General features: G+C 43.5%; 48 protein-coding genes and 1 pseudogene (1 of these 49 running past the window's edge). 40 read left to right on the forward strand and 9 right to left on the reverse strand.

The window, feature by feature from the left end; translation table 11 throughout:
• The first annotated feature begins 118 nt into the window (after positions 1–118).
• Together ACGF49_RS17445 and ACGF49_RS17450 are read left to right on the forward strand one after the other, a co-directional pair.
• Positions 119–556, forward strand: a complete 438-nt coding sequence (locus ACGF49_RS17445; RefSeq protein WP_112896978.1) for a hypothetical protein — start codon at positions 119–121, stop codon at positions 554–556.
• Complete coding sequence (locus tag ACGF49_RS17450; protein ID WP_112896979.1) at positions 556–906, forward strand: hypothetical protein; 351 nt, start codon at positions 556–558, stop codon at positions 904–906. Before ACGF49_RS17445 ends, ACGF49_RS17450 begins: the two co-directional genes overlap by 1 nt.
• 269 nt (positions 907–1,175) lie before the next feature.
• On the opposite strand, the gene ACGF49_RS17455 is transcribed toward ACGF49_RS17450, so the two are convergent.
• A complete protein-coding gene (locus ACGF49_RS17455; RefSeq protein ID WP_112896980.1) occupies positions 1,176–1,373 on the reverse strand; it encodes a hypothetical protein in 198 nt (65 codons plus the stop codon).
• 124 nt (positions 1,374–1,497) lie between these two features.
• Here ACGF49_RS17455 and tnpA point away from each other — a divergent pair, with 124 nt between their 5' ends.
• Positions 1,498–1,800, forward strand: a complete 303-nt coding sequence (tnpA, locus tag ACGF49_RS17460; RefSeq protein ID WP_271859295.1) for an IS66 family insertion sequence element accessory protein TnpA — start codon at positions 1,498–1,500, stop codon at positions 1,798–1,800.
• Positions 1,794–2,168 (forward strand): IS66 family insertion sequence element accessory protein TnpB, encoded by a 375-nt coding sequence (gene tnpB / locus ACGF49_RS17465; protein ID WP_229015770.1) that lies wholly within the window; start codon positions 1,794–1,796, stop codon positions 2,166–2,168. Before tnpA ends, tnpB begins: the two co-directional genes overlap by 7 nt.
• A 43-nt stretch (positions 2,169–2,211) precedes the next feature.
• On the opposite strand, the gene ACGF49_RS17470 is transcribed toward tnpB, so the two are convergent.
• Complete coding sequence (locus ACGF49_RS17470; protein ID WP_113044160.1) at positions 2,212–3,090, reverse strand: LysR family transcriptional regulator; 879 nt, start codon at positions 3,088–3,090, stop codon at positions 2,212–2,214.
• A 169-nt stretch (positions 3,091–3,259) separates the two neighbouring features.
• Here ACGF49_RS17470 and ACGF49_RS17475 point away from each other — a divergent pair, with 169 nt between their 5' ends.
• The 13 genes from ACGF49_RS17475 (at position 3,260) to ACGF49_RS17535 (ending at position 20,568) form a co-directional block, all read left to right on the forward strand.
• Positions 3,260–4,471: an MFS transporter gene (locus tag ACGF49_RS17475; protein WP_387492072.1), complete on the forward strand. Its 1,212-nt coding sequence runs from the start codon at positions 3,260–3,262 to the stop codon at positions 4,469–4,471.
• Positions 4,472–4,520: 49 nt separating this feature from the next.
• Entirely contained in the window at positions 4,521–5,264 is a 744-nt protein-coding gene (locus ACGF49_RS17480; protein ID WP_113044158.1) for an alpha/beta hydrolase, read from the forward strand.
• Between the two features lie 1,238 nt (positions 5,265–6,502).
• On the forward strand, positions 6,503–7,711 hold the full coding sequence (locus tag ACGF49_RS17485) for an aspartate aminotransferase family protein (RefSeq protein WP_228902572.1): 1,209 nt from the start codon (positions 6,503–6,505) through the stop codon (positions 7,709–7,711).
• A 24-nt stretch (positions 7,712–7,735) separates the two neighbouring features.
• Positions 7,736–8,764 (forward strand): arginine N-succinyltransferase, encoded by a 1,029-nt coding sequence (gene astA, locus ACGF49_RS17490; RefSeq protein WP_271866517.1) that lies wholly within the window; start codon positions 7,736–7,738, stop codon positions 8,762–8,764.
• 2 nt (positions 8,765–8,766) lie between these two features.
• Positions 8,767–10,242 carry a succinylglutamate-semialdehyde dehydrogenase gene (gene astD / locus ACGF49_RS17495; RefSeq protein WP_113044155.1) on the forward strand — a complete coding sequence of 492 codons (1,476 nt, stop codon included), beginning with the start codon at positions 8,767–8,769 and terminating at the stop codon, positions 10,240–10,242.
• Between the two features lie 50 nt (positions 10,243–10,292).
• A complete protein-coding gene (gene astB / locus ACGF49_RS17500; RefSeq protein WP_113044154.1) occupies positions 10,293–11,636 on the forward strand; it encodes an N-succinylarginine dihydrolase in 1,344 nt (447 codons plus the stop codon).
• 12 nt (positions 11,637–11,648) lie between these two features.
• Entirely contained in the window at positions 11,649–12,626 is a 978-nt protein-coding gene (astE, locus tag ACGF49_RS17505) for a succinylglutamate desuccinylase (protein WP_387492078.1), read from the forward strand.
• A 260-nt stretch (positions 12,627–12,886) separates the two neighbouring features.
• Positions 12,887–14,341, forward strand: a complete 1,455-nt coding sequence (locus ACGF49_RS17510; RefSeq protein ID WP_113044152.1) for an amino acid permease — start codon at positions 12,887–12,889, stop codon at positions 14,339–14,341.
• 877 nt (positions 14,342–15,218) lie between these two features.
• The gene (locus ACGF49_RS17515) at positions 15,219–16,103 is read left to right on the forward strand and encodes an LPD16 domain-containing protein (protein ID WP_262977584.1); all 885 of its coding nucleotides are present in this window, start codon (positions 15,219–15,221) and stop codon (positions 16,101–16,103) included.
• A gap of 12 nt (positions 16,104–16,115) precedes the next feature.
• Positions 16,116–17,270: a cysteine desulfurase family protein gene (locus ACGF49_RS17520; RefSeq protein ID WP_113044150.1), complete on the forward strand. Its 1,155-nt coding sequence runs from the start codon at positions 16,116–16,118 to the stop codon at positions 17,268–17,270.
• An 11-nt stretch (positions 17,271–17,281) separates the two neighbouring features.
• Entirely contained in the window at positions 17,282–18,106 is an 825-nt protein-coding gene (locus ACGF49_RS17525) for a class I SAM-dependent methyltransferase (RefSeq protein ID WP_113044149.1), read from the forward strand.
• 553 nt (positions 18,107–18,659) lie between these two features.
• Positions 18,660–19,310 (forward strand): hypothetical protein, encoded by a 651-nt coding sequence (locus tag ACGF49_RS17530; RefSeq protein WP_262977583.1) that lies wholly within the window; start codon positions 18,660–18,662, stop codon positions 19,308–19,310.
• Between the two features lie 610 nt (positions 19,311–19,920).
• Complete coding sequence (locus tag ACGF49_RS17535) at positions 19,921–20,568, forward strand: hypothetical protein (protein ID WP_262977582.1); 648 nt, start codon at positions 19,921–19,923, stop codon at positions 20,566–20,568.
• A gap of 130 nt (positions 20,569–20,698) precedes the next feature.
• Here the strand turns inward: ACGF49_RS17535 and ACGF49_RS17540 are convergent.
• A pseudogene (locus ACGF49_RS17540) lies at positions 20,699–20,815 on the reverse strand (phosphate acyltransferase); the annotation flags it as partial.
• Positions 20,816–21,210: 395 nt separating this feature from the next.
• Between ACGF49_RS17540 and ACGF49_RS17545 the strand changes: the two are divergent.
• The 3 genes from ACGF49_RS17545 to ACGF49_RS17555 all read left to right on the forward strand — a co-directional run bounded on the left by ACGF49_RS17545 (position 21,211) and on the right by ACGF49_RS17555 (position 23,348).
• Positions 21,211–21,513 (forward strand): hypothetical protein, encoded by a 303-nt coding sequence (locus tag ACGF49_RS17545; protein WP_205068553.1) that lies wholly within the window; start codon positions 21,211–21,213, stop codon positions 21,511–21,513.
• Between the two features lie 61 nt (positions 21,514–21,574).
• Entirely contained in the window at positions 21,575–22,306 is a 732-nt protein-coding gene (locus ACGF49_RS17550; protein WP_205068555.1) for a hypothetical protein, read from the forward strand.
• Between the two features lie 259 nt (positions 22,307–22,565).
• Complete coding sequence (locus ACGF49_RS17555; protein ID WP_112894039.1) at positions 22,566–23,348, forward strand: TSUP family transporter; 783 nt, start codon at positions 22,566–22,568, stop codon at positions 23,346–23,348.
• A gap of 290 nt (positions 23,349–23,638) precedes the next feature.
• Here ACGF49_RS17555 and pta read toward each other — a convergent pair whose 3' ends face one another.
• On the reverse strand, positions 23,639–25,780 hold the full coding sequence (gene pta, locus ACGF49_RS17560; protein WP_228902684.1) for a phosphate acetyltransferase: 2,142 nt from the start codon (positions 25,778–25,780) through the stop codon (positions 23,639–23,641).
• Between the two features lie 71 nt (positions 25,781–25,851).
• Positions 25,852–27,054, reverse strand: a complete 1,203-nt coding sequence (gene ackA / locus ACGF49_RS17565; protein WP_113042483.1) for an acetate kinase — start codon at positions 27,052–27,054, stop codon at positions 25,852–25,854.
• 318 nt (positions 27,055–27,372) lie between these two features.
• On the opposite strand from ackA, the gene yfbV reads away from it, so the two are divergent.
• Together yfbV and ACGF49_RS17575 are read left to right on the forward strand one after the other, a co-directional pair.
• A complete protein-coding gene (yfbV, locus tag ACGF49_RS17570) occupies positions 27,373–27,828 on the forward strand; it encodes a terminus macrodomain insulation protein YfbV (protein WP_113042485.1) in 456 nt (151 codons plus the stop codon).
• 177 nt (positions 27,829–28,005) lie between these two features.
• The gene (locus tag ACGF49_RS17575) at positions 28,006–29,838 is read left to right on the forward strand and encodes an SLC13 family permease (RefSeq protein ID WP_113042487.1); all 1,833 of its coding nucleotides are present in this window, start codon (positions 28,006–28,008) and stop codon (positions 29,836–29,838) included.
• Here the strand turns inward: ACGF49_RS17575 and yfbR are convergent.
• On the reverse strand, positions 29,835–30,428 hold the full coding sequence (gene yfbR, locus ACGF49_RS17580) for a 5'-deoxynucleotidase (RefSeq protein WP_113026094.1): 594 nt from the start codon (positions 30,426–30,428) through the stop codon (positions 29,835–29,837). The genes ACGF49_RS17575 and yfbR overlap by 4 nt on opposite strands.
• Positions 30,429–31,245: 817 nt before the next feature.
• A complete protein-coding gene (locus ACGF49_RS17585; RefSeq protein WP_011147308.1) occupies positions 31,246–32,460 on the reverse strand; it encodes a pyridoxal phosphate-dependent aminotransferase in 1,215 nt (404 codons plus the stop codon).
• 812 nt (positions 32,461–33,272) lie between these two features.
• Between ACGF49_RS17585 and hexA the strand changes: the two genes are divergently transcribed.
• The 14 genes from hexA (at position 33,273) to nuoN (ending at position 49,916) form a co-directional block, all read left to right on the forward strand.
• Positions 33,273–34,199 carry a transcriptional regulator HexA gene (hexA, locus tag ACGF49_RS17590; protein ID WP_228902020.1) on the forward strand — a complete coding sequence of 309 codons (927 nt, stop codon included), beginning with the start codon at positions 33,273–33,275 and terminating at the stop codon, positions 34,197–34,199.
• 706 nt (positions 34,200–34,905) lie between these two features.
• Positions 34,906–35,355, forward strand: a complete 450-nt coding sequence (locus ACGF49_RS17595) for an NADH-quinone oxidoreductase subunit A (RefSeq protein WP_011147306.1) — start codon at positions 34,906–34,908, stop codon at positions 35,353–35,355.
• 17 nt (positions 35,356–35,372) lie between these two features.
• Positions 35,373–36,047: an NADH-quinone oxidoreductase subunit B family protein gene (locus tag ACGF49_RS17600; RefSeq protein ID WP_228902012.1), complete on the forward strand. Its 675-nt coding sequence runs from the start codon at positions 35,373–35,375 to the stop codon at positions 36,045–36,047.
• Positions 36,048–36,165: 118 nt separating this feature from the next.
• Positions 36,166–37,965, forward strand: coding sequence for an NADH-quinone oxidoreductase subunit C/D (gene nuoC, locus ACGF49_RS17605; protein ID WP_113042491.1), 1,800 nt, complete (start codon positions 36,166–36,168; stop codon positions 37,963–37,965).
• Positions 37,966–37,967: 2 nt separating this feature from the next.
• Entirely contained in the window at positions 37,968–38,516 is a 549-nt protein-coding gene (gene nuoE / locus ACGF49_RS17610) for an NADH-quinone oxidoreductase subunit NuoE (protein WP_112877600.1), read from the forward strand.
• Positions 38,513–39,877 carry an NADH-quinone oxidoreductase subunit NuoF gene (gene nuoF, locus ACGF49_RS17615; protein WP_112877598.1) on the forward strand — a complete coding sequence of 455 codons (1,365 nt, stop codon included), beginning with the start codon at positions 38,513–38,515 and terminating at the stop codon, positions 39,875–39,877. The genes nuoE and nuoF overlap by 4 nt, the downstream gene beginning before the upstream one ends.
• Positions 39,878–39,952: 75 nt before the next feature.
• Positions 39,953–42,679, forward strand: a complete 2,727-nt coding sequence (gene nuoG / locus ACGF49_RS17620; RefSeq protein WP_113042582.1) for an NADH-quinone oxidoreductase subunit NuoG — start codon at positions 39,953–39,955, stop codon at positions 42,677–42,679.
• Positions 42,676–43,653, forward strand: coding sequence for an NADH-quinone oxidoreductase subunit NuoH (nuoH, locus tag ACGF49_RS17625; protein ID WP_011147300.1), 978 nt, complete (start codon positions 42,676–42,678; stop codon positions 43,651–43,653). The genes nuoG and nuoH overlap by 4 nt, the downstream gene beginning before the upstream one ends.
• Before the next feature lie 14 nt (positions 43,654–43,667).
• Positions 43,668–44,210 carry an NADH-quinone oxidoreductase subunit NuoI gene (nuoI, locus tag ACGF49_RS17630; protein WP_011147299.1) on the forward strand — a complete coding sequence of 181 codons (543 nt, stop codon included), beginning with the start codon at positions 43,668–43,670 and terminating at the stop codon, positions 44,208–44,210.
• A gap of 12 nt (positions 44,211–44,222) precedes the next feature.
• Complete coding sequence (gene nuoJ / locus ACGF49_RS17635) at positions 44,223–44,768, forward strand: NADH-quinone oxidoreductase subunit J (RefSeq protein ID WP_011147298.1); 546 nt, start codon at positions 44,223–44,225, stop codon at positions 44,766–44,768.
• Positions 44,765–45,067, forward strand: a complete 303-nt coding sequence (gene nuoK, locus ACGF49_RS17640; protein WP_011147297.1) for an NADH-quinone oxidoreductase subunit NuoK — start codon at positions 44,765–44,767, stop codon at positions 45,065–45,067. The genes nuoJ and nuoK overlap by 4 nt, the downstream gene beginning before the upstream one ends.
• Positions 45,064–46,911 carry an NADH-quinone oxidoreductase subunit L gene (gene nuoL / locus ACGF49_RS17645; RefSeq protein WP_113042495.1) on the forward strand — a complete coding sequence of 616 codons (1,848 nt, stop codon included), beginning with the start codon at positions 45,064–45,066 and terminating at the stop codon, positions 46,909–46,911. Before nuoK ends, nuoL begins: the two co-directional genes overlap by 4 nt.
• A gap of 20 nt (positions 46,912–46,931) precedes the next feature.
• The gene (gene nuoM, locus ACGF49_RS17650) at positions 46,932–48,452 is read left to right on the forward strand and encodes an NADH-quinone oxidoreductase subunit M (protein WP_113042497.1); all 1,521 of its coding nucleotides are present in this window, start codon (positions 46,932–46,934) and stop codon (positions 48,450–48,452) included.
• A 6-nt stretch (positions 48,453–48,458) separates the two neighbouring features.
• Entirely contained in the window at positions 48,459–49,916 is a 1,458-nt protein-coding gene (gene nuoN / locus ACGF49_RS17655) for an NADH-quinone oxidoreductase subunit NuoN (RefSeq protein WP_228902004.1), read from the forward strand.
• 76 nt (positions 49,917–49,992) lie between these two features.
• On the opposite strand, the gene ACGF49_RS17660 is transcribed toward nuoN, so the two are convergent.
• Positions 49,993–51,054, reverse strand: a complete 1,062-nt coding sequence (locus tag ACGF49_RS17660; RefSeq protein ID WP_113042501.1) for an alpha-xenorhabdolysin family binary toxin subunit B — start codon at positions 51,052–51,054, stop codon at positions 49,993–49,995.
• 45 nt (positions 51,055–51,099) lie between these two features.
• Entirely contained in the window at positions 51,100–52,326 is a 1,227-nt protein-coding gene (locus ACGF49_RS17665; RefSeq protein WP_113042503.1) for an alpha-xenorhabdolysin family binary toxin subunit A, read from the reverse strand.
• 1,016 nt (positions 52,327–53,342) lie between these two features.
• Here ACGF49_RS17665 and menF point away from each other — a divergent pair.
• The 4 genes from menF to menB all read left to right on the forward strand — a co-directional run.
• Positions 53,343–54,662: an isochorismate synthase MenF gene (gene menF, locus ACGF49_RS17670; protein ID WP_271859304.1), complete on the forward strand. Its 1,320-nt coding sequence runs from the start codon at positions 53,343–53,345 to the stop codon at positions 54,660–54,662.
• Positions 54,663–54,767: 105 nt separating this feature from the next.
• Positions 54,768–56,462, forward strand: a complete 1,695-nt coding sequence (gene menD / locus ACGF49_RS17675; RefSeq protein WP_387492095.1) for a 2-succinyl-5-enolpyruvyl-6-hydroxy-3-cyclohexene-1-carboxylic-acid synthase — start codon at positions 54,768–54,770, stop codon at positions 56,460–56,462.
• Positions 56,459–57,229: a 2-succinyl-6-hydroxy-2,4-cyclohexadiene-1-carboxylate synthase gene (menH, locus tag ACGF49_RS17680; RefSeq protein WP_113042585.1), complete on the forward strand. Its 771-nt coding sequence runs from the start codon at positions 56,459–56,461 to the stop codon at positions 57,227–57,229. Before menD ends, menH begins: the two co-directional genes overlap by 4 nt.
• Positions 57,230–57,239: 10 nt before the next feature.
• Positions 57,240–57,671, forward strand: partial view of a 1,4-dihydroxy-2-naphthoyl-CoA synthase gene (gene menB, locus ACGF49_RS17685; protein ID WP_387492097.1) — the 5' portion only. The gene runs 426 nt beyond the window's last position; the window shows 432 of its 858 coding nt (coding positions 1–432); the start codon lies at positions 57,240–57,242; its stop codon lies off the right edge, out of view.

Below are 57,671 nucleotides of genomic sequence, written 5' to 3' on the forward strand. Positions count from 1 at the left end.
GTTGGCATGTTCTTTAACAGGGCGGGAAAAAGCGGCGGAGAAAAAGGCGGCTAAATCAAGGGGAAAAGTCCGCTAAACTGTATGATGGCGTCGGGATAGTCCCTAAGATCCTCTGGGATTGGCGGGTTGTGATCCTACTGGATACCATAAACGCAAGGCCCTTCGAACAGATGTTTATAATGCTCAACGTCCTACGGCTGGTCGTCATGCAACAAAACATATCAACGCAAAAGATATTAATGAAGCTAAAAATCTGAGTGTAGGTAAAGGAAGCTTAGATAAAAGACCTGAAGCATCTTATTTCCCGGAATATGCAAGTAAGGTAGCTGGCTTTGAGAAACAAGCTGCATATGGAGCTATTCGCAATGGCCATGCTTTTGACCACGGCGGAACTCGATTCATGTTCTATAAAAACCCTACCGGTCATGTTGGGTATAATGAAGGGCAATTAACCAATTGGGTAAGAATCGAAATGACGAATGCCCCTATTCCTACTATTCACAGTTTCCCGGCATCGTTGGAACAAGTCGGAAAATACATTCCCGGAGTTCGTTAATGAAAAAAGATATATGGAAGAATATTCAGCCCTTGAGAATACCTAGTAGGTGGGTAATTGATGTAAATAATTTCTATGACTATGAACCTACTAAAGAAAATATGGATTGGTTCTATGGATCAATTTTGATTAGTGGACATAATTCTCTTGATGGCCTTTGCTTTGATTCACGGTATGAACCAGAAGGAGATCCTAACGGTTTATTTGTATTAGATTTCTTTATTATAAAAACAAATAAAAAGACAGGAAAAACAGAAGAGGAAAAATTCCTAGGTAGTAAGCAAACAAGAGATAAAGCCAAGTTCATTAACATACTTGAAGAATTTATGTTTACTGGAAAATATGAATAGTTAAATTTAAAGCCGGAAAGATCCCCGTGATCTTTCCGCTTTGTTATTTTTATACTTAAAATAAATATCTTACAGGCTTGATCTTAATATATTAAATATATAATTTAAAATCATAAAAATATAAAATAAATAAGAAGATAAACAAAGAAATAATACAGAAAAATATAATATTCATTGTAAATATATACATAAGCTATATTTTAGTTATTTTATTCTGTTTTCTCCCTGAAATCGCAAAAAGCCGGAATCGCTTCCGGCCTGTTTCTTTCTTACCGTGGTGAATACCCGTGACACGCCAGTGCCGACTGGAGCCGCCCTATCGCGGCCTTGATAACCCAGGCTTCCGCATCATCAATCGCACAGGCGCGTATCTCCGCCCAGTTCAGCCGCTTCACCAGTTGGGCTAAGGCCAGCGCTTCAATATGGGTTAACTGAATATCCTGTAAATGTTCAATCGCTATCGTCATCTCATGCTCTCCCCTTAACCCGCAAAACCGGTTATCAGCGGTAAGAGTCCGGTCATCTCACCTTGTTCTTCCCCTCCGGCCCATGCACGCTACGGCTTCCTTCCTTTATTTGGAGACTGATATCATGAGCCGTAGCCGATATACCCCGGAGCAAAAACAACACCATGTGACCCAATGGCGGCACAGTGGCCTGACCCGAAAACAGTATTGTGAACAGCATCAGCTGAATTTTTCCTCTTTCCGCGACTGGATTGCCGACAGTAACAAAATGCGCCAACCTCTCAGCCAGACATTGCCCGCCCTCTTGCCGGTTTCACTCCAGCCTGACGACACGCACACCGTCACCTTGCATACCCCAGACGGCTATGCCATCGCCTGTCCATTGACGCTGCTGCCTGACGTGATGCGGGTACTGGCCCGATGCTGAAACCGCAACAGCTCTTTCTGGTGCGAGAGCCCGTCGACATGCGCCGGGGTATTGATGCCCTGACCCAGCACCTGGAGGGACTGAATTTGCGCTGGCAGGACGAAGCCGCTTTTGTCTTCTGCAACAAGGCCCGCTCCCGTCTCAAGGTCTTGCGCTGGGACCGACACGGCGTCTGGCTGTGTACCCGCCGTCTGCACCGGGCCCATTTTGTCTGGCCGAAGCAGGGCGAGCGCAGCTGGGTAATGACGCCCGCCCAGTTTGACTGGCTCATCCGCGGCATTCACTGGCAACAGATGACCCAACCCGTTCCGCCCGCGGACACTGGCACTGGATATGGAGCCTTACTTTTATTATCAGGGAACCGTTGATACTTTTCCTGTCTCCGCCCAGAAGAGTATTATGTTCATCACTCTAGACGTGATACCTGACGGCTTCCACAAAAGCCATAAAAGCCGGCGAAGCCTGTCGCCGGTTGGGATAATAAAGATGAAATCCCTGAAAATATGGGCACCAGTCCGCTAAGACTTCTTTTAGTGTCCCGTCGGCAATGTAGGGTTTAGTTAAATATTCAGGGACATAAGCCAGCCCTATACCATCCAGTGCGCTATTTAAAATATGAATAGTACTATTTGAGGTAAATTGACCATTGACCCGAATATTCAGCTTTCTGCCATCTTTTTCAAATTCCCACGCGTAAACGCCGCCAGCAACTGAATGACGGACATTAATGCAACGGTGGTTTGTCAGATCATGAGGAGATTGCGGAATTGGATGCTGCTCAAAATAGGCGGGTGTCCCAACTACGGAGAGGCGCCAGTCCGGGCCAAGACGTACTGCTATCATATCCTTACTGATAGCTTCGCCAAGCCGGATTCCGGCATCAAACCGCTCACTGACAATATTCGTGAAACCGTAATCGATACTGACTTCCACGTTAATATCAGGATATCTGGCAAGAAATCTGGCAAGCATGGGCCTCAGGATCATCTGTACCGCATCGTCTGAGCAAGTGATCCGAATCGTACCCGCAGGCTTATCCCGAAGCTCACCTAATCTTTCAATTTCAGCGTTAATCTGCTCAAAAAGAGGACCAATAGAATGTAATAATCTTTCCCCTGCTTCTGTCGGTGCGACATTACGTGTTGTACGGGTTAATAAACGTACCCCGAGTCTTTCTTCCAGAGCTTTAATGGTGTGGCTGAGTGCCGATGGCGTGACGCCCATTCTTGCCGCGGCCTTTGTAAAGCTTTGCTCCCCTGCCACTAACAAAAATGCTTGAAGATCGTCCATCTTGAAACCTCAATTGTTGAATTTTTCTCATAAAAGCATGCTAATTATAACGTCTAATCAAAGAAACATTATGCAATTAAGATCTACATGAGTTTGATTATCGCCATAGCTGTTTGGGATGCATAAAACACGTCATTCCGTTCTGCTATCAGATGAATGCCGGAGAAAAATGAAAACGGTTAATACTGATGTAAGATCATACACGCATTCAACCCAGCCTCCTGCATGGGGAGCGGTCTTTTCCATGGCTCTCTGTGTTGTTGTACTGATTGCGTCAGAATTTATGCCCGTCAGCTTGCTGAGTCCAATCGCACAGGACTTGCAGATGAGCCAAGGGCAGGTAGGTCAGGCTATTTCAGTTTCAGGTTTTTTTGCTGTGCTGACCAGCCTGCTGAATACTCCCCTGACAGGTAAATTCGACCGGAAAAAAGTGCTGCTGAGTTTCACGCTACTTCTGACAATATCCGGGATGATTGTGACACTGGCCGCTAGTAACGTGGAGTTCATGGTCGGACGGGCTTTATTGGGCATCGCCATTGGTGGTTTCTGGTCAATGGCGACGGCGACCGTGATGAGGCTGCTTCCACCTGATTCTGTTGCGAAAGGGCTGGCTCTGATAAACGGCGGCAATGCGCTGGCGGCGACCATTGCAGCTCCGCTGGGTAGCTTTCTGGGACAGTATATTGGCTGGCGAGGTGCCTTTTTTATGGTGATCCCACTTGCCATACTGGCATTTGTCTGGCAATGGCGGGGGATTCCTGCGATGGAAGCCAATAAGAAAAGCGAAGCAGTCAATCCATTCAGGTTGCTGAAAAAAACGCAGGTTGCCTTGGGTATGGCTGGCATTATGTGGTTATTCATGGGTCAGTTCGCTGTTTTTACCTATTTGCGACCGTTTCTGGAAACGATTACTGGCATCAGTGTTACTGAATTATCCCTCATACTCCTTCTGTTGGGTGCTAGTGGTTTGGTTGGAACATACTTCATCGGATTGTTATTAAAAAAACGGTTGTTTGCCTACCTGATTGCTATCCCTCTCGCGATGGCAGTGGTTGCGGTAGTCCTTACCATTTTCGGCAGTTCTGGCATGGCGGTTGCGGCGTTACTGGCAACTTGGGGATTAGTCGCCACGCCAGCACCAGTTGCTTGGGGACTCTGGTTGAGCCGCGTACTGCCGGATGATGCGGAAGCTGGTGGTGGCCTCATGGTCGCGACTATTCAGTTGGCTATTACGCTGGGAGCCAGTTCCGGTGGAGCAATGTTCGATGTCATGGGCTGGAAAAGTCCCTTCGTCTTTGGCGCGGTATTACTGTCGTTATCTGCCATTTTTACCTGGGCTGCACAGCATTCAGCCCATCCTGGCGTTATTGCTCATGGGTAAACATGGGTAATAGCAGAGAAAGCAGAGTTCGGGTTTATACGCCCAGGCAATGGTAGAGCGTGGTTTTGTCACTTTGGCTTGGGATGCATCCTATAACGGCGAGAGTGGCGGCGAACCTCGTTCGATTGCCTCTCCAGAAGCTTTTGTGGAAGACTTCAGTGCCGCTGTTGACTTTATTGGCACCCGCTCATTTGTTGACAGAAATCGCATTGGTGTCATTGGTATCTGCGGGAGCGGAGGGTTTGCACTCAGTGCTGCGGCTGTTGATCCTCGTATGAAGGCCATAGTGACTATCAGTATGTATGATATAGGCCGGGATCGCCGTCAGGGATTGTGGGACACAATGACCAAAGAGGATAGGGTCAAAGCACTTGAAGACATTGTTCAGCAGCGTTACGTCGAATTTGAAGGTGGACAGAAACGCTATGTTATAGGGACTCCAGAAGAAATTACCGCCGAGTCACCGGCTGTCGCTCGCGAGTTCTATGATTACTACCGGACGCCGAGGGGGTACCATCCTCGCTCAACAACAGCAATGTCTCTGACCAGTAACCCGGCATTAATGAATTTCTTTCCGTTCTCTCAAATAGAGGCAATCTCGCCCCGTCCGATTCTGTTCATTGCGGGTGAAAAAGCTAATTCCCGTTATTTCAGCGAGGATGCTTACAAATTGGCCGCTGAGCCTAAGGAGCTTTACATTGTTTCCGGCGCATTGCATGTGGACTTATATGATCGGACGAAATTCATTCCATTTGACAAGATTACATCATTTTTCACTGATAATTTAAAATAAGATAATAACAAACTAAAGGTGCATTTAGCGCCTTTAGTTCAAGCCGTTTGCTATCCCTTTCCCTATAAATGATGCGGAATAAGTTCATATTATCCTTGACTGTCCGTGACATATCCTAATCGATTCAGGTAATTCAGTATTTTTAATCAGTGATCAAATTAGTTTTAACTTGTACTGATCTTTTTTCTATTTACGTTAACGATATTATTTTAATTCCTTCTATTAAAATAATTCCTAATAAATTGTTTTTCAACTTAATCTTATATTTTGTATAATTTGTCGCATTGAATGATTTTTTAAATATTGAATAGGTCGCATTTTGGATTAATATCATGTCTATTATTTAAAATAGGCAGCTAATTTTCATGACATTTGCCAAAATAAAATTTTTTATAATTAAATATACAAGCGTTTAGTTTATATTTAAAAATACTTAATGTTGGTAGATTCACATAATAAATAAAAATAATGATTTCAATTTTAATAATGAAGCTCAGCGTTTGCCAATGAAAATTGCAGAAAATCAAATGAGATTATACCCTATGGATTTCAAGATGCATCGCGACGGCAAGGGAGTGAATCCCCGGGAGCATAGATAACTATGTGACCGGGATGAGCGAGTGCAGCCAACAAAGATGCAGCTTGAAAGATGACGGGTATAGTCAATTTTCTTAACTGGATAGTTAATTTTATATTAAGTTATCATCAAATTGTTCACTTCTTTTGTTGTTTTGGTTATCGGTTTACTCTGGTTTTTGAAAGTTAAATTCGGTCAAATTTTATTTTATATTTGAATAGATAAATTTCATGCGTTATTAATGAATAATTATTTATTTATTCGTTTCATCTATATGTAGTAGATTTAATTTATTCACTGTTTATTCCCTATTTATTCATTAAATGTGCATAGACAATGCATAAAAATACTTTTTGGAATTTTGAACGAGATCAAAAAGTATTTTTTTTGTGTACAACTTGTGTTGACTTTGTTAAGTGTGGGCAACAGTATCTGTCTAATGGCTGAGCAACTCTGTTTTAGGAAATAGTCATGGGATTAATAAGAATAATATTAAATAGATCCTGTAATCTTATTATCTTTAAGGCTTTTTAGGTTTCAGTTTGGTAAACCTTTTACTCGGCATACATTAAATAAGGTGTGTAAGTGTGAGATGAAAAATGATGCTGGGCATATTACTTTCTCTCGTCCGCGTACTCTCTATTTTAAGGGGAAATGATCTATGTTAGAAAATATTCAGAGAAGTTGGTTTGATCACTATATGGTGCCCTGTTTCTCTCCTGCTAAGTTCATACCTGTTCGGGCCAAAGGTTCGAAAGTATGGGATCAAGATGGTAAAGAATATATCGATTTTGCCGGTGGAATTGCCGTTAATTCATTAGGGCATGCACATCCTGAATTAAAGGATGCGTTAATTTCTCAGATTGATAAAATATGGCATATAGGTAATGGTTACACCAATGAACCTGTCCTGAAATTAGCAAAAAGACTCGTGGAAAATACTTTTGCTGATAAAGCGTTTTTCTGTAATTCAGGAGCGGAGGCTAACGAAGCAGCATTAAAGTTAGCCAGAAAATATGCCGCTGATAAATATGGAAAAAATAAGAATGAGATTATTTCATTTAAAGATTCTTTTCATGGTAGAACATTATTTACCGTTACAGTAGGAGGGCAGCCAAAATATTCACAAGATTATGCCCCTCTTCCGCAAGAAATTACGCATCTTCCTTATAATAATTTATCTGCGATCAGAGAACATATTTCTGAAAATACCTGTGCGGTTATTGTCGAACCTATTATCGGTGAGGGCGGTGTTATTCCCGCAGATCCTGCATTCTTGCAGGAATTACGTACCTTATGTGATCGTTTTCAAGCGCTGCTTATTTTTGATGAAATTCAAACTGGGGTGGGCCGTACAGGATACCTTTATGCTTATCAGGAATATGGTGTCGAGCCTGATATTCTTACCAGTGCTAAAGGTCTCGGTGGCGGTTTTCCTATCGGCGCTATGTTAACAAAACAACATATTGCAGCGGTTTTTCAACCTGGAACGCACGGTACCACGTTTGGCGGTAATCCTTTGGCGGCGGCAGTTGCCAATAAGGTGCTTTCTATTGTTAATCAAGCGGAACTGCTCACCGGCGTTTTACAACGTCATGATTACTTCATGGATAAATTATCGAAACTGAACCAGCGTTACCAAATATTCAGTTGCTTGCGAGGTAAAGGGCTGCTTTTAGGTGCTGAATTGGATAAGGCTTGGCAGGGTAAGGCGAAGCAATTAACTAACTTGGCAGCAGAGGAGGGATTAATTGCTTTGATCGCGGGTCCAGATGTGTTGCGCTTTGCGCCAGCCTTAAATATCGAATTTGCTGATATTGATGAAGGTCTGGTTCGTCTTGAAAGCGCCATCATGCAGTTTGTAGGTTAATAGTAAATCGAAGGTGACGTTATGATGCTTTTCCGAGCTGTCCGGCATAGTGACTTAAATGGGGTTCAGTCTTTATCTCAACGCGCGGGTATAGGTTTGACATCTTTTCCTAATAACCTGGAGCAATTATGTTCACGTATTACACGTAGCGTTGATACTTTTGAGGGAAAACTGACCAGGGCTCAGCAGGGATTCCTTTTTGTGCTGGAAGATACCAGCGTGAATCGGGTGGCGGGTGTCAGTGCCATCGAAGTGGCGGTTGGGCTAGAGGAACCGTTTTATAACTTTCGGGTACAAAAAACCATTCGTTCATCACGTGAATTGGGGATTTATAAATCTATTGAAACGTTGACTTTGGAACAAGATCAGACCGGTAACAGTGAATTGTGTACTTTGTTCCTTGATCCGGAATATCAGAAGGGAAGAAATGGGGCATTTCTCTCCAAAGCACGTTTTCTTTTTATCGCCGCATTTAGGGATATTTTTTCTAAAATTATATTCGCTGAAATGCGAGGGGTTGCAGATGAGCAAGGAAATTCCCCTTTCTGGAATTCACTGGGACAACATTTTTTTGGCATTCCTTTTTCCCAGGCAGATTACTTAACTGGTATTGGGTCGAAAACCTTTATTGCCGAACTCATGCCCCTTCATCCTATTTATATCTCCTTATTATCTGCTGAGGCGCAGAAGGTGATTGGGCAGGTCCATGAGAAAACAGTACCCGCGCGGGCAATTCTTGAAAAAGAAGGTCTTATCTATCAAGGCCATATCGATATTTTTGATGGCGGCGCTTTATTACAGGCTGAGATTGACCGGATACGTGCGGTAAAAGAGAGTCGTCTCATTTCTGTCAGTAAAGTCGAATCAGTGACCAGAGATGATGGTGTTCCTTGCATCGTTGCCAATCAGCAGTTTAGTGAATTTCGAGCGCTTTTATTGAATGTGGCGTGTGACAGTAATGAACTTTTTTTAACAGCCGCAGAGATGGATGCACTTCAAGTAAGCGATGGGGATCAGGTGCGACGGGTTAGTCTCTTTCCAAAGGAAAATTAAGCATGAATTATAAAGCACATTACATTGGGGGAAGATGGATTGAGGGGCAGGGTGAGTCGATAACTAAATTTTCCCCAATAGATCAACAGATTCTGTGGCAAGCTAACAGCGCTGATGCTTCGCAAGTCAGAGCCGCTTGTCATGCTGCTCGTGAGGCGTTTTATGCTTGGTCACATTTGCCCGCCAGTGAGCGGATTAAGGTTGTTCAGACGTTTGCGGCTTTGCTGAATGAGGAGAAAGAAACGCTTGCTCGTGTTATCAGTCAGGAAACCAGTAAACCGTTATGGGAAACTCGGACTGAAATACAATCCATGATAGGTAAAGCGGCTATTTCTATCGAAGCGTGGGAACAGCGTACCGGTGAGTCAGAAACGATTATGCCAGACGGCCGTGCCTTACTGCGTCACCGTCCTCACGGCGTGATGGCGGTTTTTGGTCCATATAACTTTCCCGGACATTTGCCTAATGGTCATATTATTCCCGCGCTTATTGCGGGTAATACGCTGGTGTTTAAACCGAGTGAATTGACACCGATGACCGCAGAAGAGACGGTGAAACTATGGGAAAAATCCGGTTTGCCCGCAGGTGTGCTCAATCTGGTTCAGGGAGCACGCAATACCGGGACAGCATTGCTGGAGGATAAGCAGATTGATGGCGTGCTGTTTACGGGAAGTGCCAATACTGGCTTTCACTTTCACCGAGTGCTTGGCGGTCAGCCAGAGAAGATGTTGGCACTTGAAATGGGGGGAAACAATGCATTGATCGTCGATAGTTGCGACGATATTGATGCCGCTGTTTACACCATTGTGCAGTCAGCGTTTATCTCCGCTGGTCAACGTTGCACCTGTGCCCGCAGATTATTGGTCAAAAATGGTGCGCACGGAGATGCGGTGATTAAGCGTCTGGTGGAGGTGACAGAGCGGATCGTACCATCCCATTGGGATGCCCAACCTCAACCGTTCATTGGTGGAGTCATTTCTTTACAGGCTGTGCAGAATCTATTGGAAGCTCAAGATCGGCTACAAAAATTGGGTGGTATCTCTTTGGTTTCGCTGGAGCAATGCCAGCCGCAATCAACGTTGTTGACCCCAGGGATTATTGATGTTAGCCAAGTCGCTGATGTTCCTGATGAGGAGTATTTCGGGCCGCTGCTCATGCTTATGCGTTATGACACATTTGATGAGGCGCTAGCAATCGCCAATAACACCCGATTCGGATTGGCTACCGGTTTAATTTCGCCGGATGCTGCTCTGTTCCAACGTCTGTCGGAAGATGCCAGAGCGGGCATTGTGAACTGGAATAAGCCGTTGACTGGGGCTTCCAGTAAAGCGCCTTTCGGTGGCATTGGTGCGTCAGGAAATTACCGACCTAGTGCTTATTATGCTGCTGATTACTGTGCCTGGCCGATGGCATCTCTGGTTACCGACGAACTCACTTTACCTGAAACACTTGCGCCGGGGCTTCATTTCCCTGATTAACCGTTTAACGGGAGAGGTTTTCAACTTATATAATTTTTCCAGGGGGATTTATGGCTGGTTTTGAAGCAAATTTTGATGGGTTGGTCGGCCTGACCCATCACTATGCGGGGCTTTCTATGGGTAATAAGGCTTCGATTAATAATAAAGACAGCGTATCTAACCCGCGTAAAGCCGCGCTGCAAGGGTTGATGAAAATGAAAGCGCTGGCTGATGAGGGGTTTATTCAAGGAGTGTTTCCTCCTCAACAACGCCCTAATATTCCAGCCTTGCGTAATTTAGGCTTTGTGGGCAATGATGAGCAGATACTGCATAAAGCAGCCAAATATTCTCCGGTGTTATTATCAAAACTGAGTTCTGCTTCATCAATGTGGACTGCAAATGCGGCAACCGTGTCACCTTCGGCGGATAGCGCTGATCAGCGAGTTCATTTCACGGTAGCTAATTTAAACAATAAATTGCACCGTTCGTTGGAAATAGAAACGACGGCCGCTGCGTTAAAAGCCACTTTTGCTGATCAAAACTATTTTGTCCATCATCAGGCTCTTCCACAACATGAAGATTTTGGTGATGAAGGGGCGGCAAACCATAATCGCCTTGGCGGTGATTATGATACGCCCGGCGTACAGGTGTTTGTCTATGGCCGTAGCGCATTTCGTGGCGGCCCAATGCCCAAATGTTATCCTGCGCGGCAAACATTGGAAGCCAGTGAAGCGATTGCGCGGTTGCATCAGCTTAATCCGGCACAAACCGTTTTTGTACAGCAAAACCCGGTCGCCATTGACAGTGGGGTTTTCCATAACGATGTGATTGCGGTCAGCAACCGAAATGTCCTTTTTCACCATCAATATGCTTATCTTAATCAGTCTCAGGTTCTGACTGAAATTAAAGAGAAAATGGCGGTGTTGGGACAGAATTTTGTCACGATTGAAGTACCTGCTGAGCAGATCAGCATCAAAGACGCGGTTGATTCTTATCTCTTTAATAGTCAGTTACTGAGTAAAACCGATGGGAAAATGGTGATTGTTGTTCCTGAAGAGTGCCGCCAACATTCCGCTGTCTGGGATTATTTGCAGTCGCTGAGTGCACAGACCTCTGCACCAATTAATGAAGTTCGTGTTTTTGATTTGCGGGAAAGTATGCGTAATGGCGGTGGCCCGGCCTGTTTGCGTCTGAGGGTGGTACTTAACGATGCTGAATTTCGCGCTGTTAATCCCGCAACATTGATGAATACGCAGCTTCACCAGCGCCTGACCAAATGGATAGCGCACCATTATCGTGATGAATTATGTGCTAGTGATCTGGCCGATCCCCAATTACTTCGCGAAGTTTATACCGCGCTGGATGAGCTTACGCAGATCCTGAATTTAGGATCGATCTATGAATTTCAGCGCTAAATTGGAGCAGATATGGATCTGTTAACGTTATTGCTTGAAAAAAAACTTGCCGACCACCTGATATTTCCAGAAACAATAAATGCGCATTGGCTGGCAGAAGGGGTACTGCAATTGATTCCCGATGAAGGGGGAAATCGGTCTTTGGTGATTTCTGCCGGTATTCACGGTAATGAAACCGCGCCTATTGAAATATTGATTCAGTTACTTGCACAGTTGGCGGATGGCACGTTAACACTAAAAAATAACGTGTTGATCATCTTTGGTAATTTGCCTGCGATGCGTGTGAATCGACGTTATTTACATCATGATTTGAATCGCATGTTTGGTGGCCGTTACCTGAATTTTCCGCTAGGAAATGAGCGATCACGTGCGGCTGAACTTGAAGACGTTGTGAGTCGCTTTTTTGCTGAACCTTTGGTGTCGTCGATAAATATTCGCTGGCATATTGATCTGCATACCGCTATACGCGCTTCTCACCATGAGCAATTTGCCTTGTTACCTGCTCAGAATCGCCCCTTTTCTGCTGAATTTATGCAATGGTTGCATGACAGCGATATTGATGCGCTGGTTTATCATCGTGAGAAAGCCGGGACTTTCAGCCATTTTCTGAGTGAAAAGTTTGGGGCGGATAGTTGTACAATGGAGATGGGTAAAGCAATGCCTTTTGGGGAAAATGATTTAACCAAATTTCAAAAAATTACGGATGCGCTTTATGGTTTAATTTCTTTATCGCCAATAACAGCACGTATTAAATCTGAGCTGAAACATTACCAGGTAATTAATTCCATTATTAAGAGTCACGACAGTTTTCAACTTCATATCCCCGCAGATACCTTGAACTTTACTGAATTGCCAGAAGGGTTTGAAATCGCCAGCCAACAAGATCGCCATTGGAAAATTAAATTTCCGGCGAAATTTATTTTATTTCCTAATGCTGAGGTTGCTAATGGATTAAGGGCGGGACTGTTACTTGCTTTAAATAAAAAATAATTAAATAAATAAGGCATTATTCCATTTTCTTCCTGAAGCCGTGGTAGAAAGATTTAGCAGTTTAATGCTTATCCTAATAGGCGTAATTGTTGCAGGCCGTTCTTATAAATAAACAGTGAACACGGACAGCGCGGAAAAACCGGAGCGTACACGTAGTACGTGAGGATTTTGAGCACTGCCTTGGTTCGCTCTTTATGGCAAATAAGGGCAAATAAAATAGCCTTATTGGGGTAGGCAGTTAATGACGGACGGGTATTATCATGAAAAAAAATAATAAAACTCAACAAAACCTTTCGGCAGAGAAATTTGCTGATACACAAACGCTTCATAGAGGGCTGAGTGCACGTCATATTCAATTGATTTCCATTGGTGGTGCTATTGGCACAGGTTTATTTATGGGGTCAGGAAAAACCATTGCTGTATCGGGTACATCGATCATTATTACCTATGCGATTGTTGGTTTTTTTGTCTATATGGTGATGCGGGCAATGGGAGAATTGCTGCTGACTAAACTGAATTATCGCTCTTTTGCTGATTTTGTATCGGATTATTTAGGTACCAAAGCCAGTTTTTTTCTCGGCTGGACTTATTGGATGAGTTGGATTGTCTCTTGTATTGCTGATGTTGTTGTGTGTGGCGGCTACATTCAATATTGGTTTCCCGGTGTTTCTCTTTGGGTGCCCGCATTTATAACGCTAGGTTTACTGGGTACTTGTAATCTTCTTTCTGTCCGCTTATTTGGCGAAACTGAATTCTGGTTCGCCATGATTAAGGTAATTGCGATTTTAGCGCTGATTATTATTGGCGTTGGTATGGTGATGGTAGGCTGGCAATCACCGGATGGTATGATCGCCTCTGTGAATAATTTGACTGATCCATCGGTATTTTTGCCAAATGGTATTTTTGGTTTTTTTGCTGGTTTTCAAATAGCGATTTTTTCTTTTACCGGTGTTGAGTTAGTTGGCACGATGACGGCAGAAACAAAAGATCCGGAAAAGATATTGCCGAAAGCAATTAATTATATCCCGATGAGAATTATGATTTTCTATATTTTCTCCATGTTGAGTATCATTGCCGTCACTTCTTGGGGACGGATCTCCGCTGAAACCAGCCCTTTTGTGACATTATTTGCCTTGGCGGGTCTGCCTGCCGCTGCCGCAGTGGTTAATTTTGTTGCATTAACCTCGGCAATGTCTTCTGCTAATAGTGGATTATATGCTTGTACACGTATGCTTTATGGCTTATCAACGGAAAAAAACGCCCACCGGAAATTTAAAATTCTTTCCCGCAATACGGCGATTCCTGTACATAGTTTGATATTTTCTTGTTTCTGTATGGTGGTTGGTACGTCACTTTTATTTATCGTACCGAATGTCATGCAGTTATTTACTATGGTATCAACCGTTGCTTCGATTATGGTGATTTATAGCTGGTGTGTGATTTTGATTGCCTATTTGGTTTATCGTAAGAATTACCCTGATGTGCATAAACGTTCAATCTTTAAGATGCCTTTGGGGGTGTTAATGACTTGGCTGACTCTGACTTTTTTCATTTTTACTATAGTGGTAATGGTTTTTGACCCGGATACCCTGGTCGCACTTTGTGGCACGCCTTTATGGTTTATTTTGTTAAGTATTTTATGGCGCGTAAAGAAGAAAAATGAGGCACAGGAAGAACAACGTTATCAGATATCAAAAGAGAGTTTTCGTTCATAGACAGGAATGAAGAAATAACGAATTGAAACAGATAGGAAAATGGCTTTAATGGCGATTTCATATTAGCCGAAACGGCTCATTTGATTGCATGATATTCAACGGATACCAAACAATTAACTCAGGTGATAATCAAATCGTTTGGCGGGCCGGGACTTGCCTTTGCAGATATTTTAGTCAAAGTTGCGTTATTTCTTTTGACCTACTTACGATTGAGAATTTGTTAAACCTCATGACCTCGGTGCTTTTATTAAATTTTTAAATTAAATTTATTGATGATTTATTTTGTTTTTCGTCAAATTTTTTAATTTATTTTGAATCGTTCACCGATAATGTTCGATAGACAGGCTGGACGTCTGTCATAAAAAAACATCACGCTAAATAATGTCAATAATTAGCGTAGGGCAGCAGCATGACGTGGCTTGAATATGAGCACAATGATATGTTTGCAAAATGTAATTATGTAAATGGAATAGACTGTTATTATTGGTTTTTTGTGAGTTTGGCTAAAATAGAATTGATGGGAATCATGATATCGGCAGCGTTGATATTTGGCTGTTAAATGACCGTTTTAGTCAATGCCTTTGGTCTCTCTACAGCAAGGATATACAACATTAATCTTGGCTATTAGTGTATATTAAATAGTACAGGGTATAGATTAAACATTAACATTACTAATTGTTTGATAATAGATTATATGTAAATATATAATCTATTATCAATTGTCTACTGATAATTGATAACTGTTGTGGAGGCGGATGTTCATAGTGAGTGAAATTTAACGATCCACCAGGAAAATCGAAATGGGTCATACAGTTTCCAGAGCTATAACACAGCCTTTAAATTGCTAATAAAATCAATAATATTAATATAGGCACATATGCAGCAAATTAACATCTCAAACAGCCACCGTTTGGTTCAATCTGAGGCTGAGCTACTCGACCTTATTCTTGCCGAAGTAACTAATACTCCACATCCGGATCTCGTCATTATGGCAGGGCATTTCATGCTCTTTCTTGATGAAGAGCGAGGATGCCTTGTTCCGGGAGTCATCGAAGAAAATACGGCTCCTATGCGAGAAAAAATTGAACGACGCGTAGGAATTTTTCCAGGATATACTTGGGAACTTGGTGTTCGAATCGCAGAGCAGCTTAAACATCAATTCGAAGCGATAAAATTTCTGCTGCTCATCAACGATTGGCAATATGTTTCGCGCGACAGCGGGCCAGCATCTGAACTAAGACGTGCCTTCTATGAACAATTCTCCGCGCTTCCGGCCTCGTACAAATCTATCCTAGAGCGCAGTGGGCAATTTTCTGAGCAAAACATGCTCGCAAGCCGGAAACATCCTATTGCCTATCCGGAGACTTGGCTGAAATACCGATTCCAGAAAAGCGCCGATAAGTTGGTCAAAGCAGGGCTATTAAATCGCCGCGTTTTCGACAATGGCCCTGATGCCGGAACTGAAATTTCTCTTGTGGACGAAAACGGCGATTATCGACCCCTCATTACCTGCGGCGTTACCGGATGTGCGGGAGAGATCACCGAGATGATCTCCGAGGTCTACAACGCGCAACATCGTCTTCTGGTGATCTTCGCCCCCGGCGAATGTTTCCAACCGGTCAAAACAGGGGTAAGCACCGCGCTCTCTCTGTATGGGCTTTCGGGCATGAAGGTGATTGTTGCGGACCCCGGTGGAAGCGGAGAGATGCAGACACAAGAGATCTACTCGAAGCTTGTTAACGTTGCCGTCTTCACTTCCTGATGGGGAGTCGCTATGAATGTTAATGAAAACCCGACTGGCGTAATCTATCTGGATCATTGTGCTACGACACCATGCTTTCCTGAGGTCGTCGACATCATGCGATTCTATATGGAGCATGAATTCGGTAATTCTTCCTCCGCCCATGTGATGGGGCGTCGCGCCCGGCATGCGATAGAGAATGCCGCCCAACAAGTTGCGTCTCTCATCGGTGCTCGCCCAGAGGAGATCGCCTTTACATCGGGGGCCACAGAAGCCAACAATATTGCGCTTTTTTCAAGTTTTGCCCATAACGAATGCGCTCCTGCGGGAGCGCTACTTTGCCCTATCGACCACAAATCTGTGTTACTCGTCGGTAAGGAGTTGAGCCGTCGGGGGCTTGCTGTCGAGTACATGTCAGTTGCCGCCAATGGCCGGGTACAACCGGAAGATGTCATGACTAAACTGACCGCCGACACCCGTATCGTCAGCGTTGCTCATGTGAATTCTGAGCTGGGTACAGTTCAGCCGGTGGATGAAATTGCTGCAATCACGCGTCGGTCAGGCGCTTGGCTACATGTGGATGCCGTCCAGTCTGTCGGCAAAATTCCCATGAACGTCAAGGAAACTGGAATTGATATGCTTTCGTTTTCCGCCCACAAAATGCGGGGACCGAAAGGCGTTGGGGCACTCTTCGTCGATGCGCGTGTTGCGGGGCATTTGAGGCCCTTCATCTATGGCGGCGGCCAGAATCATTTGCGCAGCGGTACCTTGCCAACGCCGTTGATTGTCGGGTTTGGTCTTGCGTGTCAGATGATTCAGTCAACCCTTATGCAACGCCAGGCAAAAGTCACTGCATTGAGAGACTATTTTATTACTCGCCTTCGTCAAAGGGTGCTGAATGCCGTGTTGAATACCGATATCTCTTGCAGTTCCCCATACATCGTGAACGTTCAGTTCGAAGGTATCGCTTCGGAGGCGCTAATATCCGGGTTGCATCAGGTGGCTATATCGTCAGGTTCAGCCTGCAATTCTGCGGAACTACAGCCTTCACACGTGCTCACTGGCATTGGCTTGAGCTCGGCTCAGGCTAATGCGTCGGTTCGGTTCTGTTTTGATCCGGATCTCGATAATGCGATACTGGATGCCGCAATTGAACACCTTGTCTTCCGATTAAATTCTATTCGCTAGGAGCATTATCTATGACTATGCAAACTTCCTCCCCAAGCCCTGGCACTGGTTTTTACGAACGGGCTTTCGGTAGTTTCTCTGCGGAAGCGGTATCTGAGGTACGCAAAGAGACCTATGGCGAAGACCTGGGGCAGAACAACTGGTCCTCTGCTGATGAGTTTAGAAAGTTCTCCCAATGGCTTCAATTATCTGACAGCTCGCATGTGCTGGATGTATGTAGTGGGTCTGGAGGGCCGGCTCTGTTTTTGGCAAGGACCAGCGGCTGTAGCGTGACGGGGGTTGACATTCATCCTCATGGCCTCCTTACCGCCCGGCAACTTGCGGCAGATTTCGGACTGGAAGATCGAAGCCACTTCGTCGACAGTGATGTTCGTCAGCCTCTGCCATTTCCTGACGGCACTTTTGATGCATTATGGTGCATCGACTCAGTAATTCATATTCCGGATCGATTGGCCTTGCTGCGCGAATGGTGCCGGCTACTGAAACCGGGCGGACGGTTCTTGTATACCGATCCTACTTTGGTAACGGGTATGCTGAGTAAAGACGAAATCGTGATACGTGGCATGCCGGGTTATTTCCTCTATAGCCCGCTTGGGTTGAACGAGCGTTTAATCAGCGAGGCGGGTCTTTGCCTCGAAAGGCAGGTGGATCTTACCCAAAGCGTTGTTGAACTTAGTGAGCGCTGGCGTGCCGGGCGTGAGAAGCGCAGGGAGCAATTTATTGCAATAGAGGGTGAAGAAGCGTTCGAGCGGATGCAGAATTTCTTGTCCACCACACAATTAGTCTCAATCGAAAGGAGGCTGTCGCGCATGGCCTTTATTGGTTATCGCCCGTAATATCTCTTACCTCTTTGCCTTATTGGGCAAGGAGGTATCTTACGCATTTTATCTGAATAATGGTGTTAACCTTCGGTCAGCTCTCAACTTTACTGTTTCTGGTTAGACGACACATCATGTCTGCTATTCTCCAGATTTCCTTAAATAAATAATTATTAGTATTTATTATCAATGGAGCTTTTATGAATTATTGAGATATTATTACAATGATGAGATAATATTCTTTAGATTATTATGGTATAAAAAAACGAATAATTATTTTATCTTTTCTATTGTTGTAGTTATTTTTATTTTATGTTGCTGGTATATTATTGTCATGTTGTTTTTTATATGTAAATGACATATTTTTTAATTTAATTATATTGGAATTTGTTTTTGTTTTTTACAGTTAAATAATCTACCTTGTTTGCGACAGATGATAACAATGAAGATTAATATATTGGTTAATTTATTATATATTGTCTGTAATAGTGTTTTTAAATCAACATATAATGATGAAATCTATTTTCATTTAATTAGATATCAAAAAAACAAATAAAGCAAGGATAAAAATATGAGTTTTAATAAAAAGGTTTTACTTATTTCCCCGCTTTTATTAGCGATGAGTAGTGTTAGTATGGCATGTATGAAAGATCCGGAGAACATTAGAAATCAGGTAAAAGATGCAATAACTGCAAATGGATTGGCAAAAACCAAAGTAATGTCTTTATACACAAATTGTGTTCTTAGAGTTAAAGACAACACACCAAATAAACTTACGCTAAAGAGTAGTAAAACCTCAAATAGTGATAATGAGGCAGAAAAATCGATGTACTGGTATCGAGGAATGGAGATAAAGGAATATCAAACATTTGATAAGAATAGGAACGAGAAAATTTCTTGCGTTCAAGAAAACAGTTTCTGTGGAATTGCGCCTCAATTCACTTACTCACAAAGTTATCTAACGAATAAAAAACCAGGTGTTGTTATTGAATTTAAGACGGAAAAGGCTGGCTGGTTATATAATGACTTTACAACTAAACATGGATGTAAGACTAAAGCTGAAGGTGGAGGAACGTATGGGCTTGGTGTAACAGGAACATCGGCAAGTTGTGATTCTGCATATAAGCAACGCGGAATAGGAAATATATTTAATGAGTGGTTATCAAAGAATAAAGTACAAGCCCAAGTCGCGTATGTATTATTAAAGAAACAGAAAAAATAAGCTTATTTGTGCTGAAACCATGCAATTATCAATCTTGAATATACGCAGATAACTATAAAGGTAAGGTGCCGCATATATGCGGCACGATTAAATTGTTTTTTGTATTTAATTGTGTTCAGTTAGATAGCAGAAAAATTTTCATTGAAAAATATTTTACAATAGTGATAAATAATTATTTGATTTTTATGTATTTTATAATCGAGCATAATTGCAATCTTGTGAAGGTTATTTAGATTGTTATGATATAAAAAATCAGTGGTTATTCTGTTATATATATAACAGTGAATGTTGATAAGTTGCTTATTTTATATATTGTTGAAATTTTTCTATATTTGTTCTTATATGTTTAAGTAAGATATTTTTTAGTTTAATGATTCTGTAATTTGTGTTTTTTAATTTAATAACCTATCCTTACTTAAGGAAGGAAATAATAATCGATTGAATTAAATGATTTATATTGTAATGCTCTATTGTTATTAATTTATTATTTACGACTGAATTGTGATTTGAATTATTATTTATGCCGTAAATTAAATATTAACTTAATAATAACGAAATTTATTTTTGTTCCATTTCGTGCTAAAACCATAAATCAAGTAAGGAAAGAAATATGAATTTGAATAAAAAGGTTTTCTTTATTTCTCCGTTTTTATTAGCTATGAGTAGTTTCAGTATGGCTTGTATGCAAGATATGGCGGAAATTAGGAATCAGGTAAAAAATGCAATAACTGCAAATGGATTGGCAAATACCAAAGTCATGTCTTTATATGAAAATTGTGTTCTTCGAATTGAAGTCAACACAGATTATAAATTTACACTAGAGAGTAATAAAACTGTAAATAGTGATAATGAGATAGGAGAATCGATGTACTGGTATCGAGGAATGCATATAAATGAATATCAAGGATTTGATAGGAATAGGAATGAAAAAATTCCTTGTGTTCAAGACAACTCTTTCTGTGGAATTGCGCCTAAATTCACTTACTCAAAAAGTTATCTATCCAATGATAAACCAGGTGTTGTGATTGAATTCAAAACAGAAAAGGACGGGTGGCTATTTAATGAATTCACAACTGAACATAAGTGTGAATATAAAGGGGAAGCTGGAACATTATCGTATGGGTTAGGTAAAAAAGGATCGAAGTGCAAGGCTCCTCCTCAATATAATACAGGAGTTGAATTTAATAAATGGTTATCAACGAATGAAATACAAGCTCAGGTTGCTTATGTATCATTATCGAAAAAGCTCAAAAAATAGGACTTAACATCTATTCTGTTACCCTGTAATTATTAACCTTAAATTTTTTCAGATAAATAAAAAGGCTGAATCCAGTGAAGTACAGGATTCAGCCTTTATCAGTCATTAATCTGCTACGGATAAGAAACGGTTACGCTTCTCCTTGTACCGATTGAATCGCAGTCAGTACAACAGTGTAAATGATATCGTCTACCAAAGCGCCGCGGGACAAATCGTTCACCGGCTTGCGTATACCTTGCAGTATTGGCCAGCAAGGGCTGGTTGGAAGAAGAGTATAATTATGAAATAACTTCTTTAGAAAATTAGTAAATAAAATTTTGTATTATTTAGTGATTATTGTATATCGGTTATACTGTGTTTTTAATAAATAACAATTAATAAGCGTAAGAAGTTATAAAAAATAAAAATACAACTTTGATTTATAATTTCATTAAAGTCACAAAATATAATAATATAGAATCTTAAAGTGTGTTTTTGTTCTGGTAATTACTTTAATAACTGATAATATAGTTTAAAATACATAATTAAATTAAATTAAATTAAATTAAATTAAATTAAATTAAATTAAATTAAATTAAATTAAATTAAATTAAATTAAATTAAATTAAATTAAATTAAATTAAAATAACTAAAGGTATAAAAATGGAATGTAATCTAGCTGTAGAAAAAAATAAAAAGATGATTTCATCGGATACTGTACAAAAAAATAAGGAAATTAACTTATTTATATTTAATGAACATCAAGCTAACCTGCTTCACTATTTTTCCGAAGATATTGCTAAACGTGGTGGTCCACAGGTTAGCGGAATTAGAATGATTGTGGTACAAGCTGGTATTGAATTAAAAAAAATATTTTCAGAAATCCAACAAGAAGTGATTAGAGTATATTCTGATGGTTTAATGTCCGCTCTAGTTTTTGAAGGGATGAAAAAAAGTTACCAATGATATACTCCCTGATAAATTACCCTCGTTTTCTTCACTAGATAATCAATATGCTATCCTTTATTTGGCGGCTCGTAATCAAATCTTACTGGAACTTGTTGAACATAGAGCTTTTGCATATGATATTGAAAATTATGGTAAAATAGTGCGTCTGGTTGCTCATTTTAAAGAGGGAGGTTTGCAGGATATTGATTCTGAAAATAATAGAGTAGAATTAAGTTCTCATTCAGGCTTATCCCTTGGCCCTCACACCGAAGGACCATATTGGAGCGCAGTGAAAGTTAAAAATAGTCACTCTCCTTCACCGTCTTCTTTGATTTTATCATCAATGTGGAATCCTCTAATGGAACCTACATTTGTTATTCCAATGCCTGAAGTATTAGAAAGGGTAGGTGCAACTAATGTTTTGGCACTGTCGTCATACAACTTTAATTTTACATATAGTGACTCTTATGCCGACGAAAAGGGAGAAGATGGTAAGGGGGTATCTATAATAGATTTTAATGAAAAATTCTCTTTCTCTATCCGATATAACTCCTACCGTTTTTCTGTTGATGAAAAAGCCTCAGATGTTGTCAAGAAAGCATATGAAATATTTTGTCAGGCAGTTAACGATGCTATACCGTATCGATATGTATTAACACAGGAATCTGCAATTGCTATTAATAATTATCGAGCATTACATTGTCGGGATATAGTAAAGGATAATCGTCGATTGTTAGTTCGGTTGTTTGGTCTTGCAAAATATGCGGAAGGAGTTGTTATCTCAGATGATCCTTTATTGCTTAAAGGCTAAATAATTACTCGTTGTATTATTACAATGAAATTTAATAAAGTATAGTTATATTTAATTTTTTGTAATGCTATATTAAATGGCACTTTTAAAGTTCTGCACTAATACTTTTTGGTTTTTTTGATCGGATTTGTAAGTATGTCACATTCTTTTGCAAAAAGGGTTGACTGAGTGTGAAGTACAATCATGAAATTCTATTGAATAGCTTGCATTATTAATAATTTAAGCTATTTTAAAACGTTTAATAATATGTGGAATCATTATGGAATGGGACCTAATAGGCATACTAGCGACTATTGCTTTTTTGGCAGGTTTTTTTGATGCAATAGCTGGTGGAGGAGGATTAATAACATTGCCCGCGCTATTTCTAGCAGGAATAGAACCTATCAGTGCTATGGCTACTAATAAATTTCAAGCAACTTCAGCTAGTATATCAGCTACTGTAACTTTTGCGCGTAAAGGGTTAATTGAGTGGAGAAAGTCAGTATTTTTAATAATTTTTAGTGTATTAGGAGGAATTAGTGGTGCATTATTTGTCACTGTGGTGAGTAAGAGAATATTAGAAGCTTGTGTGCCAATATTATTAATTGTCGTCGCAATTTATTTTATCTTCGCTCCGAAACTTAGTGGGATAAGTAATAGGAAAAGAATATCTGTATTGTTATTTTCATTTTTAGTCGCCCCGATACTTGGTTTTTACGATGGCATTTTTGGCCCAGGAACGGGTTCTTTTCTCATGATGAGTTTTATGTTCTTCTGTGGCCTTGAGATGATGCGGGCAATGAGTTTTACTAAATTAGCAAATGCTTCATGCAATATTGGTGCATTGTTTATTTTTATCACTAAAGGCGTCATTATATGGCCGTTAGCCTTAGCAATGGCTATCGCGTCCTTTGCTGGAGCACAGTTAGGAGCTCGTTGTGCTGTTAAAATAGGCCCTCGTTTAATAAGGCCGATGCTGATATTGGTATGTTGTGTGTTAGCGATTAAACTTATTAGTACTGAAAATAACCCGCTACGGATTATGATCCTTAATCTTCTATAAATTGTACTGAATTAAAACAAATCACCAGGCGGACTGAATTGTGTCCAATTTCATCAATTAAGATTGGTGTAGCATTTATACCCTATGGATTTCAAGATGGATCGCGACGGCAAGGGAGCGAATCCCCGGGAGTATAGATAACTATGTGACTGGGGTGAGTGAGTGCATCCAACAAAGAGGCAGCTTGAAAGATGACGGGTATATAGTGCAGAAGAATAAATTCAAAGGTCTGAACCTTATTAAGGAGGTCAGACCTTGATTAATTTAAGTGGGGCGCGTGCAAGAAACGGTTACGCTTCCCCCTGCGCTGATTGAATCGCAGTCAGTGCAACGGTGTAAACAATATCATCTACCAGAGCGCCACGGGACAAATCGTTCACCGGCTTACGCATACCTTGCAGCATTGGCCCGATGGAAACCAGATCCGCAGAACGTTGTACCGCTTTGTAGGTGGTGTTACCGGTGTTCAGATCAGGGAAGATGAATACGGTAGCTTGACCGGCAACCGGTGAGTTTGGTGCTTTGGATTTCGCTACGTCTGCCATGATTGCGGCGTCATATTGCAATGGGCCATCAATGATCAGATCTGGACGTTTTTCCTGCGCCAAACGGGTTGCTTCACGAACTTTCTCAACATCACTGCCTGCACCGGAGTTGCCGGTAGAGTAGGAGATCATGGCAACACGCGGTTCAATACCGAATGCTTTAGCTGAATCCGCCGATTGAATGGCGATTTCAGACAGTTGTTCAGCAGTCGGATCTGGGTTGATTGCACAGTCTCCGTAAACCAGAACCTGTTCTGGCAATAGCATAAAGAATACGGATGATACCAGCGAGCTACCCGGTGCAGTTTTGATTAACTGCAATGGTGGACGGATGGTGTTTGCCGTGGTGTGTACCGCACCGGAAACCAAACCATCAACTTCGCCCTGTTCCAGCATCAACGTACCCAGAACAACGTTGTCTTCCAGTTGTTCACGCGCAACGACTTCGGTCATGCCTTTGTTTTTACGCAATTCAACCAGACGTGAGACATAACGCTCACGTACAGCAACGGGATCAACAATTTCAATACCCGCACCCAGTTCTACGCCTTGAGCCGCGGCAACACGACGGATCTCTTCTGGATCACCCAGTAGAACGCATTGTGCGATACCGCGATCAGCACAGATAGATGCCGCTTTCACAGTACGAGGTTCGTCACCTTCCGGCAGAACAATGCGTTTGCCCGCTTTGCGCGCCAGTTCTGTTAATTGATAACGGAATGCGGGTGGAGAGAGGCGGTGTGGGCGCTCAGAGTTTGCTGTCAGGGAGTCGATCCACTCTTTGTTGATATGGTGTGCGACGTAGTTTTGCAGTTTTTCGATGCGTTCACGGTCATCCGCCGGGACTTCCAGGCTGAAACTTTGCAGGCTCAGGGAAGTCTGCCAAGTGTTTGTATCAACCATAAAGACTGGCAGGCCAGTGTTGAAGGCACGTTCACACAATTGCTTAATCGGCTCGTCGATGGCATAGCCACCGGTCAGCAGAATTGCACCGATTTCAACCCCATTCATAGCCGCCAGACAGGCTGAAACCAGAACGTCTGGACGATCAGCCGAAGTGACCAGCAGAGAACCGGGACGGAAGTGCTCTAACATGTGTGGAATGCTGCGTGCACAGAAAGTCACGGATTTCACACGGCGGGTTTTGATTGCGCCTTCGTTGATAATACGGGCGTTCAGGTGTTTTGCCATATCAATGGCTCGGGTTGCAATCAGGTCAAAACTCCACGGAATGCAACCCAGGATTGGCAATGGGCTATTTTTGAACAGCGTGTTCGGATCGATGTTAGATACGATGGCTTTTGAGGATTCATCAAAGATCTCTGACAAATCCGGACGGGTACGGCCTTGATCATCAACCGGCGCATTCAGTTTGTTGATAATAACACCGGTAATGTTCTGATTTTTGCTGCCACCAAATTCAGCACGAGCCAGTTCGACACGTTCTTTCAACTGTTTCGGGGAATCATTACCTAGCGCCAATACGAATACGATTTCAGCGTTCAGGGTCTTGGCAATTTCATAGTTGAGAGATTGGGCGAATGAATGTTTGCGGGTTGGAACCAGACCTTCAATCAGAATGACTTCTGCGTTTTTGGTGTTTTCGTGGTAAAGAGCCACGATTTTTTCCATCAGCACATCTTTCTGATTGGTTGTCAGCAAAGATTCCACATGCGCCATGTCCAGCGGTTCAGCGGTCTTTATGCTGGAATGAGAGCGGATGATGGTGGTGGTTTGATCTTGGGTGCCACAGCAACGGGGTTGGGCGATAGGTTTGAAAACACTCAGGCTGACGCCTTTTTGCTCCATTGAGCGGATTACACCTAAACTAACACTGGTCAAGCCGACGCTGGTGCTAGTAGGGATTAACATAATTGTACGGGACACGGAAACCTCTTTACGGTTGCTCGTTGGTCAAAAATAGTACCGCCAGCAGTGGCTGGCGGTGGGTAAAGTGATTACGCGGTCAGGCGCGCTGCATCTTGAGCGATCACTAATTCTTCATTGGTTGGGATCACTAAAGCAGGACGGCTGTTGTCGGTAGTGATTGCACCGGATTTACCGAAGCGAGCTGCCAGGTTACGGTCGTGATCGTATTCGAAACCTAACAGAGCCAGTTTTTTCATCACCTGTTCACGAACCAGTGCGGAGTTTTCACCAATACCACCGGTAAAGATAATGGCATCCAAGCGGCCTTCCATCAGTGCGGAATAAGCACCAACGTATTTAGCCAGACGGTGGCAGTAGACATCCATAGCGCGTTTAGCATCGGCTTTGGTTTCATAGTTATCTTCTATATAACGGCAATCACTGGTGACTTCGGTCAGACCTAGCAAGCCAGATTCTTTGGTCAACAGTTTGTTGATTTGTTCAACGCTCATGCCCAGTGAATCATGTAGGTGGAAAATGATCGCCGGGTCGATGTCACCACTGCGGGTACCCATTACCAGACCTTCCAATGGTGTCAATCCCATAGAGGTGTCAACACACTGACCATTAACGATAGCCGAGATAGAGCCACCATTACCCAAGTGGCAGACGATAACATTCAGCTCTTCAACCGGTTTGTTGAGCGTTTTCGCCGCTTCACGGGAAACGAAGAAGTGGCTGGTTCCGTGGGCGCCATAGCGACGAATGCCGTGCTCTTTATACAGGTTGTATGGCAGGGCATAGAGGTAAGCCTCTTCTGGCATGGTTTGATGGAAAGCGGTATCGAATACAGCAACGTTTTTGTCAGCCAGGTGTGGGAACCCTTTTTTCGCTTCTTCAATGCCAATCAGGTGAGCAGGGTTATGCAATGGCGCGAATGGAACCGCATCTTTAATCCCTTGAATGACTTCATCATTGATGGTAACGGATGCCGTGAATTTTTCACCGCCGTGAACAATGCGGTGGCCGATTGCGGCGATTTGATCAGAAAGTTCTGGTTTTTCGGCCAGAATCGTATTAACAATAAAGTTCAATGCTTCACTGTGGGCTGCACCAGCACCTAAAGCGGCTTCATGTTTTGCGCCATCCATTTTCCACTTAATGCGGGCTTCAGGCAGGTTAAAACATTCAGCTAGACCAGAAAGATATTCTTCACCGTTAGCAGGATCGATGATAGCAAATTTCAGAGAAGAGCTACCGCAATTGAGGACCAGTACCAGCTTACTTGACATGGAAGTACCTATATCGTGTTTGTCATTGAGTCTTACAGATAAGACATGTGATTAATAAAGCGTCAATTACTCATCAGCGTAGAGCATATAGTGATGACATTAAATGATTAACATCATGCTAAGTGCAAAGAGCATGATGATAAGGTTTAAATTTTCAAAAAGGTAAAATATGCCGCTTTGCTGCTGTGTATAACATAAAAGTGAATGTAGGATACCGATAGCGAGCAGCAAAGACAAAATATACTTAATCCTACAAAAAATATTTTATCAGTTACAATGTTTTTTTAAAAAATATGTTTTTAATTGATTGAGGTCATGATGAGCGCAATACCTCCCCCCAGTAACGGATGGCTGAGAAAGATGCAACTGGGACAGCAATACATGAAAACTTGGCCGATTGAGAAACAGTTGGCACCCGCGTTCCCTGAAAATCGGATTATTAAGGCAACTCGTTTTGGTATCCGGTTTATGCCGCCGTTGGCTATTTTTACTCTGACGTGGCAAATCGCACTGGGTGGTCAGCTTGGTCCAGCGGTGGCGACGGCACTGTTCGCGTGTAGTTTACCGATGCAAGGGTTATGGTGGTTGGGGAAACGGGCATCAACCCCGTTACCCGCGGCATTGCTGAAATGGTTTCATGAAATCCGTGATAAATTCGCCGCAGCGGGTATCGCAATGGCACCTTTGCAGCAAACGCCAACTTATCAATCTCTCGCAGAACTGCTGAAACGCGCATTTAAACAACTTGATCGTTCGTTTCTTGATGATATTTGAACCGGGAGAAACCCGTTGCTAGATTATTGCAGTCAATGTACTGGAAAATCAGAGATGATGGTTCATGACGAAAAGTGGACACATTGTTGATCGCAACCGGAGATTTTCTCTTAATAAAATGGTCTACTAGCCAAGTTTTTGACACTAATATCTTCTTTTTTGTTGATAGAGGCCATTTTGAATAGCGAACTCTTGTGGGTATTGACCCTGCTACTGATAGCTATTGTTCTTTTTACCACCAATAAACTGCGCATGGATATTGTTGCATTATTGGTGATTATCGCGTTTGTCATGAGTGGAACGTTGACGCTCGGTGAAGCGACCAGCGGTTTTAGTGATCCCAATGTGTTGTTGATAGCTGCCCTGTTTGTTATTGGTGAAGGATTGGTAAGAACTGGCGTTGCTTATCAAATGGGGGATTGGCTGGTAAAAGCTGCCGGAAACAGCGAAACCAAAATGTTGGCATTACTGATGATGACTGTTGCAGGGCTTGGTGCGTTTATGAGTTCTACGGGTGTGGTCGCGATTTTCATTCCGGTGGTGCTCAGTGTCGCGGTAAGGATGAAAATTTCGCCGGGTCGGTTGATGATGCCCTTGAGTTTTGCCGGGCTTATCAGTGGCATGATGACATTGGTAGCGACGCCACCCAATATGGTGATTAACAGTGAGTTGATACGGGAAGGGCTTCCCGGTTTCAAATTCTTCTCTATTACACCTATTGGTATTTTGATGCTGTTTGCCGGTATGGGTTATATGCTGATCGCTCGCCATTGGTTGGGGAATAATCAATCGGATAAAGGCCATGATAAATGGCATCGTCGTACTTTCCGTGACCTTATCCGCGACTATAAATTATCAGGTCGCGCGCGTCGCCTGGCGATTCGCCCAGGTTCCCCGTTGATAGGTCTTTCTCTTGATGAGTCAAATTTACGTGCTCGCTATGGGGCTAATGTCGTTGGTATCGAGCGTTGGCGGCGTTTCCGGCGCGTTATGGTCAGTGCGATGGGCAATACAGAATTGAGAGAACGGGATGTGTTGCTGGTTGATATGTCAGACAGTGAGGTGGATCTGCGTCAATTTTGCAGTGAGCAATTATTAGAACCGATGGTGCTGCGCGGGGAGTATTTCTCTGAACAATCTCGTAACGTAGGTATGGCTGAAGTCTCTCTGATCCCGGAGTCGGATTTATTGGGTAAGTCACTGCGGGAAATAGGTTTTCGTACCTGCTATGGTTTGAATGTTGTTGGTATTCGACGTGATGGTGAATCGTTGTCGGGTAAACTGGTTGATGTGCCACTGCAACTTGGCGATATTTTGCTGGTTATTGGTGACTGGAAACTGATACGTATCCTGCAAACTAAAATGCGCGATTTTATTGTCCTTAATCTGCCGGTTGAGATCGAAGAGGTGGCTCCGGCAACGTCTCAAGCGCCACATGCGCTTTTTAGCTTGGCGCTGATGGTAGCCATGATGCTTACCGATGAAGTACCCAATGTGATTGCCGCATTGATAGCTTGCCTGTTGATGGGAAAATTCCGTTGTATTGATATGGAAAGTGCGTACCGCTCTATTCATTGGCCCAGTATTATCCTGATTGTCGGGATGATGCCGTTTGCTCTGGCATTACAGAAAACGGGCGGGATTGAGCTGATTGTCCGTGGCTTGATGGATATTGCGGGTGATATGGGGCCGAGGGTGATGCTGGTATGTCTGTTTATACTTTGTGCCGTAATCGGCTTGTTTATTTCTAATACGGCAACGGCGGTATTAATGGCACCGATAGCTATTGCTGCTGCACGTGAAATGGCAGTATCTCCCATGCCATTTGCCATGATTATTGGTGTGGCAGCTTCCGCCGCATTTATGACCCCGGTTTCGTCCCCAGTGAATACGCTGGTTCTTGGCCCCGGTGGTTATAAGTTTTCCGATTTTGTCCGTTTGGGCGTGCCATTTACCATGTTGGTGATGGTGATAAGTGTGCTGGTCATCCCTTGGTTGTTTCCATTTTAATGTGGAATATCAAGGCTAATTTCGTCCAATGACAGGCTGAATCCCGGTACAAAAACTTTCATAAAGTAATCCATCTCCTGGCTGTGACGATCAGCCAGGGTTTTTTCAAGTCGGGCTATCGCCAGATTGAATTCATGGTTACCTGCCGATAACTCTTCCAGACATTTGAGGTAAGCACACAGGGAATCGGCCTGTTTAATGATAAAAGTTTCTTCTGTTGTATGCTGGCTGTCATCTAGGATTGGACGGAAATCCTCTTGCAGCTCTGCTGGCAGCATGTCCAGTAATTTTTTCTGCGCGATTTTTTCTATTTTTTTGTATTCCCGTGCAATATGTGGATTGTGATATTTGACCGGAGTGGGTAAATCTCCGGTAATAACTTCGCTGGCATCGTGATACATAGCCAGCAACGCAATGCGTTCAGCATTTACATTGCCACCAAATTTGCGGTTTTTGATAATGGCTAAGGCGTGTGCGACAAAGGCCACCTGTAAGCTATGTTCCGATACATTTTCTGTACGTACATTACGCATCAGAGGCCAACGGTTAATCAGTTTCAAACGGGAAAGGTGGGCAAAAAAGTGGCTCATAATCATCTCTTACAGTAAATATTGTTTTTATTGTGAGCGGTGGATAGGGGTAAAGTAAACCTTAAAATCGTTTCTTATTTTTATCCCTTGTTTTCATAGGGAAATCTGCTATTTATCTAAACGGGTACCCAGACTGTATAGCAAGGTTGATATGATTAATTTACATTTATTATTAACTGGCAATGTTATAATCGTAATAGATATCATTTTTTAAATGAAATTTATATTTTTACTCCATTTTGCATACAGTTTATATACAAAAATTTCATATAATTTACAATAGTTTGTTATTTATCCAGGCGTTCTCTTGTATTAAGTTTAATAAATGCAATGTTTAATTCTTTTATATCTTGCTAATGCCTTATATAATCACTGCAAAAATCGTCCATAAAAATAAAAAAATTAGTCTGTGTTACCGGTAAAAAATGAAAATTTATTGACCTTATTTTGCGGAGAGTGATTAATGGGTATCAATAAAGAGAGTTATGGACGTGGTTATCAAGGATTTCTATCTGACAGGTGAGGTTTTCACCAGTGAGGAAAAGTGGGTAGGCTAGACTTATCGGAATAGCAGAAATAAGTTTTCGCCTATTCCGATAGAACGCATGGTATGAATAATGTCCGTTATCAGCGATATTTTTCTATACCCGTTATCCTTCAAGACCCGTTATCCTTCAAGTTGCCTCTTTGTTGGCTGCACTCGCTCACCACGGTCACGCTCACCACGGTCACATAGTTACCTATGCTCCCGGGGCTTCACTCCCTTGCCGTCGCGATGCATCTTGAAATCTATAGGGTATATAAACGGTTCTTATTTTTATTGATGATATTTGCCAATAAATCGGGCGAATTTCTGAATTGCCATCTCCAGTTCATCAAGCCTTGGTAGGGTCACGATGCGGAGATGGTCAGGTTCCGGCCAGTTAAATGCGGTTCCCTGCACTAACAAGACCTTCTCTTGTAATAAAAGGTCAAGCACCATCTTCTGGTCATCGTGAACATTAAAACGTTTCGCATCAATTTTTGGAAACATATATAAAGCGCCTTTAGGTTTCACGCAGGAAACGCCGGGGATTTGATTAATTAATTCCCATGCTCGGTTACGCTGCTCATACAAACGGCCACCAGGTAAAATGAATTCACTGATACTTTGGTAACCGCCTAAAGCAGTTTGAATAGCGTGTTGCATTGGCACATTGGCACATAAACGCATGGATGCCAGCATCTCCAAGCCTTCAATGTAGCTCTTTGCGTGTTTCTTCGGGCCATTTAATACCATCCAGCCTTGACGAAAACCTGCAACCCGATATGTTTTGGATAATCCATTAAATGTTACCGTTAACAGATCAGGCGCGAGGGCAGCAATTGAATGATGTTCTGCATCGTCATATAAGATTTTGTCGTAAATCTCATCAGCAAAAATAATCAAATTGTGTTGCCGGGCTATTTCAACAACTTCCAATAACAGCTCTTTACTATATACAGCACCCGTTGGATTATTAGGGTTAATAATCACAATCCCACGTGTGCGGGGCGTAATTTTGTTACGGATATCATTTAAGTCAGGAAACCAATCTGACCCTTCATCACACATATAATGCACGGCTTTGCCACTGGAAAGTGAAACTGCCGCAGTCCAGAGAGGATAATCAGGTGCAGGAACAAGCATTTCATCACCGGTATTCAGTAATGCTTGCATTGCCTGAACGATTAATTCAGAAACACCATTGCCGATATAAATATCTTCAACGGTCACGTCCATCATATTCCGGGCTTGATAATGTTGCATGATAGCTTTGCGTGCAGAATACAGACCTTTCGAATCTGAATAACCCTGTGCTGTTGGTAAGTTACGGATAACATCTACCAAGATTTCATCTGGTGCTTCAAAACCAAAGGGGGCTGGATTGCCAATATTTAATTTGAGGACTTTATTGCCTTCTTCTTCAAGGCGTTTAGCTTCCTTGAGTACGGGGCCGCGGATATCATAACAAACATTATCCAATTTGCTGGATTTTTTAACTGCTAGCATAGAGAGTCTTACCTTATCTTGGTAAAAAAAAGTCGCTTGGCATATAGCGTGTAACATTTAATGTACTCCTCCCTCTGAGTGTTTTGAAGATGCATTGATATATTTGGTTAAAATGGTTGTTTTAGTAGGGGAGTTGTTATTTGAGTATCTTTTTATGTAAATTATGTTAGCGTTAAATTCTGAATTTACTGATGATATCAAATTTATAATCTGGATTGTTGTTGTTTTTTAGTGTGGAAATGGGGGTGTTTTTAGCGTGATAACGGCATGGCCGGGCCATTGTGGGGAGAAAGTGAGCATAGCGCAATTTGCCAATAAAAATTGTTGTGTTTGTATAATTTATTCTTATGTATAAGATTTGGCTTGAATTGGCAATTTAGGACTATATATTTTAGAAAGATCAAACAATATTTTTGATCATTTCTGGAAACTAGTTGTAAATTTATCTGAATAGGATTATTAAACATTAGTGATATTGTAGATTTTTACTTTATATTTAGTTTTTCTGATATAACTTATGTTATTCTTTGACGTGAGTCAGAAAACAAAATAACCAAACTAGAAATCACATATAGGGTGTTGTAAATAGGGATTGTCCTCAATTTTATTTAGGAATCCGAGTAACTTTTGCTAAGAAGAGGAGAAAATAAAACCCGCAATGGGTTCAATAGGTAAAAAAACAGCAGTAAATCTTTGCCCTATTTAATAGAGTAGAGTACTGTCTAAGCGATGTTAATTTAAATTTGATAGTGCTTACGTAAAAACACCTGGTTAGTTAGTAATTAAAATCAAAAAAAAGTGATGAATAAACAATGATAAATGCAAATCGTCCGATAATGAATCTCGATCTCGATCTGCTAAGAACTTTTGTTGCTGTTGCTGATTTAAATACTTTTGCAGCAGCAGCAGCAGCAGTATGCAGAACGCAATCGGCTGTAAGTCAGCAAATGCAACGTTTGGAGCAGTTGGTGGGCAGAGAGTTGTTTGCCCGTCATGGTCGTAATAAGCTTCTTACTGAGCATGGTCTTCAACTTCTTGGTTATGCAAGACAAATTCTGCGCGCTAACGATGATGCCAGCGCATCATTAACCTATAGCGATGCAGAAGGTGAACTAAGAATCGGTGCGTCCGATGATACGGTGGATACACTGCTCCCTTTTTTGTTAAATCGCATCGCTTCCGTTTATCCACGGATGGCAATAGACGTCCGGATAAAGCGTACTCAGTTTATTGAAAGTATGCTGGATAGCCATGAGATCGATTTGGCACTCACAACCGCAAAAATCAGTCATCATCCAAGGACTGTTCTGCGCTCAACACCAGTATTATGGCATTGTGCCCCTGATTTCCAGCTACAGTCAAATGAACCTGTGCCACTGGTTGTGATGGATGAAACCAATCCATTCCGTCAGTTGGCGTTGGATACGCTGGATGAGGTGGGAGTATCGTGGCGGATTGCTTATGAAGCCGCTTCTTTGTCGGCAGTTCGCACGGCAGTGAATGCAGAAGTCGGTATTACTGCTCGTCCTTTGGAAATGCAAAATGCTGATCTGCGTATTTTAGGGGAGAGTGAAGGGCTTCCTCGTTTACCTGAAACCCAGTTCTCTCTGTATAGACATAGTAATGAACAAAATGAATCTGTTCTTACGGTTTTTAGTGCAATAGAGAATAAGAAAACGCCATACGTGGTAACGGGTGTTTCTGAAGAACTTCCTGATGATGATATTATTGATGAGTAATATCTGAAACACTTCTCTTTTGCTAATACCTCCATTATGGATGGAAGGAGGTATTAGCTCCTCGAATATATTTATAAGTAATCATCAACTAAATTCACCTTATTCTGTTGTTATCGTAATCATTAAATATACGGTAGCATTTTTCTTAACACCCCCCTGATTTGGTTAACAAATTGTTATATTGTTAACAAAGTAATAATTTGCTGAATTGATGAAATAAAGATTTCTGTAGTGAACGGGAGCTTTTCTCGTCGCTTATGGATAAAAATATAATTTCTTCAGATTTGAATGAATTATCATCAGTAGTAAAATTTTTTTCTGTCAAATTGTGTACTTGATCAAAGAAATACTCCCTATGTAGCAGTGGAAAGGCAGGTTTTTCCTGAGATAATGATGTGGTAAAAACGAATTATCGGTTAAACTAGTTGCCGCCACTGTTCGCATGCCAGTTGACTGACACGTTTTAGCAGTGCGGCAGCACGATCCGTTAAGACTAAGTTTGTTATTTGTAAATAAATGTTAGATTAATTTTGTCATAACAGACAAAATATTGTTGAGAGGAGTAAAAACCAAGAAGATTCACTCCATCAATCATTGATTAACAGTGTTTCAGATTTGGTTGTTACCCCTTCCCTTGAATCGATGTGGTGCAACACTGCCAGACAAAAGAGCAGACACTTTTGACACCACTTTTGATGAGTAAGCAATGAGTATGTCAACATCCACTGAACTCTTTGCCCATCACTGGGCATTCGCGGTATTTCTTTTAGGTGCTTTCGGTCTGTGTGCTTTGATGCTGTTAGGGGCATTTTTCTTGGGCGGGAGAGCGAAAGCCCGGGCAAAACATGTCCCTTATGAATCTGGTATTGATTCTGTCGGTAGTGCTCGTCTCCGTATGTCGGCCAAGTTCTATCTGGTCGCTATGTTCTTTGTCATCTTCGATGTTGAAGCTCTGTTTTTATATGCATGGTCAGTCTCTATCAAAGAGAGTGGCTGGTTAGGCTTTATCGAAGCAAGCATTTTCATTTTGGTGTTACTCGCAGGCTTGTTTTATCTGGTGCGTATTGGGGCGCTGAATTGGACGCCATCTCGTTCAAGCCGCCAGGTAAGTAAACCAAGTGTTGTGATTAACATTAACAATAGTCATCCGCAGTAATAGCGAGGCATTTAAAGATGGATTATACACTCACCCGCATAGATCTGAACGGTGAGAATGACCGTTATCCCCTGCAAAAACAGGAAATTGTCGCAGACCCACTGGAGCAGCATGTTCACCGTAGTGTTTACATGGGCAAACTGGAGCATGCTCTGCATGATATGGTGAATTGGGGACGTAAAAATTCCCTGTGGCCCTACAACTTTGGTCTTTCCTGTTGTTATGTGGAAATGGCGACATCATTTACTGCTGTTCATGATGTCGCTCGTTTTGGCGCTGAAGTTTTACGTGCATCACCCCGCCAAGCGGATTTTATGGTGGTCGCTGGAACCTGTTTTACCAAAATGGCGCCGGTTATTCAGCGCCTGTATGACCAGATGCTTGAGCCGAAGTGGGTTATCTCTATGGGAGCCTGCGCCAACTCTGGTGGTATGTACGATATTTACTCTGTCGTTCAAGGTGTCGATAAGTTTATCCCTGTTGATGTTTATATTCCTGGCTGTCCTCCCCGTCCTGAAGCTTATATGCAAGCTCTGTTGTTGTTACAAGAGTCAATCGGCAAAGAGCGTCGTCCGTTGTCTTGGGTAGTGGGAGATCAAGGAGTTTACCGTGCCAATATGCAGTCAGAAAGAGAACGTAAGCACGGGGAACGTATCGCAGTGAAAAATCTGCGTACGCCAGACGAAGTTTAAGAATCTGTCTTTAGACAGTAGGCGTGACTCAAAGTAGCCTAATGAATGTAACCAGAGCAATGTGTTGCGATACTAATCCTGATCAAAACGAACACTGATCAAAGCGTTGTGGTGAAAAATGATGATAGATCAGATAGCGCAAGAAAGCGCCCGGCCTGCGTGGCAAACTCATGATCATCTTGATGATCCGGTCATGAGTGAGCTGCGTAACCACTTTGGCCCGGATGCCTTTACTGTTCAGCCAACCCGTACTGGTATACCCGTTGTCTGGGTGAAGCGTGAACAATTACTGGAAGTAATGACTTTCCTGAAGAAGCTGCCTAAACCTTATGTCATGCTATTCGATTTGCATGGCATGGATGAACGCCAGCGTACTTATCGCCAGGGTCTGCCAGAGGCAGATTTTTCTGTGTTTTATCACCTGCTTTCTATTGAGCGTAACCGCGATATCATGTTGAAGGTTGCCCTCAGTGAAAAAGACCTGAATCTCCCGACTGCAACTCCTCTGTTCCCAAATGCCAACTGGTATGAGCGTGAAACATGGGAAATGTTTGGTATTGTCTTTAACGGCCATCCAAATCTGCGCCGCATTATGTTGCCACCGACTTGGGAAGGGCATCCGTTGCGGAAGGATTATCCTGCTCGTGCGACAGAATTTGATCCTTTCGAATTGACCAGACAGAAAGAAGATCTGGAAATGGAAGCACTGACTTTCAAACCAGAAGAGTGGGGAATGAAGCGGGGTACCGAGAATGAGGACTTTATGTTCCTTAACCTTGGTCCTAACCATCCCTCTTCTCATGGGGCATTTCGTATCATTCTGCAACTGGATGGTGAAGAGATTGTTGATTGTGTCCCGGATATTGGTTATCACCATCGTGGCGCGGAGAAGATGGGAGAGCGCCAATCTTGGCACAGTTATATTCCCTATACAGACCGTATTGAATACTTAGGCGGTTGTGTTAACGAAATGCCTTATGTGCTGGCGGTGGAGAAACTGGCGGGAATTGACGTGCCTGACCGGGTAAAAACCATTCGCGTTATGTTGTCGGAATTGTTCCGCATTAACAGCCACCTACTCTACATCTCGACTTTCATTCAGGACGTTGGCGGGATGACACCGGTGTTCTTCGCCTTTACTGACCGTCAGAAAGTGTATGATCTGGTGGAGGCGATTACCGGTTTCCGTATGCACCCAGCGTGGTTCCGTATTGGCGGCGTTGCTCATGATTTACCGCGTGGTTGGGATAGATTATTGCGCGATTTCCTCAACTGGATGCCCAAACGTCTTGATTCCTACGTGAAAGTGGCGCTGAAAAACAGCATCCTGAAAGGCCGTTCTATTGGAGTTGCTGCTTATAATTCCAAACAAGCTCTTGAATGGGGCACCACTGGAGCGGGTTTGCGGGCAACGGGTATCGCATTTGATGTGCGTAAATGGCGCCCATACTCCGGCTATGAAAATTTCGATTTCGACGTGCCGATTGGTAATAACGGCGACTGTTATGACCGCGTGATGTTGAAAGTGGAAGAAGTGCGTCAGAGCTTGCGAATCTTGAAACAGTGTCTGGACAATATGCCTGAAGGTCCATTCAAAGCAGATCATCCACTGACGACGCCACCACCGAAAGAACGTACTTTGCAGCATATTGAGACCATGATTAACCACTTTTTGCAAGTGTCATGGGGACCGGTAATGCCAGCAAATGAATCTTTCCAGATGATTGAGGCCACTAAGGGCATCAACAGCTATTATCTCACCAGCGACGGCAGTACTGTGAGTTACCGTACCCGAGTCCGTACACCGAGTTATCCGCATTTGCAGCAGATCCCATCGGTAATTCGCGGTAGCTTAGTTTCTGACCTGATCGTGTATCTGGGCAGTATTGATTTTGTTATGTCTGATGTGGATCGCTAACTATGCAAAGTGAAATTAACGCGAGTGCTCAACAAGCGCGCCTTGATGTGGTTAACGTAGCAGAGTCTCAGGCAAAAGCAGATTTTGTGCTGAGCACCGAAGAGCACGATGCTATTGAGCATGAAAAACACCACTACGAAGATCCGCGTGCCGCTTCGATAGAAGCATTGAAAATCGTACAGAAGCATCGTGGTTGGGTACCGGATGGTGCCATTTACGCGATTGCTGATGTGCTTGGTATTCCCGCTAGTGATGTGGAAGGTGTGGCAACATTCTACAGCCAGATTTACCGTCAACCTGTGGGCCGCCATATTATTCGTTATTGTGACAGCGTGGTTTGTCATATTACCGGTTATCAAGATGTTCAGGCTGCAATTGAAAAACATCTAAATATCTGTCCGGGACAGACGACGAAAGATGGGCGTTTTACGCTGTTGCCAACCTGTTGTCTGGGTAACTGTGACAAAGGCCCGACGATGATGATCGATGATGATACGCACAGTTCTGTCAGACCTGAAGAGATTGAGAAGTTACTGGAGCAGTATCCATGACAGCATATTCAGGAATAAAAGAAATTATTCGTACTGAGGAAAACCATCCTCTTACTTGGCGATTGCGTGATGACAAACAACCGGTATGGTTGGATGAGTACCGTAGCAAAAATGGTTATCGAGGTGCTGAGAAAGCACTGAAAAGCATGTCCCCAAATGAAGTGGTTTCTCTGGTAAAAGACGCCGGGCTGAAAGGCCGTGGAGGAGCTGGTTTCTCTACTGGTCTGAAATGGAGCCTGATGCCAAAAGATGAAAGCATGAATATCCGTTATCTGCTATGTAACGCAGATGAAATGGAGCCGGGTACCTACAAAGATCGCTTGCTGATGGAACAACTTCCTCATTTACTGGTGGAAGGGATGTTGATCAGTGCATTTGCCTTGAAAGCTTATCGTGGCTATATCTTCCTGCGTGGTGAATATGTGGAAGCGGCTGTACATTTGCGTAAAGCCATCGAAGAAGCTAAGGCAGCGGGTTTGTTGGGTAAAGACATTATGGGCAGCGGCTTTGATTTTGAGTTGTTTGTTCATACCGGCGCGGGGCGTTATATCTGTGGTGAAGAGACCGCACTGATTAACTCATTGGAAGGTCGCCGAGCGAATCCTCGATCAAAACCGCCATTTCCAGCCACTTCCGGCGCATGGGGTAAACCTACTTGCGTCAACAACGTTGAAACCTTGTGCAATGTTCCTTCAATTCTCGAATACGGTAAAGAGTGGTATATCGGTTTAAGTGCAGGCAAGAGTAAAGATGCCGGTACCAAACTGATGGGTTTCTCTGGTCGGGTGAAAAATCCGGGCTTGTGGGAACTGCCATTTGGTACGACTGCTCGTGAAATTCTTGAAGATTATGCTGGTGGTATGCGTGACGGTTTGAAATTCAAAGCATGGCAGCCCGGTGGCGCAGGAACTGACTTCCTGACTGCTGAACATCTGGATCTGCCAATGGATTTCGAAAATATTGCTAAAGCGGGCAGCCGTTTGGGCACGGCCTTGGCAATGGCAGTTGACCATGAAATTAATATGGTTTCGTTGACGCGTAATCTCGAAGAATTCTTTGCCCGTGAATCTTGCGGCTGGTGTACTCCATGTCGTGACGGGTTGCCGTGGAGCGTAAAAATCCTGCGTGCAATAGAGCGTGGGGAAGGGCAACCCGGGGATATTGAAACGTTGGAGCAGCTCTGTCGTTTCCTTGGGCCAGGTAATACGTTCTGTGCTCACGCACCAGGGGCCGTGGAACCACTACAGAGTGCCATCAAATATTTCCGTGATGAATTCGAAGCTGGAATTGTGACTAAAGACTATGGGAACACCCATTTCATTGCGGGTATCCAGTCAAACCTGTTAAAGCAGCGTTGGTAATGGGTTCTTCACGAAATTAGCAGAATTTTTGATTAACACTTGCTGAAAAGCAGGTCATTTGGAAGCATGCTGACTATGGCTACGATACATGTAGACGGCAAAAAATATGATGTAGACGGGGCTGATAACCTGTTACAAGCTTGCCTCTCTTTGGGGTTAGATATTCCTTATTTTTGCTGGCATCCAGCGCTTGGAAGCGTTGGCGCTTGCCGCCAGTGTGCGGTGAAGCAATATCAAAATGCGGATGATACGCGCGGTCGTCTGATAATGTCCTGTATGACTCCGGCAACGGATGGCACTTTTATCTCTATTGATGATGAAGAGGCTAAACAGTTCCGTGAGAGTGTGGTTGAGTGGTTGATGACTAACCATCCGCACGATTGCCCGGTATGTGAAGAAGGGGGCAACTGTCACTTACAGGATATGACGGTGATGACCGGTCATACATTCCGTAAATACCGTTTTACTAAGCGTACTCATAACAATCAGGAATTGGGGCCGTTTATTTCTCATGAAATGAACCGCTGTATTGCCTGTTATCGTTGCGTACGTTACTACAAAGATTATGCCGACGGCACTGATTTTGGTGTTTATGGCGCTCACGATAACATTTATTTTGGTCGCCCTGAAAGCGGTACGTTGGAAAGCGAGTTCTCCGGTAACCTGGTAGAAATCTGTCCAACCGGGGTATTTACTGATAAAACCCATTCTGAACGTTATAACCGTAAATGGGATATGCAGTTTGCGCCAAGTATCTGTCAACAGTGTAGCATTGGCTGTAATACCAGCCCGGGGGAGCGTTATGGTGAATTACGCCGTATCGAGAACCGTTATAACGGTACGGTAAACCACTATTTTATGTGTGACCGTGGTCGTTTCGGTTACGGTTATGTCAACCGTAAAGATCGCCCTCGTCAGCCACGGCAATTGCGTGGTGATCATTGGATCTCGCTTAACGCTGAACAGGCCATGCAGGGTGGGGCGGATATTTTGCGTCAGGCCAAAAATGTCATCGGTATCGGTTCTCCACGCGCCAGTCTGGAAAGCAATTTTGCACTACGTGAACTGGTGGGCGCAGAAAACTTCTATAGTGGGATTGCTGCGGCTGAACAACAACGCCTTGATATAATGCTGGAAATTCTGCAACAGGGTGGTGTTTATACACCGTCGCTACGTGAAATTGAAAGCTATGATGCGGTATTGATTTTAGGCGAAGATTTAACGCAAACCGGTGCTCGGATGGCACTGGCGGTTCGTCAGGCTGTGAAAGGTAAAGCCCGCGAAATGGCTGCTGCTCAGAAAGTTGCTGATTGGCAGATTGCCGCTGTGATGAATATTGGTCAGCGTGCCAAATATCCTCTGTTTGTAACCAACGTGGATGATACGCATCTGGATGATATCGCAGCGTGGAATTATCGTGCGCCGGTTGATGATCAGGCTCGTTTTGGTTTTGCAGTCGCTCATGCATTGGATAACACGGCGCCAGCCGTCGAGAATTTGCCTGACGAATTGAGAGCCAAAGTGGATATGGTGGCGCAAGCATTGATTGGCGCTAAGAAACCGTTAATTATCAGCGGCAGTAACGTCGGCAGTGATGCGATTATTCAAGCAGCTGCTAATATTGCCTGGGCACTGAAAGACCGAGGTTCAGATGTCGGTTTGTCGTTTGTTGCAATCTATGCGAATAGTATTGGATTGGCAATGATGGAGGCCCAGCCACTGGATGTTGCTCTGCAACGTATAAGTAGTGGTAAATCTGATACGGCTATTGTGATGGAAAATGATCTCTATCGGCATGCCGCAGCAGATAAGGTAGACGATGCACTGAACAATCTGAAAAACCTGGTTGTGGTTGACCATCAACGCACTGCTATCATGGATAAAGCCCATTTGATTCTGCCAGCTTCCAGCTTTGCAGAAAGTGACGGCACGTTGGTGAATCAGGAGGGTCGGGCCCAGCGTTATTTCCAAGTTTTCGAACCCTCTTTCTATGACAAATCGGTGGTGATGCTGGAGAGTTGGCGTTGGTTGCACTCCTTGCATACAACGTATGCTGAACGTCATTTGGATTGGACGCAGCTTGACCATGTGATTGATGCCTGCGCTGAAGCAATGCCACAGCTTAAAGGCATTGTTGATGCCGCGCCTGATTCGACGTTCCGCATCCGCGGTCAGAGACTGGCTCGTTCACCGCACCGTTACAGTGGTCGTACTGCTATGTTGGCGAATATCAGCGTACATGAGCAACGTCAGCCGCAGGATGTCGATTCGCCATTTGCTTTCTCAATGGAAGGTAACAATAGTCCTAATGCCCATCGTCAGCAGGTGCCATTTGCATGGGCACCGGGCTGGAACTCACCACAGGCTTGGAACAAATTCCAGGCGGAGGTAGGTGGTCATCTGCGCTTTGGCGATCCTGGTGTGCGTCTGATTGAAACCACTGACGGCGGTTTGAACTATTTTGATCAGATTCCGACAGCATTTACTGCACAAAATAACCAATGGACAGTGGCTCCTTACCATCATTTGTTTGGTAGTGAAGAGTTAACTCAACGTTCCGATGTGATTCAGGAACGCATGCCGGAGCCTTATGTGATGCTTAATAGCAAAGATGCGGATCAATTAGGTGTGAAAACGGGTTCTGTTCTGGAGTTTGATTGTTTTGGTCAGCAACTGCGTCTGGCAGTTCGTCTGAGTGAAAATCTTGCTCAAGGGCAGATCGGTTTGCCAATGGGAATGCCGGGTATTCCTCCGGTATTGGCAGGTGTTTCCGTGAATAATCTGCGGGAGGTTGCACAATGAGTTGGTTAACCCCCGAAATTATTGATGTGCTGATCGCTGTTCTGAAGGCAGTGGTGATACTGGTAGTGGTGGTTGTCTGTGGGGCATTGATGAGCTTTGGTGAACGTCGTTTGCTAGGGCTGTTTCAAAACCGTTATGGGCCTAACCGCGTAGGTTGGGGCGGATCGTTACAGATCGTCGCTGACATGATCAAAATGTTCTTCAAAGAGGACTGGGTACCCCGTTTTGCGGACAGAATGATCTTTACCTTGGCACCGGTGATTGGTTTCGTTTCTCTGTTGCTGGCATTTGCCATTGTGCCGATCACGCCGACTTGGATGGCCGCTGATCTGAACATCGGCATTTTGTTCTTCATGATGATGGCGGGTCTGGCTGTCTATGCGGTGCTGTTTGCTGGATGGTCAAGTAACAACAAATACTCGTTACTGGGGGCAATGCGTGCTTCTGCGCAGACACTGAGTTACGAAGTGTTTATTGGTCTCTCTTTTATGGGCGTTGTTGCGCAGGCGGACTCCTTCAATATGGTGGATATCGTCAATGCACAAGAGCATATGTGGAATGTCATTCCTCAGTTCTTTGGTTTCTTGACTTTTGCCATCGCGGGTGTGGCGGTGTGTCACCGTCATCCATTTGACCAGCCGGAAGCAGAACAGGAGCTGGCTGATGGCTATCATATTGAATATTCCGGTATGAAATTCGGTCTGTTCTTCGTTGGTGAATATATCGGTATTGTCACGGTTTCTGCCCTGATTGTGACAATGTTCTTTGGTGGTTGGCATGGTCCGTTCCTGCCGCCGTTTGTCTGGTTTGCGTTGAAAACGGCATTCTTCATGGTGATGTTCATCCTGATACGTGCCTCTTTACCGCGTCCGCGTTATGACCAGGTGATGGCGTTTGGCTGGAAAATCTGTCTACCGCTGACCTTACTTAACCTGCTGGCGACTGCGGCAGTGATTTTGTACAACGCTCAATAAGGGGGGAATGAACCATGACATTGAAAGAGTTAGTGGTTGGTTTTGCCACCCAGGTACGCAGTATTTGGATGATTGGCTTGCATGCCTTTCATAAGCGCGAAACCCAAATGTATCCAGAGGAACCGGTTTATCTGCCACCCCGTTACCGTGGCCGTATTGTGTTGACGCGCGATCCGGACGGTGAAGAGCGTTGTGTTGCCTGTAACCTGTGTGCGGCTGTTTGCCCGGTGGGATGTATCTCACTGCAAAAGGCGGAACATGAAGATGGTCGTTGGTATCCAGAATTTTTCCGCATTAACTTCTCACGTTGTATTTTCTGTGGCTTATGTGAAGAAGCTTGCCCGACTACAGCGATCCAATTAACGCCTGATTTCGAAATGGGGGAATTTAAGCGTCAGGATTTGGTATATGAAAAAGAGGAGCTGACGATTTCAGGTCCGGGTAAATATCCTGATTATAACTTTTACCGTAAGACAGGTGTGGCAATTGACGGCAAATCAAAAGGTGAAGCCGACAATGAAGCGAAACCTATCGACGTTAAAAGCCTGTTGCCGTAAGGAGCGATATTCATGGAATTTACGTTTTATACCGCTGGGCTGATTGCCATATTGGCAACTATCAGGGTAATTACCCATACCAATCCGATACATGCGCTTTTGTATCTGATCGTTTCTCTGCTGGCGCTTTCAGCGGTGTTTTTTTCGCTGGGCGCTTATTTTGCCGGTGCGCTAGAGATCATCGTTTACGCCGGGGCTATTATGGTGCTGTTCGTTTTCGTGGTGATGATGCTTAACCTTGGCAAATCTGTTGTTGAACAGGAGCGTGTTTGGTTGAAACCGCGGACGTGGATTGGTCCGGGAATACTGTCAACAATGCTGCTTGTTGTGCTGGTGTATACCATTATCAATGTTTCTCATGGGGATATTGCCGACAATATCACGGGTGAAGTTGTCAGTGCCAAAGAAGTGGGTATCAGTTTGTTTGGTCCGTATGTATTGGCCGTTGAACTGGCTTCTTTGCTGTTGCTTGCCGGTATGGTGGTGGCGTATCACATTGGCCGTGAACACAAACAGGGTGAAGTGCTCAGCAACCGAAATGCGGAGGAACAACCATGATACCTCTTCAACATGGACTGATTTTGGCGGCAATTCTATTTGTGTTGGGCCTGACCGGGCTCATCATCCGCCGTAATCTGTTGTTTATGTTAATTGGGCTCGAAGTGATGATTAATGCTGCGGCTCTGGCTTTTGTTGTGGTAGGCAGCTATTGGGGCCAGCCAGATGGTCAAGTGATGTTTATTTTGGCTATCAGCTTGGCGGCGGCAGAGGCGAGTATTGGCTTGGCGCTGTTATTGCAGCTCTATCGTCGTCGCCAGAATCTGAATATTGATACAGTCAGTGAGATGCGCGGATGAACTTACTCTATTTAACAATTCTGCTGCCACTGCTGGGATTTTTGCTGTTGGCATTTTCCCGTGGCCGCTGGTCTGAAAATACATCGGCTACCATCGGGATTAGTTCTGTTGGTTTGGCTGCGTTGGTTACCTTATGGGTAGCTATCGATTTCAACAGTCAGAATGGGGCGGGTGATCTGGTTTACAGTCAGAACCTGTGGAACTGGATGGAAGTTGGGAATTTCAGTATTCCGTTCACTCTGGTTCTTGATGGTTTATCGCTTACCATGTTGAGTGTGGTAACGGGTGTTGGTTTCCTGATCCATATGTATGCCTCGTGGTATATGCGTGGTGAAGAGGGCTATTCCCGTTTCTTCGCTTATACCAACCTGTTTATTGCCAGCATGGTGATACTGGTTCTGGCAGATAACATGATGCTGATGTATCTCGGTTGGGAAGGGGTAGGGCTGTGCAGTTATTTGCTGATTGGCTTCTACTATACCAATCCGGCGAATGGTGCCGCAGCAATGAAAGCCTTTGTCGTTACCCGTGTGGGTGACGTCTTCCTGGCTATCGGCATGTTCATTTTGTATGACAATCTGGGAACGTTGAACTTCCGCGAGTTGGCGATTTTAGCTCCACAGCATCTGGAAGCCGGTTCTTCGGTGATTACCTGGGCGACTCTGATGTTATTGGGGGGAGCAGTAGGTAAATCAGCCCAGTTGCCGTTACAAACTTGGTTGGCCGATGCGATGGCCGGTCCAACGCCAGTTTCTGCGTTGATTCATGCTGCAACGATGGTGACCGCCGGGGTTTACTTAGTTGCACGTAGTCACGGCCTATTCTTGATGGCGCCAGAAATCCTGCAACTGGTTGGCACTGTCGGTGCTGTCACGCTGGTGTTGGCAGGTTTTGCCGCGTTAGTACAAACCGATATTAAGCGTGTATTGGCTTACTCAACCATGAGCCAGATTGGTTACATGTTCCTGGCGTTGGGGGTTCAGGCGTGGGATGCGGCAATCTTCCACCTGATGACTCACGCTTTCTTTAAGGCGCTGTTGTTCCTGGCATCGGGTTCCGTCATCTTGGCCTGTCACCACGAACAGAATATTTTCAAAATGGGAGGATTGCGTAAATCCATTCCGTTGGTTTATGCCTGCTTCTTGGTAGGTGGCGCGGCGTTATCAGCGTTGCCAATTGTCACTGCGGGTTTCTACAGTAAAGATGAAATTCTGTGGGGAGCAATGTCACATGGTCATATCAACCTTATGCTAGCTGGTCTGGCGGGTGCATTTATGACCTCTTTGTATACCTTCCGTATGATTTTCATTGTATTCCACGGTGAGGCGAAAACAAAAGCTCATCCTGTTAAAGGTATCACCCATCACCTGCCGTTACTGGTATTGCTGGTGCTTTCCACCTTTGTGGGCGCACTAATTGTGCCACCATTGGCGGGTGTATTGCCGGGAAGCCATGCAACGGATCACACAGGAAAAATGACCTTGGAAGTGGTTTCTGGTGTGATCGCTGTCGCGGGTATTTTGCTGGCAATGGCACTGTATTTGGGTAAACGTCAGTTAGTGAATGGTGTGGCACAAAGTGCTCCGGGGCGTTTCTTCTCCGTATGGTGGTTTAATGCTTGGGGTTTTGATGTTCTCTATGATTGGGTATTTGTTAAGCCGTTCAAGAACATTACACATGTATTGCGAAACGATCCGCTAAATTCATTGATGAATATTCCTGCGGTGTTATCACGCTGGAGTAATAAAGGTCTTAGTCTGAGTGAAAATGGACAGGTCCGTTGGTACGTTGCCTCTATGGGGTTGGGTGCAGTGCTGGTTTTAGCTCTGCTGCTACTGGTTTAATTTAAGGGATACATTGCGCCATGCTATTACCTTGGCTAATTCTTATGCCCTTCATCGGTGGCCTGTTGAGTTGGCAGGCTGAACGCTTCGGTACCCGTGTACCGCGTTGGATCGCGTTAATTTCGATGGGGTTGACTCTGGTGCTCTCTCTGCAACTGTGGTTGCTGGGGGACTATACCTTGGCGAATCCGCAAGGGATCCCTCAATGGCAAGAGGAATTTCTTATGCCATGGATCCCACGTTTTGGTATCAGTATTCACCTTGCTCTGGATGGCTTATCGCTGCTGATGGTGGTGTTGACCGCACTACTGGGGCTGATGGCTATTCTCTGTTCATGGACGGAAAATCAGCCATATCAGGGCTTTTTCCACTTGAACCTGCTGTGGATCTTGGGTGGTGTGATGGGGGTGTTCCTCGCTATCGACATGTTCCTATTCTTCTTCTTCTGGGAAATGATGTTGGTGCCGATGTACTTCTTGATTGCACTGTGGGGGCACCGAGGCTCAGGCGGTAAAACCCGTATCACCGCAGCGACCAAGTTTTTCATTTACACCCAGGCGAGTGGCTTGGTGATGTTAATTGCGATTATGGCGCTGGTACTGGTTCACTATAACGGGACAGGTGAGTGGACATTCAGCTATGGAAAGCTGCTGAATACACCCATGTCACACACCGTTCAATACTTGCTGATGCTCGGTTTCTTCATTGCTTTTGCTGTAAAAATGCCAGTAGTGCCTTTACATGGGTGGTTACCTGATGCGCACAGTCAGGCACCAACAGCGGGTTCTGTTGACCTGGCGGGTATCTTGCTGAAAACCGCAGGTTATGGTCTGTTGCGTTTCGGTTTGCCACTGTTCCCGGAAGCTTCTCATGAGTTTACTCCCATTGCGATGTGGTTCGGTGTGCTTGGGATCTTCTATGGCGCATGGATGGCATTCAGCCAGACAGATATCAAACGCTTGATTGCTTATACCAGTATCTCTCATATGGGGTTTGTGTTAATCGCGATCTATTCTGGCAGCCAGCTTGCTTACCAAGGGGCAATTATTCAGATGATTGCTCATGGTCTGTCAGCCGCAGGTCTGTTTATTCTCTGTGGGCAGCTTTATGAGCGCTTACATACCCGTGATATGAATCTTATGGGTGGTTTGTGGAAACGTGTGCAGTTCCTGCCTGCGTTATCGCTCGCTTTTGCTGTGGCGACACTAGGGATGCCGGGGACCGGTAACTTCGTCGGTGAATTTATGATCCTGTTTGGTAGTTTTAGTGAATTTCCGTTAATTATAACGATTTCTGTGTTTGGTCTGGTCTTCGCCTCTGTCTATGCCCTGTATATGATGCAGCGTGCTTACTACGGTGAATCAAAATCAGATGAACCACTAAGACGAATGGATATGCGAGAAGTATCCATTGTAATGGTGCTGTTGATATTACTGGTGGTGATGGGTTTCTACCCACAACCTATCCTTGATACTTCAGCGGCAGCGATGGATAACATCCAGACCTGGTATTCAGCTTCAATTTCAACTACAAGGCCGTAATTCGCCATGACAATAACTCCTCAACAACTGATCGCGCTGTTACCGCTGTTGATCGTCGGATTGACGGTAGTCGTTGTGATGCTGTCCATTGCGTGGCGACGCGATCACTTTATTAATACCACTCTGACCGTGATAGGTTTGAATCTGGCCCTGCTGTCTCTCTATTTTGTCGGACAGCAAGAAGCGATGGATGTCACTCCACTGGTTCATGTGGATCGCTATGCTATGCTCTATATCGGTCTCGTACTGGTTGCAAGCTTAGCAACGACGACTTTCGCCTATTCCTGGCTAGAAAATTACCCAGATAACAAAGAAGAGTTCTATTTACTGGTGCTGATTGCGACAGTGGGCGGGATTCTTCTGGCGTGTGCAAACCACTTAGCATCATTGTTTATCGGTATTGAGTTATTAACTTTACCGCTGTTTGGTTTGATTGGTTATGCATATCGTCAGAAACGCTCTCTGGAAGCGGCTATCAAGTATATGCTGCTGTCTGCGGCAGCCTCTTCTTTCATGCTGTTTGGTATAGCGTTGTTATATGCGGAATCAGGCGATCTCTCTTTTGCCGCACTGGGGCATCGTTTGTCTGACAGCTATATCTATCAACCTTTGATACTGTCAGGCTTGGGTATGCTGGTTGTTGGCCTTGGCTTCAAATTATCACTGGTACCTTTCCATCTCTGGACACCGGATGTTTATCAGGGAGCGCCTGCTCCGGTCTCCACCTTTCTGGCAACAGCCAGTAAGATAGCGATTTTCGCAGTAGTAGTGCGTTTGTTTGTTGAAGCACCAATGGCGGATAGTGAAGCACTGCGTACGGTATTAACCGTTATTGCAATTGCTTCTATGCTGTTCGGTAACTTGATGGCGCTGACCCAGACAAATATCAAACGGCTGCTTGGTTACTCTTCTATTGCTCACCTGGGTTATCTGCTGGTGGCACTGGTGGCGATACAGAACCACCAGCTTTCAGAAGAAACGGTCGGTATCTATCTGGCAGGTTATCTGTTTAGCAGTATTGGTGCATTTGGCGTTGTTAGCCTCATGTCCAGCCCATATAAAGGGCCGGATGCAGATTCCCTCTACTCATACCGTGGCCTGTTTTGGCATAAACCTATTCTGTCTGCGGTGATGACGGTGATGATGTTGTCACTGGCGGGGATCCCAATGACGTTCGGTTTTATTGGTAAGTTCTACGTCATTGTGTTGGGTGTGAAAGCGGAACTGTGGTGGCTGACGGGTGCCGTGGTGGTGGGTAGTGCTATCGGCCTGTATTACTATCTACGGGTCATGGTCAGTTTGTACCTGCCTGCGCCGAAAGCGCTTAATCGTGACACACCAAGGAACTGGGCATCGACTGCCGGCGGGATGGTTGTTCTGATTTCCGCATTATTGGTATTAGCGCTAGGTATCTGGCCTCAACCGTTGATTGATGTGATACAGCAGGCGAAAATTATTCTCTAAATAGCCAGTTGGTTGTTACCCATTATTTGGAATATAAAAACCCGGTAAGATTATCCTTACCGGGTTATTGCAAGTTTTATTTCAGCAGAATCCCGCTGTATTGCGATTCCAGATTATCAAGGTAGGCTAGCTGATCGTGTATGAGCTTAGCCAGGTTTTGCTGACGGGTTTGATCATCTATGGTCTCCTGTAATTGATTGGCAAAGATGCTCCATACTTGCTCCAGTTTAGTTGCCTGGAGTAATAGGGTAGTGCGTTCTTTGTCGATTTGATGCACATCAGCTATACCGGCAATCCGTTGTTCTACGCCTTTTAACTGGATATTTAAGTCGTCGCCATCTTTGGTTAATTGAGCGATTTGTTGATCCAATTTGATCCTGGCATCAGCTAGCTCAACATATTTTAGTCCTGTGGAGATATTGCTCAGAATCTTTTTGGTGATTTCAATTCCTTGTTTGATTGCTTGTTTGATAAGTTCTTTTTTAGGGCTAGCCAGATTCAGTTTGTCCAGTTCACTGAGGTTGGGAATATAGTCCTTAAACATATCGGCCAGATTATATTGACGGATAATGTTTTGACTTTCGATGAGCTTATCGCGATCTGGGATTAATTTGGCCTTATCTTGCTCTTTCTGCGTGATATCAGCTTGCAGTTCTTCTTTTCTTTCCTGCTCTTCTTTCAGGCGCTCTTCCAGACGTTCTAAAATAACGACATTCCGAACATCAGCAATTTTGCTGGTCATTATGTTAGCTTCTGCGTGTAAGTTGGAAATGACGTTTTTAACATCTTTGTTCAAATTGCGTACTTGTTCTGAACGTGCATCTAACAAGGTATTACGAGTCTCGTCATCCAATTCTGAATTTTCCAGAGCAGTATCAATTTCGATGATGGTCTGGAAATAGTCTTGAGGCGGGAGTTGTCTCAGGACAGTTTGTAGTTGAGGTACAGAGGCGCGAGCGGCTTCGTCGATATCACGACTGTATAAGCTTATGCGCAGAGTTTTGTCCTGGATGATTTCAATGCCTGATTTTTGTTGGTGCGTTAAACGCCAGATATTTTTCACCGCCTGACTCAAAGTTTTTACACTAATTTCTGGATAAGTGATAGTTTTCTGAGGGAAAGTAATGACTTCAGTCATTTTAAGACTCCTTTTTTCTATAATCCTATGTAATACGGGGAACGATTAGTTATAGCGATGTTTGTATTCTTTCAATGCTTCATCGAAAACCTTGACTAATTGTTTAGCGGAACCTTCCACCTCTTTCCAAGGGTTTATGACTTGCTGGAATTTAGTTATAAAAGAGGTCAGGTTCAGTGCATCATTAATTTGGGTGAATTTATCTTTAGAAGCATTTATCTGGGTCAGCATGGATTGCCACATGTAATCTAAATGGTTCAGAGCCACTTCTGCATCCAATAAGCGGGTATCAATGTCGCTAAAATCAAGGGATAAACTAGTAATAGATTTTTGTAATGCGCGTTTACCTTTGATGCTCTCTTCCAGGCTGCGTACTTCTTCGATCAGCATGTTTTTACGTTTTCGTACTTCTTCTGCCTTGGAACCAAAAATGCCGCCAGTAATAGCGAGGCCGATCAGTCCCGCTGCGATACCGGAGAAAGCCAAGCCTACGAATTTATCGTAGTCTTTCTTGAGTTGGACAATTTCCTCTTTTTTCTCAATGATCTTATCGTCCAGATCTTCGATGCTGACTGACATCTTATAGTCTTTCATCAGCTTTCGCTTATTTTCGACTTGTGGTTGTAAACCTAGAGCAATGCTGCCGTTTGACAATCTGCCGCCAATCAGTTTTAGCTTGAAATCGGATACTTCGGTTTTGACTTTTTCTGTTTTCTCACGCTGTTTTTTAATATCATTTTTTATGGTGTCAAGGATTTCCTCTAGAGCAGATGATACTTCTCTGTCTTCATGGGTGTAGGTGATCTGGGCGAGTTGTCTCTCCGATATTTCTCCTAGTCTCATTTTTATGCGTGTGATAATTGGCATTTCATTAATGATGCTAATGATGTTTTCACCCGTTTCGGTGATTTGTTGGCCAATAATTTCTAGGTCTATGCTCTGTTGCAGAATATCGTTTTCCACATCGCTCCAGCTAAACGAGTGAGTGCGGATTTCTTCAAACAAAGTGTGAATATCTTCTGGTTCTAATCCGGCGATATTGATCTTTTGGTAACCCAAGTAGCTTTTTACTTCCTCAAGATTAAAAGGGAGTGATAGACCTTTTTTAACATACAGTTTGATATTAATCAGGTCTTCTTTGGTAAATATTCCTCCGGGGCGTGCAACACCTTCTTGTTTACCAGTCAGTAATTGCAAGGTAGCCGAGGGAATATCTGTTTCGTTCAGTGTTTTTTCCGCTGGAAGTTGAGCTAATAACATATATTTCTCCATTAATGGTTCTTGCTTTATTAAAAAATCATTAAATACATCAAGGCATAACCGAACGTTATAATACTCATGTTGTTAAATTAACGTTGTGTTTTTTATTGAATAATCTGAATTAAAAATACATATATTTGCATGATTAATTGTTGTAAAAACAGTTTAATTCATGAGTTTTATTAAATAATTGTCTGCATTTTTATCAGTCTTAAATGAAATTATTTATGGTTTTTGTATATCTAATATATGAAATTAAATAGTATGAATTTTTATTATTTTAATAATTAAATGTAAAATAAATCCTTTGTCTTTATTGTTAATATAGTTTGAAATTTCATTTTTTAATTGACATTAAGATGATAAATATAAAATATTTTAATGTTATTTTTATAAAATACATTTTAAAACAATCGGTTATGTTGGTTGCATGATGTGGAGATTATATGATTTCTATATTATTGATTTAAAAGATAGGTAATGTGATTTTTTTATCAAGAATAAGTTGGATGTTTTTTGCTTTGTTATTTATGGTATATTAAAAAACAGATGGAATAGCATTCTATTCTCCTTATGTCATTGAATAAATTTTTTGTTATTTTTAGATCTATATTTTAATTAAAGTCTTAATTGTTTATATGATGGTTTAAATTAACAGATAAGAAGGATTTTTTTATAATTATATTTAGTTATTATGGAAGTGATATCTGTTTTTTATAGGGCGATTTTTTTAGAATAATAAATATTTGTTCCGTTGTTTATAATAACGGTATTTATTTAGTAAATTTTCCGTAGTAAATAAAAGAGTCGTTTTTGTATAAATTGCATCGTGAAAATTGATTATGCTAATGAACTTAATATTTGTTATCGGAATGGCTGAGTCTCTGATTTAGCCTGTTTCAGTATTGGGATAAGAGCATATCACTAACGGAATCGAACAAGCATAAAGACATAAATAATCAGGGCTTTAATTATTATTAATGCCCCGTATAATCCTACTTTTTATCATGTCTTTTGGGGCAGAAGTGGTGAATCAAATTGCTAATGTTGTCGCTGATGTATGTAAAACACTGAATAATGAACAAGTTAGCGAAGTTGGTATCCAACAGATTTCATTTCCTCTGCCAGCAGATTGCAGCACTTACTGGTTGGAATGGCTGGCAGCGCAGTCTCATTATCCGCAGTTCTATTGGCATCACAGAGAGGGCCATGAAGAAGTCGCTGCTTGTGGGCAAATCCATCTTTTCAGTGATATCGCTTTAGCCGAAAACTTTTTGCAGAGAAACCGTCAGTTTCCACAGATGCGGATCTGGGGGCTGAATGCTTGGGATCGGATTCAACCAGCTCGTATTACGCAATCAGAAGCAGGGGAAACGAGTTATCTGTTTTTGCCCCGTATCGAATTACGCCGCTGCCGTGATGAAAGCTGGTTGTATCTGAATATAGCTGGTCCGCAGGATGTAAGGAATGCACAGGAATTTCTGCAACAATTAGTTCCGCACCAGGAATTCTCTGCGTTACAGGCGGTGGTAGTGAATGCGGAGAATATGCCGGAACGCGCCCGGTGGAGTGATTTGATTGAGCAGGCTTTGGACTCTATTACCCATCGTAAGATGGAGAAGGTAGTGATGGCGCGTAAGACGCAACTAGAACTGAGTGAATCTTTAGCGGCTGCACAGTTTATGGCCGCGAGTCGCCAGATAAATCACTGTTGTTATCATTTTATGCTAGCTTTTAATCAGCATGAGGCATTTTTGGCGTCTTCACCAGAACGGCTTTACCACCGTAAGCAGACTCAGCTTTATACAGAGGCGCTGGCGGGGACGGTTGCTAATTCTGATGATGCTCAGCAAGCCGAAAAATTGGGGCAATGGTTGCTAGGTGATAAAAAAAATCAGCATGAAAACTTGCTAGTTGTTGATGATATTTGCCAGCGTCTTCAAGGCGCAGTGGTTTCTGTCGATGTTGCTCCGCCAGATGTGATTCGTTTGCGAAAGGTTCAGCATTTGCGCCGCCGAATTCAGGGAAAACTAAAGAGTGCCAGTGATAGTGACTGCTTGCATCGTTTACAACCAACGGCCGCTGTTGCTGGATTACCTCGTGAAGCGGCGCGTGATTTTATTCGTGATAGCGAGTTATTCAGTCGTGATTGGTACGCCGGGTCCGCAGGATATCTTTCCTGTGAGCAGAGTGAGTTTGCGGTTTCACTACGTTGCGCACAAATTAACAACAATTTACTTTCACTGTATGCCGGTGCGGGGATTGTGATGGGGTCTGATCCACAACAAGAGTGGATAGAGATAGAGAATAAAGCTGCCGGGTTGCGCACTTTACTGAAAGGTGAATGAAAACAATCTCCGATTAAATGGCAATTCATTGAACTAGGATAAAGAAATAATTATCGGTGCCGTTAGGCTAATAGCCAGCATTTATAGAAATTCTTTGAGTAAAATATGTCAAACAGCGCATTTAACCGCCGCTGGGCGGAACTTTTATTGGAAGCACTTACTCGCCACGGATTACGTCATGTTTGCATTGCGCCCGGTTCACGCTCCACGCCTTTGACAATAGCTGCCGCAGCAAATAACAAACTGATTTGTCATACTCATTTTGACGAACGCGGATTAGGACATCTGGCACTGGGATTATCCAAAGCAAGCAGAGAGCCGGTTGCCGTTATCGTTACTTCTGGAACCGCAGTGGCAAATCTCTATCCTTCATTAATTGAAGCCAGTTTAACGGGTGAACGAATGGTTTTCCTTACCGCTGATCGGCCTCCAGAATTGATGGATTGTGGTGCGAGTCAGGCTATTCGTCAAAATGGTATTTTTGCTTCTCATCCATGCCAAACAATTTCTTTGCCAAGACCGACCGTAGATATACCGGCAAGCTGGCTGGCTTCTGTCATAGATCATAGTATGGCGAATTTGCGGCATGGGGCCTTGCATATTAATTGCCCATTTGCCGAACCATTATATGGCAATGAAGAGCCTGCTTATGATGAGTGGCAGCAGCAGTTAGGCGATTGGTGGAAAAGTAAAACACCTTGGTTAAGCCAGCCAGTAGCTAATGTTGTGGCAGAAGTAGCGGATTGGGACTGTTGGCAACAGAAAAAAGGCGTTGTATTGGCTGGTCGAATGAGTGCCGAAGAGGGCGTTAATGTTGCTAAATGGGCAAAGGCATTGGGCTGGCCGTTGATTGGCAATGTGCTTTCACAAACTGGGCAGCCATTGCCTTGTGCCGATTTATGGTTGGATAATCCTCATGTGCAGGAGATTTTAGCGCAAGCACAACTGGTAGTGCAGTTTGGTTCCAGCCTGATAGGGAAACGCTTGTTACAGTGGCAGGCGAAATGCCAGCCGCAGGAGTTTTGGATTATTGATCCGATACCAGGCCGGCTTGATCCTGCCAATCATCGTGGCAAAAAATTGACCTGTCATATTGCTGACTGGTTACTGGCTCATCCGGCACAGCCGCGTATACCGTGGGCACAATCGTGTACATTGTGGGCAGAAGAGCTCAAAGTCTGGTCAGAAAAAGCAGTTAACTGTGTCAGAACTGAATTGGCTGGGAAATTTGGTGAAGCAACGGTGGCCTATCGATTGTGTGAATTACTGCCTGAACGCGGGCAGCTGTTTGTCGGTAACAGCCTGACTATTCGTTTGATCGATGCACTGGGGCAATTACCTGCGGGATATCCGGTTTACAGTAACCGGGGTGCTAGCGGCATTGATGGGTTAATTTCCACTGCGGCAGGTGTGCAACGGGCAACGGCAAAGCCCACTTTGGCTGTTATCGGTGATTTATCGGCGCTTTATGATCTCAATAGCTTGGCTCTATTGCGTCATCCTTCCGCTCCAATGGTATTAATTGTGGTAAATAATAACGGCGGGCAGATTTTCTCTTTACTACCCACTCAGGAAGAAGCAAGGCAGCGTTTTTATTGTATGCCTCAATACGTTAATTTTGATCATGCTGCGGCGATGTTCGGCTTGAAATATGCCAGCCCACAAAATTGGATGGAATTGCAACAAGGTATTGAACAGGCATGGCAACAAAATGAAACCACACTGATTGAGCTAAAAGTGCCGGATAGAGAAGGGGCTGAGTGTTTGCAACAACTGTTAAAACAGGTGGCTATGTTGTGAGCCTCGCTTGTCGTAAGTTTAACGGTCACAATGACCGTCCGTGGCTGGTTTGGTTGCATGGATTATTGGGCTGTGGTGATGAATGGTTGCCATTAGTGAATCTGTGTGCTCAGCATCCTTCATTGGTTATCGATCTACCTGGTCACGGTGATTCCACTGACGTGCGGGTAAAAGATCTTCTGGAGATGAGTTGTCTTTTATCTGAAACATTAGCAGAACAGCAAATTAGTAAATACTGGCTGATTGGCTACTCCTTAGGGGGCCGTATTGCTATGTATCATGCCTGTTATGGTGATAATCAGGGATTATGCGGATTGCTGGTTGAAGGGGGAAATCCTGGGTTATTTTCCCAACAGGAGCGGAATAATCGTCTCGAACACGATAGAAATTGGGCCGGACGTTTTCGTTCTCAGCCGATTGAACAGGTTTTATCTGATTGGTATCAGCAGCCGGTTTTTTCTGATTTATTACCTGCACAGCGTCAGCAACTGATCAAAGTACGCCGTCATAATAATGGCAATGGTGTGGCTAATATGCTGGAAAATACTTCACTTGGACATCAACCTTGGTTAGTACCGGTATTGCAACAACTGGCGTTACCTTTTGTTTATCTGTGTGGCGAAAATGATAAGAAATTCCAACAATTGGCAAAACGTTGCGCTTTGCCGCTGCAAACTATTCCACATGTTGGGCATAATGCTCACCGAGCGGACACGGCGGCGTTTGTTGCGGTAGTAAACCATTTTTTATCACTCTTTAATGTATAGGAATACGAATATGATTTACCCGAGCGAAGAAGAACTTTATGCCCCAATTGTATGGCAGGACTGCTCTGAAGGGTTTGAAGATATTTTTTATCACAAATCCACAGATGGTATGGCTAAAATCACCATCAATCGCCCACAAGTACGTAACGCATTTCGGCCATTGACGGTTAAAGAGATGATGCAGGCATTGGATGATGCCCGTTATGATGACAATATCGGGGTGATTATCCTGACGGGAATGGGTGAAAAAGCTTTTTGTGCTGGTGGTGATCAAAAAGTTCGTGGTGATCATGGTGGTTATAAGGATGACAACGGCATGCATCATCTGAATGTTTTGGATTTCCAACGCCAAATTCGCACTTGTCCAAAACCGGTCGTTGCTATGGTTGCTGGATATGCGATTGGTGGTGGTCATGTACTGCATCTGGTATGTGACCTGACC

Origin of the sequence: Photorhabdus sp. RM96S, assembly GCF_042879335.1 — a bacterium.
Taxonomy (GTDB): Bacteria; Pseudomonadota; Gammaproteobacteria; order Enterobacterales; family Enterobacteriaceae; genus Photorhabdus; species Photorhabdus kayaii.

Bases quoted from the DNA above. Each gene is read 5' to 3' on its own strand.
- ACGF49_RS17450 (WP_112896979.1), top strand. From the start codon at position 556: ATGAAAAAAGATATATGGAAGAATATTCAGCCCTTGAGAATACCTAGT.
- ACGF49_RS17455 (WP_112896980.1), bottom strand. From the start codon at position 1,373: ATGACGATAGCGATTGAACATTTACAGGATATTCAGTTAACCCATATT.
- tnpA (WP_271859295.1), top strand. From the start codon at position 1,498: ATGAGCCGTAGCCGATATACCCCGGAGCAAAAACAACACCATGTGACC.
- tnpB (WP_229015770.1), top strand. From the start codon at position 1,794: ATGCTGAAACCGCAACAGCTCTTTCTGGTGCGAGAGCCCGTCGACATG.
- ACGF49_RS17470 (WP_113044160.1), bottom strand. From the start codon at position 3,090: ATGGACGATCTTCAAGCATTTTTGTTAGTGGCAGGGGAGCAAAGCTTT.
- ACGF49_RS17475 (WP_387492072.1), top strand. From the start codon at position 3,260: ATGAAAACGGTTAATACTGATGTAAGATCATACACGCATTCAACCCAG.
- ACGF49_RS17480 (WP_113044158.1), top strand. From the start codon at position 4,521: ATGGTAGAGCGTGGTTTTGTCACTTTGGCTTGGGATGCATCCTATAAC.
- ACGF49_RS17485 (WP_228902572.1), top strand. From the start codon at position 6,503: ATGTTAGAAAATATTCAGAGAAGTTGGTTTGATCACTATATGGTGCCC.
- astA (WP_271866517.1), top strand. From the start codon at position 7,736: ATGCTTTTCCGAGCTGTCCGGCATAGTGACTTAAATGGGGTTCAGTCT.
- astD (WP_113044155.1), top strand. From the start codon at position 8,767: ATGAATTATAAAGCACATTACATTGGGGGAAGATGGATTGAGGGGCAG.
- astB (WP_113044154.1), top strand. From the start codon at position 10,293: ATGGCTGGTTTTGAAGCAAATTTTGATGGGTTGGTCGGCCTGACCCAT.
- astE (WP_387492078.1), top strand. From the start codon at position 11,649: ATGGATCTGTTAACGTTATTGCTTGAAAAAAAACTTGCCGACCACCTG.
- ACGF49_RS17510 (WP_113044152.1), top strand. From the start codon at position 12,887: ATGAAAAAAAATAATAAAACTCAACAAAACCTTTCGGCAGAGAAATTT.
- ACGF49_RS17515 (WP_262977584.1), top strand. From the start codon at position 15,219: ATGCAGCAAATTAACATCTCAAACAGCCACCGTTTGGTTCAATCTGAG.
- ACGF49_RS17520 (WP_113044150.1), top strand. From the start codon at position 16,116: ATGAATGTTAATGAAAACCCGACTGGCGTAATCTATCTGGATCATTGT.
- ACGF49_RS17525 (WP_113044149.1), top strand. From the start codon at position 17,282: ATGACTATGCAAACTTCCTCCCCAAGCCCTGGCACTGGTTTTTACGAA.
- ACGF49_RS17530 (WP_262977583.1), top strand. From the start codon at position 18,660: ATGAGTTTTAATAAAAAGGTTTTACTTATTTCCCCGCTTTTATTAGCG.
- ACGF49_RS17535 (WP_262977582.1), top strand. From the start codon at position 19,921: ATGAATTTGAATAAAAAGGTTTTCTTTATTTCTCCGTTTTTATTAGCT.
- ACGF49_RS17545 (WP_205068553.1), top strand. From the start codon at position 21,211: ATGGAATGTAATCTAGCTGTAGAAAAAAATAAAAAGATGATTTCATCG.
- ACGF49_RS17555 (WP_112894039.1), top strand. From the start codon at position 22,566: ATGGAATGGGACCTAATAGGCATACTAGCGACTATTGCTTTTTTGGCA.
- ackA (WP_113042483.1), bottom strand. From the start codon at position 27,054: ATGTCAAGTAAGCTGGTACTGGTCCTCAATTGCGGTAGCTCTTCTCTG.
- yfbV (WP_113042485.1), top strand. From the start codon at position 27,373: ATGAGCGCAATACCTCCCCCCAGTAACGGATGGCTGAGAAAGATGCAA.
- yfbR (WP_113026094.1), bottom strand. From the start codon at position 30,428: ATGAGCCACTTTTTTGCCCACCTTTCCCGTTTGAAACTGATTAACCGT.
- ACGF49_RS17585 (WP_011147308.1), bottom strand. From the start codon at position 32,460: ATGCTAGCAGTTAAAAAATCCAGCAAATTGGATAATGTTTGTTATGAT.
- hexA (WP_228902020.1), top strand. From the start codon at position 33,273: ATGATAAATGCAAATCGTCCGATAATGAATCTCGATCTCGATCTGCTA.
- ACGF49_RS17595 (WP_011147306.1), top strand. From the start codon at position 34,906: ATGAGTATGTCAACATCCACTGAACTCTTTGCCCATCACTGGGCATTC.
- ACGF49_RS17600 (WP_228902012.1), top strand. From the start codon at position 35,373: ATGGATTATACACTCACCCGCATAGATCTGAACGGTGAGAATGACCGT.
- nuoC (WP_113042491.1), top strand. From the start codon at position 36,166: ATGATGATAGATCAGATAGCGCAAGAAAGCGCCCGGCCTGCGTGGCAA.
- nuoE (WP_112877600.1), top strand. From the start codon at position 37,968: ATGCAAAGTGAAATTAACGCGAGTGCTCAACAAGCGCGCCTTGATGTG.
- nuoF (WP_112877598.1), top strand. From the start codon at position 38,513: ATGACAGCATATTCAGGAATAAAAGAAATTATTCGTACTGAGGAAAAC.
- nuoG (WP_113042582.1), top strand. From the start codon at position 39,953: ATGGCTACGATACATGTAGACGGCAAAAAATATGATGTAGACGGGGCT.
- nuoH (WP_011147300.1), top strand. From the start codon at position 42,676: ATGAGTTGGTTAACCCCCGAAATTATTGATGTGCTGATCGCTGTTCTG.
- nuoI (WP_011147299.1), top strand. From the start codon at position 43,668: ATGACATTGAAAGAGTTAGTGGTTGGTTTTGCCACCCAGGTACGCAGT.
- nuoJ (WP_011147298.1), top strand. From the start codon at position 44,223: ATGGAATTTACGTTTTATACCGCTGGGCTGATTGCCATATTGGCAACT.
- nuoK (WP_011147297.1), top strand. From the start codon at position 44,765: ATGATACCTCTTCAACATGGACTGATTTTGGCGGCAATTCTATTTGTG.
- nuoL (WP_113042495.1), top strand. From the start codon at position 45,064: ATGAACTTACTCTATTTAACAATTCTGCTGCCACTGCTGGGATTTTTG.
- nuoM (WP_113042497.1), top strand. From the start codon at position 46,932: ATGCTATTACCTTGGCTAATTCTTATGCCCTTCATCGGTGGCCTGTTG.
- nuoN (WP_228902004.1), top strand. From the start codon at position 48,459: ATGACAATAACTCCTCAACAACTGATCGCGCTGTTACCGCTGTTGATC.
- ACGF49_RS17660 (WP_113042501.1), bottom strand. From the start codon at position 51,054: ATGACTGAAGTCATTACTTTCCCTCAGAAAACTATCACTTATCCAGAA.
- ACGF49_RS17665 (WP_113042503.1), bottom strand. From the start codon at position 52,326: ATGGAGAAATATATGTTATTAGCTCAACTTCCAGCGGAAAAAACACTG.
- menD (WP_387492095.1), top strand. From the start codon at position 54,768: ATGTCAAACAGCGCATTTAACCGCCGCTGGGCGGAACTTTTATTGGAA.